Origin of the sequence: Leptothoe spongobia TAU-MAC 1115, from assembly GCF_018739885.1 — a bacterium.
Taxonomy (GTDB): domain Bacteria; phylum Cyanobacteriota; class Cyanobacteriia; order Phormidesmidales; family Phormidesmidaceae; genus Leptothoe; species Leptothoe spongobia.
Genome location: NZ_JADOES010000015.1, coordinates 57,672 through 102,562 on the forward strand (window position 1 = coordinate 57,672; position 44,891 = coordinate 102,562).

Genomic DNA, 44,891 nt, shown 5'->3' on the forward strand with positions numbered 1-44,891 from the left:
GCGGCCTTGATTAATCGCCTCAAAAATTTCTTGTACCCATGCCTGCTCTTGGCTGTTGAGGTTACTTTTACCTAAGAGCGATTGCATTAGCATACGCTGGGTTTCACGATTGATCCGACGGCGGTTTAAGATGGTTCTCATTAGACTCTCTAGGGATTGAGTCGCGGTTTGGCCGTTTAGCATGGCACTTACTCCAGGGACAACTACAGGAAGTTAGCCATAAAGTCATTTCAGAGATCTTTTATGTCTATACCTAATATGCTGTCTGGGTAAAGCTTTTGCCGTGATTTTAAGGCCTCAAAAATGTGATCTTTGGCACGTTTTTTCGTGATTTAGTCTAGTTTCGATGAGAGGATATTCTCTTCTTATTGTTGGGTTTGAACAAATCTCTGCCTGCCATACCATCATTCAACTAGCCGGATGTTAGCGATAATGTTCGGCTTTTTGAGTATTTGTGCTGTAGCCTCAGATGCGATCGCTTTTGCATCGAAAATATTCAGAGAGAGCAGCGATTAAACCTGACGCTAATATCAATAAGACGCTAAGGGCATTGATATCAGGTTTGATGCCAGTTTTAACCCGACTGAAAATCTCAATCGGTAGAGGATTGGCACCGCCCGCTGTAAAGCTGGAAATCAGTAAGTCATCCATGCTCAAAACAAATGCTAACAAACAGCCTGAAAGAATAGCTGGAGTGAGTTGAGGAATGAGGACTTTGAGCAGTGCCTGGGTGGGGGTAGCTCCTAGATCTAATGCAGCCTCTTCCAAATTGGGATCTAAACCTTGGAGACGACTAGACACCACAATAGCGATATAGGCTAAGCAGAAGACCATATGGGCTGCGATGGCTGTCCACAAACTTAGGGGGATAGCGACTGAGGCTAGAAAGACTAGGGTGGCTACTGCGATCGCAATATCTGGAATAATCAGCGGCAAGTAGGAAATCCCTACATAGAGCGACTTTCCTGGAAACCGATATTTGGATAGACCCACGGCCATCAAAGTGCCAAGTATTGAGGAAATCGCAACGGCACACAGGGCAATTTTGAGGCTGTCTCCTAGGGCAAAAAACAGACGCTCATCACCCATTAGCTTGCGGTACCAAGTCAGGCTAAACCCTTTCCAGATCGCCCCATACCTAGACTCATTAAAGCTATATACCCCCAAAATAATGATGGGAATGTACATAAAACTGTACATGAGTATGGTCAACAGGGCCTGCCAGGAGGGACGGCGATTCTGGTGATTGGTATTGGCAGCGACGGCAGGTTTCATGAATAAATCTCAGGGTTGCGATCTCCATATTTGAGTAGAAGTGCGATCGCTAAACTCACCATTAAAATCAGTACCATACTCAAGGCAGAACCAAATCCCCAGTTACGTGCTACACCCAAAAATTGGTTATAGATCAATCGGGAAATTGTCATGCTGCTAGGACCACCGAGCAATGTAGGAACTACAAAATCTCCAAGGCTAGTGACAAAGACCAGCAGACACCCCGCTGCAATACCTGGCAATGTTTGCGGCACTGTTACCCGCCAAAACGCAATCTGTGGGTTAGCCCCCAAATCTGCCGCCGCTTCCAACAGCTTTAAATCCAAACGTTCCAGCGAGGCATATAAAATCAGCACCATATAAGGCAAGAAGCTATAAGTCATGCCGATATAGACTGCCCAGGGTGTGTTCATCAGGGATTGGGTAGGTAACCCTAAGGCACCTAGGACCAAATTGATCACCCCCGAAGAACGTAATAGGGTGATCCAAGCGTAGGTACGCAGTAATGAAGATGTCCACAGCGGTAAGATGAACAGCACCAGCAGCAAATTTCGCCAGCGTTTGGGAGCCATCAGGGCTAACCAGTAGGCCACTGGAAAGCCCAAGAGTAAACAGAGTAACGTCGTACCCGTGGCAAAGGTGGCTGAGCGTTGTAAAACCTGTAAATAGGTAGGTTCTAATATTCTCAGGTAGTTGAGTAGACCATAGCCCGCAATCGGTTGACCCGGTTTTAGTCCCGGTACCAGACTCAACTCAGTAATGAGCAACATGGGCAGCACCATCAAGAGTAAGAGCCAAATCCCGGCAGGTCCTAGTAAGCCTATGGGCCTGGCCAAGTTACTCAACCAGCGCCAAATCAGGTCAAAAATTGCCTGAAGCCAATTGACGACTAGCGCAAGTAGCTTCTTAGGTTTCTGCTCTGCTTTGATCCTGTCGAATCCCGAGTTTTTCATGGGCTGATACTCTTAATCGGCACGAAAAGGAGGATCAGGCGCTAGTGACTTTGGTCCAGTACTCATCGTAGAGAGCGTTGGCTTCGCCTACAGGAGCAATCCCTTCACATTTGGCTAGCAGATCCTCAGGGGGGAATAGGTTCTTATTGTCTAGTAATTCCTGGGATAGCATCGTCATGGCTTCACCGTTAGGTGTGGCAAAGAATAGACGCTCTACCGTTTCTTGGGAGACTTTAGGCTGGAGGTTGAAGTTGATCCATTCGTAAGCAGCATCCACATTTGGTGCAGACGTTGGGATCACCATGGTATCAGTCCATACTGAGGAGCCACTTTCTGGAATCACATACTTGAATGTAGGATTTTCGAGACTGACTGGAATACCTTCCACTGAGTAAACCATGGAGAGGAGGAGGTCGCCACTCAGTAGCTCATCTTGCCAACCAAAGGACTTAAAGGAGGCTAGGTTGGGTTTGAGGTCTAGGAGCTTCTGATAAGCTTCCTCTAATTCTGTAGGGTCAGTCGCGTTGTAAGAATAGCCGAGGGAGCTTAGAACAGCACCCATGGTTTCACGGACGTCGTCGAGCAGAGTCATTTTGCGTGACAACACATCACTGTTGTCCCACAAGTAGTTCCAATCGGTGGGAGGTGTGGTCAGTATTTCGGAATTGTAGAGTAGACCGGTGGTGCCCCAGCTGTAGGGGATACTGTGGGAGTTTTCAGGGTCGTATACGGGGCTTTTCCACTTCTCTCGAATTTTATCTAAGCCGATCAGGCGTGACTTATCTAACTTGGCCAGCATATCTAGACCGATCATCTCTGTAACCATGTAGTCCGACGGATAGATCAGGCTGTAGTTAGCCCCTCCACCGGCCTGCATCTTGGCCAACATGGTTTCATTCGAATCATAGACATCGATTTTGACATCAATGCCAGTGGCTTCGGTGAACTGTGCGGCGAGCTCATCGTCGGTGTAGTCAGCCCATGTGTAAATGTGTAACGCGCCAGATGCTTCGGCTGAGGCGGTGGAGCTATCAGCGGGCTCAGGTTCGGTCTCACCAATGGTACGACGGCAGTTTGACAGCCCCATGACTGCCATAGTGGCAGCGGAGCCCTGTAAGAAATGGCGACGGGATGTACGCGAAAGCAGCGAGCTGCGAGATAGTCGGCGGGGCACAGTCTTTCTCCTCTAAGCAAACACCATAGATACTTTAAAACCACTTCCTGACCTGAGGCCATTGGGAAATAGGAATTTGTTTTGCGATTTTTTGAGATCAGTTTTAATCAGGAACGTAAAATAACGCTGTCTAGGAGGGAGGGTTATGGGCAACTAGAACCTGACAATCGACGGCAGCCCATGATACATAAACTGATTCTCCTGGTTGATACCGCATATGGTTGGGTTGAAGCACGCGTAACTGCTCCCCCGTGGCTAATTCAATAATGCAATGAATGTGGGGACCTGTATACAGAATGTGTTTAACTTCTCCGGGATAACAATTGTTGTGGTTAGCCGGTTTTTTGGCATCAGTCTGGGTACTGAGATGAATTTTCTCAGGCCGAATACTGACATCGATGTCGGTAATATCATTGTGATCCGTTGGTGGCAGGGAGACTTGGAGGCCACTCTCGGTAGCTAATAGAGGGCAGGTTTCTGCGGCCAAAAACTGTCCAGATAGCAGATTGGTATCGCCAATAAAATCAGCTACAAAGGCTGTGGCTGGATGTTCATAAATTTCATTGGGGGAGCCTACCTGTTCGATCCGACCATCTTTCATGACGGCAATGCGGTCAGATAGGGATAGTGCTTCTTCTTGGTCATGGGTCACCATGATGAAAGTAATGCCAAGACGCTGGTGTAGGTTCGAGAGTTCTACTTGCATTTGTTTGCGCAGCTTGAGATCCAGAGCTCCTAGAGGTTCATCCAACAGCATGACCGCTGGGCGATTAACGAGGGCTCGAGCCAAGGCAACACGCTGTCTTTGTCCACCGGATAATTGGTTTGGGTAGCGTTTGGCGAAGCTTTCCATCTGGACTAAGGTGAGGGCTTCGCCGACGCGTTGGCGAAGGTCGGACTTAGGGATTTTTCGAATCTTGAGACCAAAGGCTACGTTGTCCCAGACTGACATATGGTTAAACAAGGCATAGCTTTGGAAGACCGTGTTGACCGAACGACGATGGGCTGGGATTCCATTCATGGACTTTCCCTGAATTGTCAACTCTCCTGAGGTGAGTGTTTCAAATCCGGCAATCATTCGCAGGGTGGTGGTTTTGCCGCATCCAGAGGGACCCAATATGCTGAAAAATTCACCCTGTCGAATTTTTAAATTTAACCCTTGAACGGCTATATCCTCTCCAAAGGCTTTGATGACGTCTCGAAGTTCTACATCCAATGCCGCTGCTGTATCTACCATGGGTGGAGAGATGGTTTGAGCCATAGGATGCAATCCTCTTGATTGGTTCATTTGCATCATTTTACGGGGAGGTGCTCCAAATCCCAATTCCTCAGTATGCTGCTGGAGTTTAGCCTGAAGGGCTAGACTGATATCTAAAGTTTGGGTTTTACACCTAAAAACTTATTTATTTTTTATGAACTCAAGAGTTTGTAATTACTGAACGTTTGAGTTATAGGCGTAGTTTGATGGACATGATGTGATTATTATCCCCACTGTTCTTTCTGGCTACCCATTTCGATTCTCAATCTTTTTTCAAAATCTAGGCAACTTGCTTACCGTCAATCATGGCCTTTCTGCACTATCCCTCAGCAAATGTTGAAAAAAAGGGAGGACGTACGGTTGGTCGGCAATACCAATCGGTGATCATGATGATTTTTCTGTCCCTGGTGATGCTAGGGGGCATTGGTAGCCGATTATTTTATTTGCAGTTGGTAGAAGGCGATCGTAACCGCAAGCTGGCTGAAGAAAATCGGATTTTGCTGCTGCCGCGTCGACCCGCTCGGGGCACGATGTTTGACCGCAAGGGCAAGATTTTGGCGGGGAGTCGGTTGTCTCATTCCGTATCTATCTGGCCGATTGCCTTGCCGGTGGAGCAGCGTGATCAGGTGGTCAAACGATTGGCAAAGCTATTGGAAATTCCGGAAGATGAGATCCAGCAGCGGATTGAGTCGGCCGGCTATGAGTCTACTCAGTCGATTGCGATCGCACGTGGCCTGAGCCCTGCTCAAACCACAGCTTTGGCTGAGTATGCGTCAGAACTACCCGGTGTGCGAGTAGAGGCAGAAGCTATTCGCAGTTATCCCAATGGTGATCTGGCTGCCCACGTCATTGGTTACACAGGGGAAATTGACGAAGAAGAATATGACACCTTAGCCGATAGTAGTCAGGATTATCGGTTGGGAGACATCATTGGCAAAATGGGCTCCGAAAAGTCCTTTGAGTCCTTGCTAAGGGGCGTTTGGGGGGGACAGCAGGTTGAGGTTGATAGTGCTGGGAATGTTCTCAGCATTCTGGGTGAAAAGCCTCCAGAGTCTGGTCAAAATATTCGTCTTACCATTGATCTAGAGCTGCAGAAAGTGGCTGAGAAAGCTCTAGGGGACAAAATTGGTGCCATTGTGGCGATGGATCCTAGAGATGGTGCCATTCTGGCTATGGTGAGTCGTCCCACATTTGATCCCAATATCTTTTCCACACGCATTACCCAGGCACAGTGGGAGCAGCTCAACAGTCGTGGCAACCCATTTTTGAACCGTTCTCTGCAAGCTTATCCCCCTGCTAGTACCTTTAAGATCATCACGACCACGGCGGGGATCGAATCAGGTACGTTTCCGGCCAATACGGTATTGCCTACGTTCCCCAATATCAATGCTGGGGGTATTGTCTTTTGGGATTGGAATAATGCTGGATTTGGTCCCCTGGGTTTTGATGGGGCATTGCAGTGGAGTAGCGATACATTTTTCTACCAGGTGGGCATGAGGATGGGGCATAAACCCATCATCAAGTGGATGCGGAAGTATGGTTTTGGGGCAAAAACCGGGATTGAACTAGTGACGGAAGAATCGACGGGATTGGTGCCCGATGATGCCTGGAAACAGGAGATCTTTGAAGAGGAATGGTATCTCGGCGATACCATCAACATGACCATTGGTCAGGGGTATATGCAGGTTACTCCACTCCAAACAGCCGTTATGTTTGCCGTTGCGGCTAATGGTGGTTACCGAGTGAAGCCCCATCTCCTGCTTGATGGAGCCGAATCCCAACAGTGGAAAACTTCCTTGGGGATGCGGCCTGACACGATCGAGGTCATTCAACGGGGGTTGCGTAAGGTTGTAACCAGCGGTACGGGGACTCGTCTCAATGTCCCTACCATTCCCAATGCTGCTGGTAAAAGTGGTACAGCAGAGGCCCCACCCTACGAAAACCACACTTGGTTTGGAGCCTATGCTCCTTTTGAGAAGCCTGAAGTACTCGTAGTGGCTTTTGGTGAGCACTCAGGGGGCGGTGGTGGTTCCTTTGCAGCACCGATGGTGAAACAGGTGATGGAAGCCTATTTTAATGGGCCGTCAGAGAAAGATAAGGAAAAGTCTAAGCAGCCAAAGCAGTCGGCTGGATAGGTTAGGTGCGTTTATTGTCGGGGCGTTACAGGCAATGCCCCGACAATACGACCTAGCTGCGAAGGCTGACCTTGAATTTTTTCTCTAGGGCTGCGCGGATTTTATTTTGTAGAGGATCGATATCTTGATCAGTAAGAGTTCTATCGTTGGCGCGATAGAACATGCGGAAGGCTAGACTGCGCTGTCCTTCAGGGACGCCTTTACCTTTGTACTCGTCAAACAAAGTGACAGCTTCTAAGAGCTGGCCGCCTGTACGGGAAATGAGTTTTTCTAGGTCTGCGACCGGGATGTTGACTGGAGCATAAAATGCAATATCGCGGTCAGAGCCGGGATAAGTGGAGTAGCTCTTGAACTTAGGGGCGCGGAATCGGTTGCTAACAAGGCAGGTCGCGATCGCATCCCAGTTAAGCTCAAAGACATAAACTTCTGTAGGTAAATCTCGCTCTTGTCGTAGACGTGGATGTAGCTGCCCAAAAGTACCTAGGCGAGTTCTACCTCTTACCCACAGAGATGCTGTACGCCCAGGATGAAGGCGTTCATCTTCGCTCTCGGGTCGATAATCAACCTCAAGACCCACCTGGCAAAATACTGTTTCCAGGATGCCTTTGGCCTCGTACCAGGTCATAGGGGTTGTGGCTCCACTCCACTGGCCTTGAGCGGCATTGCCACCTAGAATGCCACCGATGCGCTCATATTCATTGAGTTGGCCATCTTCATTGGCAAACACATGACCAATCTCAAAGGCATTGAGAGGTCCGTTACCTTGTTCCAAGTTAAATTGAAACCCATCAATTAATCCTGACAGGAGATCTGAGCGGAGGGCAGAGTATTCAGTAAATAATGGATTTTCGAGCACTACCCGTTCCGGTGCAGGATTAGTCAGGGAGTAGTGCAAAACCTCAGTAAGTCCTGCTCCACGGAGAGCATTTCGTAATTGTCGAGCTAGAGCTGCTTCAGGAGAAAGCTGCCCACGGGATGTTTGTTGGGGTAGAGTATTGGCAAATCGGTTGTAGCCAAACAGACGGGCAACCTCTTCTATTAGATCGATTTCCCTTTCTAGATCTCGGTATCGATAGGCTGGCACCGTTACTGCCCATACGCCCTCGCTTTCAGATGCCAAGGTACATCCCAATCGAGTTAGGGTATCTTCTACATCAGCTGAACTGAGAGCCGTCATGGTGCCATCGTCAGTTATGTAGTTGCCTAAAATATGTTGTACTCTTGCCAGACGGAGGCTGATTGTGCGTGTTGGTGTGATTTTCCCGACCTCGGTCCGTTCATCTTGCTGGTAAGTGACCTTGGCATCAGCTAGCTCCACCATTAGCTGAATCGCTCGATTAGCAGCCAGTTCCAACTCAGCTGGATTGACGCCTCGCTCATAGCGAGCTGAGGCTTCAGTCCGTAAGCCTTGACTACGGGCCGAACGCCGAATCACAGCTGCATCAAAGAAAGCAGCTTCTAAAAAGACATTTTGAGTATCGTCATGAACTTCGGAATCTGCTCCCCCCATAACGCCTGCTAGAGCTACGGGGACATCATTAGCTGTAATTACTAATGTCTGTTCCTTGATCTGACGTTCCTGACTGTCTAGGGTTTTGAGAGTTTCGTTTGGTTTGCCAAAGCGGACGCTGACCGTTGTACTTGTTTCTGGGCTCAATCGATCAAGATCAAATGCATGCAGCGGTTGCCCCCATTCCAGCAGTACATAATTAGTAATATCGACCACACTATTAATGGAGCGTGTGCCTGAGGCTTCTAAACGCTGCTTGAGCCAGGCTGGGGAAGAGCCGATTTTGATGTCCTCTAGAACAGTGCCGATGTAGATGGGACAGGCTTTGGGGGCTGACAGTGCAACTTCAACCTTCTGGTTGTGATCAGTCGGAACCCTCATCTCTTGAATGGGTAATGTCAGCTCTGCTCCTGTAATGGCGGCAACTTCGCGCGCAATGCCCACCATACTCAGAGCATCGGCTCGATTGGCTGTCGAAGATAAATCTAAGATAGTGTCATCCAATCCCAACAAGGGACGCACATCTTGTCCCACCTCTAGGTCACGATGTTCAAAAATGTGAATACCATCAGCATCCTTGGCTAATCCAAGTTCTGCCAACGAACAAATCATGCCTGCAGAAGGTACACCGCGAATCTTTCGGGGCTTGATCTTTAAGTCCACTTGAGGCAAATAAGTATTGACCTGAGCAACTGCCACAAAAATATCTGCTTTTACATTGGCGGCACCACAAACAATCGTGGACGGCTCAGCTTCACCGATATCTACTGTACATACGCTTAGTTTGTCAGCATTAGGGTGAGGCTTGCGGTCAATAACCTTGCCCACTACAACACCATCAGCCCAACTGTGGCGTTCCTCAATATCTTCAACTTCAAACCCAGCCATGGTTAAGGCATCACCAATGGCCTCAGGCGTTAACTGTGGATCGACAAATTCTTTGAGCCAGTTGACAGAAATGCGCATGGAGCCTGATTTGAAAGGGTATTGATTGCAGTAGACCGAAATTATTCTATCGTTGAAGCTCCGCTTTACTCCGTCTGTTTCATGGCCTAGTGGACGTCAGGGGTAATCATCTCTTATGAATCACCAAAAGCGGGCTAAGCGCTTTATTCTAAAAGCACCAGTTCTGAAATTGCCACTGGTATCCCAAACAATTGGATTAAGATAATAGACATAATAAAAAGGCTTACCTGGACTAATCGGCTAAGCATTGTTGCTATACCGATGTTTGCTTTCTGTTGACGCCAGGTTCGAGGGAATATTTAAAATTGAGATGGAATAAAATTAAGCTATTAAAAGAATTTCACTTATTCCATTACTAATGACTGATGGTTGCGAATTGCGAAGTAATTAGAAATTACTGGAGCAAATTCCAATCGCTTTCATTCTTATGGATCGATGGTAGAGGCTCGTTCCCTGCCTAATTGTTTTGAAATGTCGTGCCATAGTTCAACCTAGCCCCAGTCATACATGTATGAGCAGGGTGGCTAAAGCTACATGACCTACTGCATCAACTCAGAGTGTCCCAGTCCAAAAAATCCATCCACAGCGAGGCAGTGTCTAGCTTGTGGGGCGGAGCTTTTATTACGCGATCGATATCGTGTTAGTGGTGCGTTGGGGAAAGGGGGCTTTGGGACTACATTTCTAGCCCATGATGAAGGGCTGCCCGGTTGTCCTCCCTGCGTCATCAAGCAGCTCCAGCCAACGGCTGAAGCACCTCATGTCATGCAGATGGCTCGGGATTTATTTGCCCGAGAAGCCAAGATTTTAGGGAAAATTGGTAATCATCCCCAATTGCCGAGGCTATTAGATTACTTTGAAGCCCGCACTGATTTCTTTTTAGTCCAAGAATACATACATGGTTCTACCCTCCAAAAAGAAGTCAAAACCCGAGGTGCTTTTAGCGAAGCGGGCACCAAGCAGTTTTTGAGTGAAGTACTGCCAGTGATGCAGTATATTCATCGCAACCAAGTCATTCATCGGGATATCAAGCCAGCTAATCTGATTCGTCGGGACGCGGATAAGCGCCTAGTTTTGATTGACTTTGGTGCAGTCAAGGATAAGGTCAATCCAGTTAAAGCGAGTGAAGAATCGGGACATACTGCCTTAACTGCTTATGCTGTTGGGACACCTGGCTATGCTCCACCCGAGCAAATGGCTATGCGGCCAGTCTATGCCAGTGATATCTATGCCATTGGGGTGACCTGTCTCTACTTGTTGACGGCAAAGTCTCCGAAGGAAATGTCCTATGATCCCCAGTCTGGCGAAATCCTCTGGCAGGAGCATGTGAAGGTCAGTGATCATTTTGCTGGTGTGCTCAGCAAAATGCTAGAAATTTCAGTCCGGCACCGATATAGCTCGGCTGATGCAATCTTGCGTGACCTTGATTTAGAGCCCTATCTGGCTAGCCTGGCTGGAAATATGGTGATTCCAACGACTGCTCCTAAGGATGTTGAACCTACGAGTCAGCCGTCATTTAACAGTGACGAGACGGCGGCGATTTTGGGGTTAGATGATTCCCAAGCAGGGGCTTCACCATCAGCTCGTATGGCAGCAGCTATTCGAGCACGTAGAGAACGACGTCAAAATACGAAGCCTTCCCCAGTAGCACCACGCCGCTCCTCAAGTAATTTACTGTCCAGTAGTTCTAGCCAGTCAGGACCATTTTCGGGTCAGGGTAAAAAAATTACACCTGAAGCTGTGCAAAAAGCCTATGGGCGAGGTCATCGAGATTTTTCATTACAGCCCCTGGCTCGGCTCAACTTACAGCGCATGGTGCTTAATGGCGCTAGTTTTGCAGGGGCTCAGCTGACGGATTGCAATTTACAAGCAGCTGATCTTGCCAATGCAAATTTGAGCAAGGCTGATTTACGTCAATGTAATTTGAAAAATGCCAAGCTAGCCAACGCCTATATGGGAGAGGCCAATCTGGAAAATGCTGACCTGCGAGGTGCTAATCTAAGCCGTTCTAATTTGGCAGGCGCTAACCTCAAAGGAGTGAACTTATGTGGTGCAGATTTAACCGGTGCCAATCTTACAGATAGCCAGTTAGCGACCACTAAAACTAATTGGTCTACGATCTATCCCAATGGACGTCGGGGCTTACGTTAATTTCTTAGGTGAAGAAGATTGGTGCCTATTGACCGCCGATTTTTCCTGAGCCGCGTTAGGATATCTAAGATGATTTGTGACAGTCTGTTAAATCTATGTTTCTCGATGAGCTAACACCCATTGTGCAGGAAATTTTCGGGCAGCCTGTTGCCTTTTTCGGTGGATTTGCATCTGGTCTGCTCAAGCTCGATCTCGCTGATGATCCTGTAAAAAGCTGGTTGGAAAATCAAGGTGCTGATGTTCCTGGCCAGAGCGATGACGATGACAATGCCGGTAAAGGACCACAAACAATTTCAATTGATTAATTTAGATAATGGAGCAGCTATTCATTTCATTAATAGCTGCTTGACTCTATAGATTGTCTGAGCAAGAGTTGCCAAACATTACAGCTCATAGGTTTTTATGACGGATTCATGCTCAGTTATTTACTATTGTCTCTAGAACGTTAGCATTAGAGTCAGTAAAGCTATCTAGAGCGTTTTGGGCCATTATGACTATTTCTTCTGTACCAACTGCGTTATCAGCCAGTGACTACGTAATTGTTGGTTTAGCCCACTGCTTTACAAAGCAAGACGGGAATGTGGTTCCGGTCACAGTTATAGAACCTATCCCTTCTGCTTATTTTGAGGCACTGATGAAAGGAGTACCTACGTCCTATCAAATGCTTTGTAGCCTCACATTGGGGCAACTCTTAGACGATGACCGGCCAACTGCGAATCATTTGCCTGCGGATGCTAAAGGAGCTCAGTTCTGTGAAGATTTTGTCGAAAGAACGATGGCTGCTGCGCGAACCTATCAGACTAGAACGAATATTCAAGAAACTCTGCCTTGTGGACAGACGTTTTCAGATATAAATTTTTCTACTGAGAAGAAACGCATCTTGAATGCATCCCATAAGGTGACTGCCGAAGACAATGTAAAACAGCATAAATATACTCACATGACTCTTTGAACCCTGTGAGTAATTTCTCCAATCATAGTTTTGCTCTTTCCTTGTCTGATAATATTGCATCCATTTAATCAACAATGACATGAGAGCTTTTAGACTCTTCTGTCATTGTTGATTGAGTAGTCTTTGAAGACCGAAAAAGTAACCGCGCCTATGAAACAGTTCATAGACGCGGTTGCTTGATGAAATACTCTCAATCAAATGCAAGTGACTGATTATGTCAGTCGCAAACTTGATCTTCCTAATTACGTCAGCTATACATAAAAGCTGCCTTAACGAAAGCCGACAGATGCTTGCCAAACAAAGGCTAGCAACAAGAAAAAGATTGGCAGAATAGGCAAAATATCTACCAATGGAGCAAATGCTTGATAAGCTTCGGGGAGTTTAGCTAACAGTAGGACCGCGTCCATGAAAACCTCTCTACGTTGGCGACAGTTTGCTTAATAATTGACTCACATCTTAACATGTTGCGGTGCCAAGCTAAGATTTGTTCATCGGCTTCCTAACCGTTATTTTTAGAGGGCTTTAGCCACTCATGAAATTTTTCGACAAACTGATTTTGTAAAATTGCTTTACGAATGGACTGAGTAAACCGAATCAGCTCAGTGATGTTATGGATGGACAGAAGCGTGTATGCCAGTATTTCATGGGCGTGAATGAGATGGCATAGATAAGCGCGGGTAAAGTTTTTGCATGTGTAGCAGGGACAGCTCTCATCTAGGGGAGTGAGATCTCGACGAAACTGATTGTTTTTTAAGTTCCATCGTTCGCCTTGTACCAATGCTGCTCCGTGGCGAGCAAAGCGAGTGGGAATAACACAGTCAAATAGATCCATGCCTGCGGCAATAGCTTGAGCCATTTCGCGGTAAGTCCCTACACCCATCAGGTAGCGAGGTTTGTCCGGTGGTAGTAGAGGTGTGGTTGCCTGCACGATTTTTTCAATCAGCTCTGGAGGTTCACCAACGCTTACACCCCCAATGGCATATCCCGGTAAGTCGAGCTGTACAAGCTGCTCGGCGGCTGCTTGGCGTAGATCAAGATGCACACCGCCTTGAACGATGCCAAATAAGGCTTGGTCAGTCCGCTGATGTGCCTCTATACAACGCTTTAGCCAGCGGTAGGTGCGTTGGGTGGCTGCTGCAACGGCATCTCGATCAGCTGGGTAGGGTGGGCATTCATCAAATGCCATAATCACATCGGCTCCCAATTGATTTTGGATGCGGATGGATGCTTCGGGAGGCATATGGATGATGCGACCATCGCGGGGTGAGCGAAACGTTGCCCCCTCTTCGGCGATAGTGCGAATTTTACTCAGACTGAAAACCTGAAAACCACCGGAGTCGGTCAGCATAGGCCCAGACCAACCCATAAATTTGTGGAGTCCACCTGCTGCTGCGATTAAATCTTCACCTGGCTGCAGATGTAGGTGGTAAGTGTTGGCCAGCACCATCTCGGCTCCTGTGTCATATAGCTGCGCAGGAGTTACAGTTTTTACATTTGCCAGGGTACCCACGGGCATAAAACGTGGAGTATGGACGGGGCCATGGGGGGTATGAAAAGTTCCTGCTCTAGCTTTGGTATGAGAGCAAGAGGCATGATGCTCGAAAGAAAAATGGTCAATAGCCAACAGTTATTGCTGTCCTCAATGTGCCGTTGTGAGCAACCGTACTAGATTGGAGACAACAGGTACAAGGACTAGCTGGCAAAATTATTATTGTCGTCGTCCAAGCAAGCATCCCATCGAGCAGTTAAGGCTTCTGCCAGCATTGCTTCTAGGGTAGCGTCGTTGATATTACAGGTGTTTCGCTCGGTAAGGGGATTAGACAAGGGCAGAATCCTTAAGCGACGATTGTCCTGGATGAGATCAAAGTAGGCTTGTTTATCATCCACTTGACCCATTTCCATGTAATCAAAGCTGGTGACATTTAGATAAAGGCTGCGATTGGCTACCAAGGTGGCCTGTTGAGGATCGCTAAAGACTTCGACTATGTACCCTTCGCCTTCTCTGAGTACTTGATCTTCCTGATTGTGGATATACCGGACTCGTCCCAAATGCTGTAGGATGCGCAGCATATCCTTTTTATTGATAACTGTGCCAGTATCGACAAGGCAGGGGGCTGGTAAAGAAGTTGTTGACGGTTGATAACTCATAGCGGGGTCGGTAGATGGGCTTTTGTGGTTAGCATGGGCCCGTAAAACACCGAGGTTTTTAACAATCTATACTCAAGATAGATGAAATCTGATTATTTGGAACGCCAAAGGCAAAAATAATCTGCTTTTTGGCTTGGGCTCTATCCTTATGTCTTTACATTATTTCAGCGAATTCTTGTGCTGCCTTCAGCCAGAATACTGAACATTGATTTTTGCCCATGGAATTTTATTGTTTTGATGGGCATACTTAATGGCTTAACATAAGTGCCGGTAAGCTTTAAGAGTTTTATGAGGCGATGGTGGGATGCGGTTTGGCGGGCTGCTCATCAGCAGTGGGCGTTATTTAATGGAGCAGTATTGTTTTATACCTGTTTGCCCTTGCCCGCTCACTGGCCAATGCGGTTTGAGCCGATTGCGTTAATTGTTCCTGTGATTGGTTTGGGGCTGGGGGGGATATTGACCGTCGTTGACCTGCTACTGAGTCTCGGGTTACCCCTCTTGTTGCGCAGTACTTTAGTCGTTTTGATAGGGGTGTGGCTCACCGGTGGTCTGCATTTAGATGGTGCTATGGATACGGCAGATGGGTTAGCTGTCCAAGATAATCAGCAACGTTTAGCAGTGATGGTTGATAGTCATGCAGGGGCCTTTGCAGTGATGGCTGCGATCGCAATCCTCCTGCTCAAAGTCTCTGCTCTAGCTGCTATTCCCCACGAACGTTGGTTTGCACTCCTATCCGCAGCTGCATGGGGGCGTTGGGGGCAGCAATGGGCCATTGGCCGTTATCCCTATCTCAAGCCAGCCGGTAAAGGAGCCTTTCATAAGCGGGCGATCTCGTCTCTCTGGCAGACATTGCCTTGTGCTGTGCTGCTGGTTGGAGCAACTACGCTAGCCATGAGCTTGGGATGGATTCCGTGGCGCTCTGGGTTGGTGGCAGTTGCCTTTGGTAGTAGCGCTTCATGGTTGATTGCAGCTTGGCTTAACCGTAGACTAGGCGGTCATACTGGCGATACCTATGGAGCGGTTGTGGAATGGGTGGAAGTCTCGGTATTAGTAGGTTTAGCGTTGGTTTACTGATGCTGAGGTCAGTGATGGATCCTGAAATAGAGGTGTGCTGAGATAACGCTCACCAAAGCTAGGCTGGATCACAACGATTAATTTACCTGCGTTTTCAGAGCGACGACCGACTTCAATGGCCGCGCAGAGGGCCGCACCGCTAGAAATACCAGACAGGATACCTTCTTCTTTGGCGAGGCGACGACCAAATGAGATCGCATCATCATCAGTGACCGCGATCACCTCATCGATCAGCTTCACCTGTAGGACTTCTGGGACAAAGCCAGCCCCAATACCTTGAATTTTGTGAGGACCTGGTTTGCCACCAATGAGCACCTGACTATTGGCCGGTTCGACAGCAATCGTTTGAAACTCAGACTTACGACGTTTAAGAACATCGCTAACGCCCGTAATCGTGCCACCTGTACCGACGCCAGCAACGAGGAAATCTACTTTGCCGTCAGTATCTTGCCAGATTTCTTCTGCTGTTGTGTGGCGATGCATGTCTGGATTCGCTGGATTACGAAACTGCTGCAGCATATAGGCATCGGGCGTAGATTCTACAATTTGTTGAGCCCGCTGGATGCAGCCTGCCATCCCCTCATTGCCAGGAGTCAACTCCAACTCAGCACCATAGGCCCGCAACATCGCTCGACGCTCAGCACTCATGGTTTCTGGCATGGTCAGGATCAGCCGATATCCCTTGGCTGCCGATGTCATCGCTAAGGCTATGCCTGTATTCCCAGATGTGGGTTCTACCAGGGTGGTCTTTCCAGGATGGATCTGGCCAGCAGCTTCTGCGGTGGCAATCATATTGACACCAATGCGGTCTTTGACCGAAGCAGAGGGATTCATGCCCTCAAGTTTAAGGACGATTTGTGCTAGGCAGCCCTCACTTTGAGGAATCTGATTCAGTTGTACTAATGGAGTGCGACCTACTAGTTCTGTAATATTTTGGGCGATTCGCATGGCTAACTATTCCCCGATGCACTAAATGTAATACATCAAATCAACCTGATGCTTGGCGTTACGTTGTTCTACCAAATCTTGCAGGGTATGGGCAGACAGCACCTCTTGGGCCGCTGCCTGTACGCTTTGCCACAAGCCCCGAACAACCTGACGCTCGGTGGTCAATACAGCATCGCCTGCATTGTCCTTCTTTTCTAGGCCTTCGATACAATTCACAATGTCTAGCAGCAATACATTCCAGGGTGCCTGAGCGAGTAAATAGCCTCCTTTTGCACCCCGTTGGCTTTTTACAAAGCCAGCTCGTCTGAGGGTGGCGAGTAACTGTTCTAGATAACGATCGGGAATATTTTGTTGTGAGGCGATTTGCCGAATTTGCACCGGCTCACCTTTATCGTAGTTGAGGCTCAGTTCTAACAGTGCCAGTAAAGCATATTCACTTTTGCAGGAGAGTTCCACGGCGCGGCGTAACTGCAACTCCTTTAGTATACTCCGGTTCTCCACTGGGGAATGGATATTTCACTCAGGTTTAGGACTAACCTGTTTTAGAGGATGGTCGGCACTGAATTTTCGTCAACCACATTTAAATGTCTTGCGCTTTGAGCCTTGCCAACAAACGGTTGTAGTCGGGATGAAAGCGAGGGTGCAAGAGTCTTTTCACGGGTTTGCCTTGACAAATATGTTGCTCCAAGATTTCGTCAATATCCTTGGGTTGAACTCGACAATACCAAACATTATCAGGGGCGACTCTGACGGTGGGTCCAGAGCCGCACTGACCCAGGCAAGAACTGGCTGCGACCATCAGCTCCGGACCAGCATGCTGTTTGAGTGCAGTGAGTACAGCGTCTGACTGGAAGCGTTGACAACTGCGATATTGACAAACTTGGATAAATTGGCGCTGTGGCTGGCTAGAAGGAAGTTCTCCCATGCGCAATGATGATTGTGGCTAAAAATAGCTTAGCTGCGGAATGACCATCATAGATGATCATATCCGCAGCTATTTAATGAGAATGAAGGGAACACACAGCCAACCTGTGTCTCGTATCATTGCAGGATTGTACAGAAAGTGCAACCTATTTTGGCATCTACAAGGAAAATTTATACAAAATAGCCTGACCGTTGATGCCAAAGGTTTCGGTCAGGCTGTTTTGTGGATTATGGTTTTTCCTTATCTGGGGTCGCTTGTAAGCTTTGTAACAATTTGTGGTGACTGTGGGTGAGGGTGAAAATCTTATTTAAGGCTTTACGTTAGCTTTAAGGACATTGTGATTTACGTTGAGCCTAAAAAACGATTGACCACGCCATTGAGTGTCTGCTGCATACTGCGTTTGCGTCGCCATTTATTCAGGTCCCGTTCATAGCGCTCGCCTGAGGTTTGGAAAGTGCGCCAGGCTTTGAGGGATAGGCCCAGACCCCAGAACAAGGCGACATAGAGCGAAAATCCCAGATAGCCGAGAAACGTACCACCAGGAGTTAAAAAATCTATCACTACTAAAAAGGTGATGATAATGCCATAGCGAATGACTTGGTGTTGTAGTCGTTGCAATCGCTGGCGTTGAAAAAGACGATGGTCTTCAGCTTTGCCCTTCATGATCCGCCACTCTTGTTCGGCGGTTTGTAGTGCCATGGGACTAATGTTTAGCTCTTCTGCAATTTCTAGCAGCTGCTGATGGGAGAGTTCGCCCGAGTCAGTTTCCTGCGCGATCGCAATTTGCAAAATCCGCTGGGCGTCTTCCATTGCGTAGAGCTTGTCCATGGTTTTGTTGTGTTGGTGTCGTAGGTTGGGCAATGCCCACCGTCCAGAAGAGTTAAGCCTGAGCCATTGTCCTATCCTAAGTTATAGATAATTTTGCGACGATTGAACCAGGTGAGTCGCTAGTCGGATAACCGTCCTAGGAGAATTGCAATGGCTGCGATCAGGCTGAGTGGTTTGTACACCTATCCCATCAAATCAGCGGCAGGTCTTGAGTTGAGTCAAGCCCAGGTTACTACTCGGGGGATACTGCATGATCGACGTTGGATGGTGTGCGATCGCACCGGTAAGTTTTTGACCCAGCGGAAATTTCCCCAGATGTCTCTCATTCAAGTTTCTGTGGGAGAGACAATGCATTTGAGTATTGCCGGTGCTGCTGCTGCCTCTTTGGAGCTGGTCGCTGTGCCGACAGAGCCTGAGTCTGTCGCAGTCGATGTCTGGGGGGATAGCTGTGTCGCCTGGTCCATGGGGGATGAGCCTGCTCAGTGGCTGAGTGAGTTTTTGGGACTGGAGGCTCAGCTGGTCTATATGCCTGAGAGCACTCACCGGCCAGTGGATCATGGCCGGTTTGATACTGCCAATAGCTTTTCTGATGCCTATCCGTTTCTGCTAATTTCGGAAGCATCTCTGGCTGATTTAAATAGTCGTTTGGACCAGTCAGTGCCGATGAATCGGTTTCGTCCTAACTTGGTTATTCAAGGATGTGGGCCTTTTGCTGAGGATACCTGGCAGCAAATTAAAATTGGCGACATCGTCTTTGATGTGGCCAAAGCCTGCTCTCGCTGTTCGATTCCAGGAGTGGATCAGTCTACGGGGGCACAAGGGAAGGAACCCTTAAAAACCTTAGCTACCTATCGTCGTTGGGACCATGCAATTTGGTTTGGGCAAAACTTGATGGCTCAGAGTGATGGGATTTTAGCTGTCGGCGATGGGGTGGAGATTTTAGCCTAATGATTGGTAGGGGCGTTGCATGCAACGCCCCTACCAATCATTATCGATGACGGTCTTTATTGATGGTTGATTTATCAAGGCTCGGCAATTTGCTAGAGGTGCGGTAGCCATTGTGCTGTGGTGTTCTCCGTCGCACAAAGGGCATGCGGGGACTGTGGACCATGAGTTCGCCGACGATGACGTTGAGCTGGTCGCCGATGAGCATGACTAGGGATGTGAGAAATAGCCACAGTAGTAAAACGATCACCGTTCCAATGGCACCGTAGACTTTGTTGTAGTTGCCAAACTGGGCCACATACATCCGGAATGAGGCAGATAGCAGTGCCCAGGATAGGGCTGCGAGCACTGCACCTGGCATCAGGGGTTTGCCACGGGTCCAGCGACTGGGACCAAAGCGATAGACAAAGGCAAATGCGGACGACACGATGCCCAGGGCCAGGGGCCATGTGAGCAACTCCCAAATGCGCAGTACCCATACGCCAACGGTGTCTCCACTTTGTTGGGCGAGGAGCTTAATCACACCAGCACTAATGAAGACTAGATAGGAGGCGGTCATGAGCAGCAGAATCGTGCCAATGGTCAGACCAATGGATAGGAGTCGGGCTTTCCAAAAGGGACGACGCTGTTCAGGTGGGATTTGATGAATTTCGTCGAGGGCACGCATGGCGGCACTGATGGCTCCCGATGACGCCCAGAGTGCGATCACAAAACTTAAGGAAAATAATCCTTTATTCTCACCTTCGCTGACTTCCGCTGCAAAATTCTGAATGAGCTCATTGACGGCTCCTGGTGCAATCTCGCTGAGACTCATGGCCAAGCGGTTAAAGGTATTCTCTAGGGACGTGACTAGACCAATGGCCGTAATCATCGCCAAAATCCCAGGGAAGAGGCCAAGCATGGCATTGTAGGCCATCTCCGAGGCTAAGCTGGGCAATCGTCGCCGTAGCGTTGCTTGGATGACAGCTTTAACCGTATGGAAGTTGATATAACTCAGGAAGCGAATAAATTCGAGTGGCGAGAACGTACGAGACAGCCGTCGTAGGGGTTGCTGTTCGCAATAGGTCGAATATAGCGTCTGACGCAACGCAGTATGCCTCGGACCAGTTTCTCGTGGGGGAAGATTTGGCAAAACGTCTCGCTAATCCATATAAGTCTTGACCGTTACTGATGTTGGCAGGACCCTGGCTGTCATTGTTGCCATTGGTCAGCATCTGACGGATTCAGTCCTACCGAGGTCAGCAATGCCTTCTTCAAAATACAGATTTCTGTTGAGATAGCAAGGCAGGCTCTAAGAAATCTGGGTTGTTGCCCCTCAGCACCTATTTGTAACATACCCTCTTTTGTTTGGCCGTTACGGATGAAATGGCTCAAAACTACTACCTATGGGCGGCAATACCTACCTTCTGGCTGGGGGAACACCGATCATCCTACGGGTGAGTCTTTGCCTAGAATGCAAACAAGCGCACATGCAGTAGGAGTCGGTGCTATGCAACCATCAAATCCGAATCAATTTACAGAACGGGCATGGGCTGCGATCGCAACCACCACCGATCTGGCTAAGCAATGGCAGCATCAGCAAATTGAAACCGAGCATTTAATGCTGGCGTTGCTGGACGAAGATGGTTTGGCTAGTCGGATTTTGCAAAAGGCTGGTGCCTCTGTGGGAGACCTGCGCACGGCTACTGAATCCTTTTTGCGGAAGCAACCCCAGGTTAAAGGTCAGAGTGACACCGTATATTTAGGGCGGGCACTGAATACTTTGCTCGATCGGGCGGAAGCCTGCCGCAAAGATTTCGAAGACGATTACATTTCCATTGAGCATTTGCTGCTGGGTTATCCAGAGGATGCTCGCTTTGGTAAATCCTTGCTGCGGGAGGTGGGTATTAACGCCAAGCAGCTGAAAAATGCTGTGAAACAAGTACGAGGCCATCAAAAGGTGACGGATCAAAACCCTGAAGGTAAATACGAAGCGCTAGAGAAATATGGTCGTGATTTGACTGAGTATGCTCGTGAGGGGCGGCTTGATCCGGTAATCGGTCGAGATGATGAAATCCGTCGTACTATTCAGATTTTGTCCCGGCGTACGAAGAATAATCCGGTGCTGATTGGTGAGCCCGGTGTGGGTAAGACGGCTATTGCTGAGGGGATGGCCCAGCGGATTATTAATAATGATGTGCCCCAGTCGTTGCGAGATCGCAAACTGATTGCTCTGGATATGGGTGCCCTGATTGCTGGGGCAAAATATCGCGGCGAGTTTGAAGAACGCTTGAAAGCTGTGCTGAAGGAGGTGACTGACTCCCAAGGGCAGATCGTTCTATTTATTGACGAAATTCATACCGTTGTTGGTGCTGGTGCTACCCAGGGTGCCATGGATGCGGGCAACCTATTGAAGCCTATGCTGGCTCGTGGGGAATTGCGTTGTATTGGTGCCACTACCCTAGATGAGTACCGTCAGTACATTGAGAAAGATGCTGCATTGGAGCGTCGTTTTCAGCAGGTATATATAGATCAGCCCACGGTCCCTGACACGATTTCAATCCTGCGCGGTTTAAAGGAACGCTATGAGTTGCACCATGGTGTCACCATTGCGGACAATGCCTTAGTGGCTGCGGCTACTTTGTCAACTCGGTATATTAGCGATCGCTTTTTGCCAGACAAGGCCATTGACCTGGTGGATGAAGCGGCAGCCAAGCTGAAGATGGAGATCACCTCCAAACCAGAAGAGCTGGATGAATGCGATCGCAAGATTCTGCAGCTAGAGATGGAGCGACTTTCACTCAAAAATGAAACCGATGCCGGTTCTCTCGAACGTCTCGAACGTTTGGAGAGAGAGCTTGCCAATTTAAAAGAGGAACAAAGCGCCCTCAATGCTCAGTGGCAGTCGGAGAAAGACGGTATTGATCAGATCCAGGTAATCAAAGAAGAGATTGATAAAGTCAATATTGAGGTTGCCCAGGCTGAGCGAGACTATGACTATAATCGTGCAGCTGAGCTGAAATATGGCAAGTTGACCGAGCTACAGGAAAAAGTCTCCCAGGCAGAAGAACAATTGGCTGAATCCCAGGCCAGTGGTCATACTCTGTTACGTGAAGAAGTCACCGAGGCAGATATTGCCGAGATTATTTCTAAGTGGACGGGAATTCCCATTAGCAAGCTTGTACAGTCAGAAATGGCTAAGCTGTTACATTTGGAAGATGAGCTGCATCAGCGAGTTATTGGCCAAGAGGAAGCAGTGACTGCGGTGGCTGATGCGATTCAGCGGTCTCGAGCTGGGTTAGCAGATCCGAATCGTCCTACGGCGAGCTTTATTTTCCTTGGTCCCACCGGTGTGGGTAAAACTGAGCTAGCTAAGGCCTTGGCTAGCTATTTGTTTGATACGGAAGAGGCCATTGTCCGCATCGACATGTCGGAATATATGGAGAAACATTCAGTCTCTCGTCTGATCGGCGCGCCTCCGGGATATGTTGGCTATGACGAGGGTGGTCAGCTTACCGAAGCGTTGAGGCGACGGCCCTATTCGGTGATTCTCTTTGATGAGATCGAGAAAGCTCATCCAGATGTGTTTAATGTGATGTTGCAGATTCTCGATGATGGTCGGGTAACAGATTCTCAAGGTCGTACGGTGGACTTTAAGAATTCGGTGATCATCATGACGAGTAATATTGGCTCCCAGTACATTTTGGATGTGGCGGGTGATGATAGTCAGTATGAGGAGATGAGAAGCCGAGTTATGGAGTCTCTGCGCTCAAACTTTCGTCCAGAGTTTCTCAATCGAGTGGATGAGATGATCATCTTCCATAGTTTGCAAAAGTCTCAGCTGCGAGAGATTGTGAAGCTGCAGGTGAAGGCTTTGGAGAAACGCTTAGGGAATCAGAAGATTGGATTGTCTCTGTCAGAGGAAGCTCTGGACTTTGTGGCGGATGTTGGCTATGACCCAGTATATGGGGCACGACCGCTGAAGCGGGCGATCCAACGAGAGTTGGAAACAACAATTGCGAAGGGGATTCTCCGGGGAGATTACAAGGGTGGTGACACTGTTGTGGTCGATGTGGAGAATGAGCGATTGATGTTTAAGGCAAAGGTGGCGGTTTAATCTTGCGTTGATAGACTTTTGGGAGGGAGGGTAGGTATTGTCCATCCTCCTTCTCTTTTTTATTGGAGGGTGACGGTTGGATTTGTTGGGTTGATGATAGTTTTGGGTAATAGCAGGGGGTATGGTGGGGATGCAACCCAACCTACGGGTTAAATGTTTTGTGTTCGTGGCTGTTGAGACCTTGTTGTAATACGTGTAAGACTTTGGCTAAATTGCCACTGAGGAGAGCGGTGCGGTCTAACCAAAGACCGGGGAAGATTTGGGAGTGCAGAATGCCTTGGCTGTCAGGATTGAGCTGAACGTATTGGCTGTCTTGTAGTTGAAACCAGTCAAACTCATTGTCATAGACTCGCCAGACTAGATACTCTTGCACTTGGTTACGACGATAAACCTGGAGTTTTGCACCCAAATCTAGGGACGCACTGCTGGCTGCAATTTCGACGATTATCTCTGGGGATCCTTCGACATAGTCATCGTCACTGATGGTTGATTGACCCCCTTGCTCAATACGGAGTAGGGCATCGGGCTGGGTTTCATTATCGGCATCAAGACGAACAGTCGCGTTATCAAGGGATTCAACGCCGGGTGTGGCGGCTTCGTAGGTGATGAGCCATCCCATGATGCGGGCATGGGGTTTGCCGTGGGCTTTGGCTCGGAGGGGAGATGCCATATAAACAAGTCCTTCGATGAGTTCGGCTTTTTTGACCTGGGGCATGGCGTGGTAGCGGCGCTCGAATTCGGGGCGGGTGAGGCGATCGCCACTTTCTAGTGGGGGGATGGTGAGGGGGGTGCGAGCTACCGTCATGGGTTTGCTAGATTCGAGCTTCGTTCTTAATTGTAAGCAATGTGGGTTGGGTTGCCACGATGCCAGAGTCCCTGCTACCTATCCACTTCTTTGTCAACCCAACACATCCGATATCCATCGTATAAGCTCGTGATGCTGAGCTTTTAACCCAACCTACAGGTTTTTGTGGCGGAGCCACATGGTTGCGCCCAGGGCAGAGCCCTGGTGCGAGGGTTAGAGGCGTTTCATGAGGATGCTGATGACGTCGCCTTGGTCGGGGGTGAGGATGAGCTGATTGTCGGGAATTTCGATCAGGGGGCTCCATTGGCTGGGTTCGATGTATTTGAGGTTGTGGAGTAGGTGGATGGTTTGGCGGATGCCGCCGGGACTGCCGAGGAGGATATGGCGGATGGTTTCGCCTGTGGGTAGGGTGATGGAGAGGTCGGCGGGCAGGGTGGTTGGTGGTATGAGGTTAGTCATGGGGCGTTTTCCTTATTTTTCGTATAGGTCAGGAAAGCGCCCAAAAAGTTAGCCACCCTGCAACGTTCATCAGGGTGGCTGTAAAATGCTCACAGCTCACCAACTGGGTTCGCAGTTGGAAGGGTTAGCGGGATGGTGGTGTTGGCGCACTGCCATCTCGCGCAGCTAAATTTTTGGGTGCGACATAGCTAAAGGTTGGAGCCTGTAGCTATTGTTTTGTAGGCTATCAGTCCTGAGCCGATTGAGTCAATATGCGGATTGGCATCAAGGAAAATTGTTGAATATAGTGAGTTAACGTCCTAGAAGCATTTGCCCTATGCCAACGACAGTGGTGATTATTTTGACGGCTTTGGTGACGGCGGTCGGTGGGTATTTGTTGAATCAGTTGCCGGAGGTGCAGCAGTTTAAGGGGCGAAACTGGCTGATTGTGCGGCTGTTTGTGTGGATTACGCTGCTGCCGGTGGTGTATGAGCTGCTGACGAATGAGCAGGTCTTGGGCAATGTGAAAACGGTGACTAAGTTTAGTCTGCCTCCGTTGGTGCTATTGCTGGTGATGGACTTGTGGCGGCTGTTGACGGTGCTGCGCAGGCAGGCTGATAGGGCTGAGTTGGCTAATCCTCAGGATTTACGGACCCGATTGCTGCAGGCTGTGCAATCTGAGGTGGCCGAACGGCTGGAGGACTCGCTCAATCAGCAGGTGGTGATTAACTTGCTGATGCAGCAGCAGCTGAGCCAGGTGAATCGACCTGATCAGCAGAAACGGATATCGTTGGCGGAGATTCAACAGAAGCAGGAGGAATCAAATTTAATTTTACTGCCGGAGCGATCTCTGAAGCGAGATCATGCGTCAACCAAGCTGGACCCGCAGGAGTCGATTTTTGAGACGTTTAATCGGCGGGATGTGGGGCGGAAGCTGTTAATCCTTGGAGCACCGGGCTCGGGAAAAACGACCACATTGTTAAAGCTGGCTGAGGCGTTGGTGGACGAAGCGCTGCAAGAAGGTCAGCGGCTGATACCGATTATTTTTGAGTTGTCTACGTGGAAGGATGATCGACAGTCCATCCATGATTGGTTGATTGAGCAGTTAAAGCTAAATTACAATATTGACCCTAAAATCGGGGCTAAGTGGCTCAAAAACACGCATTTATTACCATTATGGGATGGTTTAGATGAGCTGGGGTTAAAGCGACAGACGCTCTGTGTTGAGAAAATTAATGACTTTGTTAAGGGGCTGGCCTATCCCCATGGGGTGGTGTGCTGCCGTAGTGAAGAGTATACGGAAGGTCAGATCCGTCTGGGGGCATTGAAAGGAGCCGTCCGGTTGGAACCTTTGGGCGATCAGCAGCTGCAACGGTATTTTTGTGAGCAGTTGCAGCAGCCGGAGATTTGGCGGGCGATTCAACACCAGCCGGGGTTAAGGGCATTGTTGGAGCCTTCAACGAAGCGTGGGGTGGGGATTTTACGGATTCCGTTATTTTTGACGATTTTGTCGGTGGCCTATGGTCTGGAGACAGTGATTGAGTCAGAGCAGGATCTGTTCAATGCTTATATTCATAAGAGGTTGGCATTAGAGACTCGGAGGATAGAGCGGGAACAGTTTAGGCGAAGGTGGGCTTATAAGACTGTTGTTCAAGAGCCTGATGAAGAGAAAACGCGACGGTATTTAGGTTGGCTGGCGAGAACGCTGAATAGTGAAAATTTGGTGGAGCTGTTGATTGAGAGAATGCAGCCTCGATGGCTGGAAAGCAAACAGCAAAAATGGTTGTACCGTCTGATAGTTGGTCTGATAGTTGGTCTGATAGTTGGTCTGATAGTTGGTCTGATATTTGGTCTGATAGGTAGTCTGATAGTTGGTCCAGATAACAATATTTCGCCAGTAGAGAATTTTAGATTTTCAATGTCGCGCGAAGCGCGACGAGAACTTAGGAGAGGTCTGATAGTTGGTCTGATAGTTGGTCTGATAGTTGGTCTGATAGTTGGTCTGATAGTTGGTCTGATAGTTGGTCTGAAAGCTGACTTTCAAATTCGTGAAAATCCCAACCAAGGCATGTGGGCCGTGTTGGTTAATGTGCCTTTGATTGCTCTAGTTAGTTATCCTGGTGCTGTTGCTATACTTTATTTGCCTGATTTTATCCTTGGGAATAATCCATCCTTGCCCAGCAGTCTTGTGCCTGGTATTTTATACACTCTCCTTTTTGGGGTTTTCTTAGGTGGTGGTAGTGAACTGATTCAACATGTGAGCCTGCGGATGATTCTCACCTATATAAACAAAACCCCCTGGAATTATGCCCGATTTCTCAACTATGCTGCCGAACGTCGCTTGCTGCAGCGCATTGGTGGTCGCTATCGCTTTATTCACCGCGAACTGTTGGATCATTTTGCGGAGTTTTAGGCGATGGGTGTAGGATATGTTGGGTTGATGAGATTTTGATTTATAGGCGATACGGTTGGGTTCGTGGCAATCCAACCTACATTTGTTGTTTTACCCAGGCGCGAAAATTAATTTCGGCGTCTACTTCACTTTGTTGGGAGACTGCTAAAAACTCGTATAATTTCTCTTTGGCTACCATGGGAAATGTGGGTGGACGGTCTACCTCTACATAAGCATTGCCCTGCAGCTGATAAATTCGCCAGACTTTACCATTGAAGCGCCAAAATTCGGGTACGCCCATCGCTGCATACAGCGCATTCTTGTCAATGTCAGTGTGGGTAATATCCACCTCTACGATGAGATCCGGTGGTGGGTCCACGGCTAAATCAATCGTACGTCCAGCGACTTGGGGTTGATTTTGAATATAGTAGCCATTATCTGGTTCCGATCCTCGGGCTAAATCCTCCCTGTCTAGGGTGGTTGATCCTAAAGTTTTAATTTGTAAACCCAGCTCTACAACCAAAATACGAACGAATAGCTCAATTAGACGAGCGTAGAACTCATGGGGCTCAGAGGGCATCGTAATTTCTAAAGTGCCGCGATCATAGGTTAACCGTGCCCTGGTGCGTTCATTGAGTAACGCTTTCATTTGCTGATAGGCAAGCCAGTCTAGACCGTTTAGGGCGACACGCTTTTCGCCGGGGGCAATGGGTAACTGCTCAGTAGTAGAGTTGGCTAGCATGGGATTAGGCCAAACATCTTGAACCTATAGGATAAACCATTTTATAAAATCATTCATATGCTGAGCTTGGAATATGAGCAATGGGTGTGGGATTTGTTGGGTTGATCAAGGGTTGGTGTGTAGGCGAGCATTCTGGTTTTGTGGCAACCCACCCTACGGGTTTACTTGTTTTGTCGCTATGTGGCGATGGGGTTCGGATTTGTTGGGTTGATGAACGGTTGGTGTATGGGTGAGAATTTTGGTTTTGTGGCAACCCAACCTACGGGGTTACCTAAATGTTGAAGGCAATCGAGGATTGTTGCGTAATCCCTGATTGCCCCTACAACACTCTCTTTATTGGGCTAATGCGACTGACTGACTGACGGTTAACGTCAGATCGCTGTCAGGATTAACTGAAATCACTTCGACTCGCTCTCGCCCTAACACCAGACCACCAATTGCTCCGGCTACTGTGCCTGTCAAGACTTCCCAGGTTTGAATTTCATCATCTCCAGTGACTGAGCCAATAGCGGCGGCAGCTCCAGAGCCTAATACAGCACCAGCAAAGATCTCACCGATACTTGCACCGCGACGGATGGTTTCAGTTGTGGTAATCACACGAGACTGAGCCTGCATGGCTACTTGACGACCACTCTCCAATACCAGAGTTTGTGCAACAAACTGAGTGCCTTGCTGAGCACCAACGGTGACGGGCCGTAGCTCACCAATAATCTCGCTATTACGAGGAATGAGTATTTGACCTTGACTATCCCTAACCGCTTCAGCGACCTGTAGTGTGACAGGCAGGGTTTCATCTGGCAACAGAACAATCTTGTCACCATCAGGATAGGTTACTGAAATATTTGTGCCTGAAGTGATTGAGGATTGAGCCGCAGTAGTTGTTTGGCTTACTTGAACAATATAGGGGGACTGTACTGTAGCTACCTGATTTCGGCTGGCTAATGCCTGATAAATAAAAGCAGCTACATCTGCCCGTGTGGCGGTTTGATTAGGACGCAATGCCTGTACATCAGGATAGTTAACGACCAAACGTTGCTCAGTTGCAGCGGCAATACTGCCAGTTGCATAGCTAGGAATAGCACCAGAATCGCGATAAACGTTGGCACTGGCAATGGTTGTAGCCTGGTAGTTGAGACCATTGGCTAAGGAGACCAGCACCTGGGCACGGGGAATATTTTGGTTCGGTTCAAATACATTATTGGGATAGCCGGATAAAAAGCCCATGCGATAGGCTTCATCAATGGCCGTTCTTGCCCAGAAGTCAGCTGACACATCGACAAAGGTAGTGCTGCTACGGATGTTGGTGATATTAAACGCCTTGCGCACCATGGCGGCATACTGGGCACGAGTCACCGGCTCATCAGGGCGAAACGTGCCATCAGGAAAGCCTGCGATGATATCTCTTTGGGCCAGACTGATGATGAACTGACTAGCCCAGTGGCTAGAGGACACATCGGTAAATTGAATTTGGGTTTGGGCGACTACTGGAGCTGGGGTGACGAGGGGAGAGAGTGCGCCTGCACCCATACCCAGCATGAGTAATAGAGCCGTTGTCGTTTGAAAACGTCGCATTTTTAGCATAGTGAAGATCTCAAAAACAATAAATAATCTCGTCGGGGTTACGCCTTAGGCGAAGAGCTGAGCAGAAAAGGTTTGATGTATAAGTGCTGAAAATCTTTTGCTGGATGCCTTAGGTAGGTTGTCCAACAAGGTGGTAGAGCCCCTGCTAACGAATTGACTCTAACAAGACTTATTTTCAAAATTCGAATGATGTCATTACGCCTTTTGAAGTGGCATAGTCAAAAATCTTGGATATGAAGTGTTGATATTAGATGACCCACTGGTTATTTGTCGTGCTACCTGCGGCTGTAATCGCTGAAATGTATGTTGGGTGAGAGTGAGGCGAGGTTTGTAGAAAACTACAATGGCCTATATTGTTATGTATCATCTACTATCTATGGCTGAAACTGTCACACGTGTGATTGGTTTTTTCTTCATCTACTGATGCTCCGCTGGTCGTATAGGATGAAATCCTGACTGGTAGCGCCCGATATCGGAGGGCATCCATAAGGGAGTGCCCCTACAGGATTTCCATACCGCTTATGCGACAGGGGTCTCGAAGCGTAGGGGGGAGTGAGGCCTAGACTGATTGCCGCGCAGGTTGTTGAGAGTTCTATCTTAATCTGTAGATTTTCTAGAGGTCGACTGTTCAATATGGAGTGTAGAGGCTGTTAGCTCTTGTCTACGCTAAGATTCACGTCGATTGTGTATTGTTCCCGTGCTGCTTTGGATTTGGAGGTTAGAGACTTGTCTAACTGTTAGTCAGCCTGTTAGTAAGCATGGATCAATCGCTAGTCTATTGACCGATATTATTGGCTTGCTGCCCGACAAAGTCGCGAATGGTATCCCAGATTGCTTCGGGGCCGACGCCAAAGAAAATTTGCAGCCCTAGTAGAATGAGTGCTGCTAGAAATGCCGTTTTTAGGGTGGCTTTGACTACCTTGATCAACCAGGTGAAGACTAAAACTGAAATGATGATGGCACCAATGACAACCACAATTTCCATGGGCGGCGATTCCTATTAAAGTCTGGCCAAATCTTAACCTATGAAGCTGAGGCCCTAGTTACTTAGGGTTACAACCTGACGCTGGGTGAGGGTATCGCTGATGGCAATGACTTCCTGACGTGCCCATTGGTCAGCGTCCAGGATGTCCTGGAGTGATGGGCTGGCGGTAAGATGGTCGCGGTTGCGATCGCACACCTTCTCAATCACCTTTGGAATATCCAAGTACTGAATCTTCTCATCCAAGAACATCGCCACTGCTTGCTCATTGGCTGCATTTAGCACTGCCGTCATGGAGCCTCCAGCCCTTCCTGCCTCATAGGCCAGGTTAATGCAGGGATACTTAGCGTGGTCTGGTTCTTTAAAGGTGAGGGTGGCCAATTGAGCCAGATCTAAAGGCTTCCAGTCGGTGAAGATGCGCTCGGGCCAGGAGATGGCATAGAGCAGGGGCAAACGCATATCGGGCCAGCCTAGTTGAGCCAGCATCGACGTATCCTGGGTTTCAATCAAGGAGTGAATAATACTCTGGGGATGGATGAGCGTGTCGATGTGGTCATAATCCATCCCAAATAGATAGTGGGCTTCGATCACTTCTAGACCCTTATTCATCATGGTGGCAGAGTCTACGGTAATCTTGCGACCCATGGACCAGTTGGGATGCTTGATGGCATCGGCAACGGTTACATCCTTGAGTCGCTCGACTGGCCAATCGCGGAAGGCACCCCCTGAGGCCGTCAGAATGATACGGCGTAGCCCCCCCTTCGGGAGTCCCTGCAGACATTGGAAAATTGCGGAGTGCTCAGAGTCAGCCGGGAGTAGCTTGACACCGTGCTGTTCGACGAGGGGTAACACGACTGGACCCCCCGCAATTAACGTTTCTTTATTGGCTAGAGCAATGTCTTTGCCAGCTTCAATCGCGGCAATCGTCGGTAAAAGTCCGGCACAGCCGACAATGCCAGTGACGACGGCTTCGGCATCGCCATAGCGGGCTACTTCTACAATGCCGTCTGCTCCGGCGAGGATCTGTGGCTGAGGATCCACATCCGCAATGGCTGCCTTGAACTCAGCCAGTTTACTGGCATCGTGGATAGCAACAATCTCGGGCTTAAACTGGCGCACCTGCTGGGCCAATAGTGTCACGTTACGACCTGCGGCAATGCCTACTAAGCGAAACTTGTCGGGATTGTGCTCTAGGATATCGAGGGTTTGGGTGCCGATGGAGCCAGTTGAACCGAGCAGAGTGATTGCCTTCACAGGAATTGCCTATTGCTAAAGGTTTACAGCTGACCGGGAACACCCCTGGCCCGCCCTAGTTCAACTATAGATTCTTAACGTCTTTTCACAAAATTTTAAGATGTAGGGCAATGGTTAATGGTTGGTGCGCTTTTAAAAATCACGACCATAATTGATGTAGTGAGACTGCTAGCTGAGCTACCCTACATTCGCCCTATCATTATGGAAGCTTTTTCCTCTATCCCACCCAAGTGGTCTGATGCTGCCACCCATGCGCTGACGTTTTGTTGTCCCCGCTGTGGTGAGCCTGCTGCCGTGGCCACGGATGTTTGGATTAATCGTCGCGCCCCAGTTTATACCCACAACCACAAGCGTAAGTGGCAGGAGTTTTATAACTGTGAATGTGGTACAGCTTGGTGGGGGTGGAGTAGTGACCGTCCGCCCAATCCATGGCAGGAAAATGATCTGTCTGAAGACGTGCCACCGAGTTTGGATCCATTGACAGGGCTAGGGGATACTTGGGGCAGTTTTGAGCCTTAGCCGTGCCATGTCCATCATTGTTTTTGGCAGTCTCAACATGGATCTGGTGGCTCAGGTGTCGCATTTGCCTGAACCTGGAGAAACCTTATTGGGATCTGGGTTTGCGACTATCCCTGGTGGTAAAGGAGCTAACCAGGCAGTAGCGGCGGCTCGATTGGGTGCGCCGACGGCCATGGCGGGATGTGTCGGTGACGATGGTTTTGGCCTGTTGCTTTGCGAGAGTTTACAAGCATCTGGGGTGGCGACAGATTTGGTTTTGGTACATGCGGGTCCGTCGGGTGTGGCGCTGATCAATGTGGATGAGGTAGGTGAAAACCAGATTGTGGTGGTGCCTGGGGCCAATGCCAAGGTGGCTGTGACGGATGTAGAACGCTTGCCATTAGGGCATGAAGCCTCAATTTTGCTAATGCAGTTTGAGATTCCATTAGCTGCGGTGCAGGCGGCGGCAAAACGGTCAGCAGATTGCTGTGTGATTGTGGACCCGGCCCCGGCTCGGTCGGATTTGCCGCCAGAGTTTTACGGTTTAGTGGATATTCTGACTCCTAACCAGACCGAGGCTTCTCAGCTGACGGGGCTGCAGGTCACTGGTGTAACCACGGCTATGGAAGCGGCCCAGGTATTACGGCAGCGGGGGGCTGCGACGGTGATTGTCAAACTTGGCAGCCAGGGGGCTGTAGTTTCGTCGCAATCAGAAGTATTTCATGTGCCAGCTTTTCAGATAGAAGCCGTGGATACGGTGGCGGCAGGGGACTCATTTAATGGAGGGCTAGCGGTTGCTTTGTGGGAAGGAAAATCATTGCGGGCAGCAGTAGAATGGGCTAGTGCCGTAGCGGCACTAGCGGTAATGAAAGCTGGGGCGCAGTCGTCGATGCCCACCCGTAAGCAAGTAGAGGCATTTTTGCGGCAGCATCCTACAGGGGATAGTTAAGCTGATAGTGAGGTGTTTCAGTCCCATGCAATTGGAGAAATGTTGACAAATCTGATCGGTATCGATCGGTTTCTCTGATAAATTAGCAACGGCTATAGGCTTGATACTCTAGACTGGTTTAGTACTGCGTCTCCCCTGCGCTTCAATGCCTTCAACCCAACCGGATGTCATTTTTTTGGTGCTCGACACTCAGCGTGTGGATCGCCTGTCTTGCTATGGCTACGAGAAGCCGACGTCGCCGCATATTGATGCTTTTGCGACAGGGGCAACGAGATTTAAGGTTGCGATCGCACCAGGTCAATGGACCATCCCTTCCCATGCATCCATGTTCACTGGGCTGTATCCCTCCCAACATCAGATGCAGCAGTCTTATTCGGTGATGCCACCCCACCTCAAAACCCTGGCAGAGCGATTACAGGATGGAGGCTATTACACCGCCGCATTTTGCAATAATCCGCTGGTCGGTGTGATCAACAACGGCTTACGGCGCGGTTTTTACAGCTTTCTTAACTACAGTGGCTTACTTAGCTCTAAACCTAACCAAGCGGGTATTCCCTCCAGCTTTTTAGACAAGTACCGCCAATTTTTTAAGCGTGTTGTTGCCAAGGCACTGAATACGATTCAAGATGCCTTTGCTCGTTCTGACTGGTTACTGTCCCTGTCTTTTACGCCGCTGATGGTACCCCTATGGCAAACGGCTCTAAGCTTTAAAGGGAATACCCGTAAGTCTTTGGATGATGCTGCCAATCTGTTGATTGAGCGCACAGGTGTGCAGGCAGATCAGCCTGTTTTCACGTTTATCAACCTGATGGGCACTCATATGCCATATCATCCTCCCCGTGAATACATTGAGCAATTTGCTCCTAATGTTCTCAAGGATCGTGATGCCCAAACTTACCTACGTCGTTTTAACAGTGATGTATATGGTTGGCTAGCTCCTCTGATGGGAGCCTTGGGTGATCAGCAAAAAGATACCTTAGATGGCATGTACGATGCTGAAGTTGCTGCCCAAGATGTCCAAGTAGGAAAGTTCTTAGAACAGTTAAAGCAATCAGGTCGTTTAGATAACACTTATATTGTTGTCTGTGCCGATCATGGCGAGCACCTAGGAGAGAAACAGCTGATTGGCCATAGCCTCTCTATCTATAATGAGCTAGTTCAGGTACCGCTGATTATCCACGATCCTAACGATAAGATTGAGCGTGGTAGTATTCGCGATGATGTGGTTTCCACGCGTTGTCTATTCCATACAGTTCTATCAGCTGCAGGATTAGCCACTCCAGAAGAAGCTGAACTCAGTTTGGAACATCAAGGGGTTAGTGAGACTCTTGCCGCCTTTGATCCTGAACGGTGTGTTTATGCCGAAGCTGTGCCACCCCAAAATGTATTGAATCTGATTCAAAAACGTCAGCCTGAATTAGTCTCTCAACATGCCTGTGATCAGACGAGACGAGCGGTGTGGGTCGGCCATCATAAACTCATTGAGACCGATAAAAATCCTCCGGAACTCTATGATGTTCAGGATGATCCGAGTGAGAGTCTGGATCTCAGCGAGATTTTTCCTGAAATGGTGGAATCCTTACAAGATTCTCTTTCTGCCTTTAGCCAAGATGCTGAAGAGCACCAGGCTCTTTATTCCCAGGCCCGTGCCACTGGGTTTGACGATCCGGAAGTACGTCGTCGCCTCAAAGACCTTGGCTATCTAGAAGAATAACTGTGAAGAACCAATATGTATCCTCCCGTAGATCCGACGATTGTAGAAATTGGCCCCTTTGCCCTGCGTTGGTATGGTTTGCTCATGGCCACTGCCGTGATTACTGGCTCCTGGTTTGCTACTAAAGAAATCGAGCGCCGTGGTGAGGATCCTGAAAACTTTTGGGACATGCTGATCTGGGTGCTGATTCCTGCCTTTATTGGTGCTCGTCTCTACTATGTGTTTGTGCAGTCCAGTGACACCGCTTACTACCTGCAGAATCCTGGTCAGATTCTGCAGATCTGGGGTGGTGGTATTCACATCTTTGGCGCGTTTATTTTTGGTGGCATTGCGCTTTGGTTGTTTACGAAGCTGCGTCGTTTGCCGACACTGATGTATCTGGATGCCGCCGCCGTGGGATTGCCGATTGCTCAGGCAATTGGTCGTTGGGGAAATTTTATTAATCAGGAACTGTATGGTCCCCCCACGAACTGGCTTTTTGGGTTGAGGATTGATCCACAACATCGTTTGGCCCCTTATAACGATTTGGCTGCTTATCCTGATTCCACTCGTTTTCATGCTCTCTTCTTATATGAGTCTGTGTGGAATTTTTTGGGGTTTTTGTTTTTGTATTGGGTGTCGAAGCAGTTTGGTAGAAAGCTGAGGCCTGGTGATTTGTCGTTGTTGTATTTGGTTTGGTATCCGTTTGGTCGGTTTTTTATTGAGTTTTTAAGAACGGATTCCTGGTTCTTTCCTGGGACGCCCTTTAATGTGGTGCATATTTTGTCGCTGGTGGCGATTGTTGGTGCAGTGGCGACGTTGGTGTTGCGGCGGCGATTGGGGAAGGCGGTGGTGAAATAAATTATGTCTCCTTCTCCTCGTTTAATTATTATCGGCCTCGACTGTATGGAGCCATCTCTGGTTTTTGAGGAATGGCGAGATGATTTACCGCATCTTTCTCGGCTGATGGCCCAGGGGAGCTATGGTCGTTTGGAGAGTTCGATTCCGGCGATTACGGTGCCGGCTTGGAGTTGTATGATGACGGGTCGAGATCCAGGGGAGTTAGGGATCTACGGGTTTCGTAATCGGGCGACGCGGGAGTATCAGAATATGACCATCGCCGATGGTCGAGCGGTACGATTTCCTCGATTGTGGGACTACCTGGGCAAAGCGGGTTGGAAAGTGGCGGCTCTGAGCGTGCCGGGGACGTCGCCTCCCTATGAGGTGAATGGTTCGATGGTGTCTTGCTTTCTGACGCCCAGCCCCCAGGTGACATTTACCCATCCACCAGAGTTGGGCGACCAGATTCGGAGCTGGATGCCTGATTTTATGATGGATGTGCCTGAGTTTCGGTCAGAAGATAAGGCGGAGATTCTGTCGAATATTCATAAGTTGTGTGACCAGCGGTTTACCCTGGCGGAGAAACTGATCGGGCAAGATCAGCCGGACTTTTTGATGCTGGTGGATATGGGGGTGGATCGCATCCACCATGCCTTTTGGAAGCCGATGGATCCGCGTCATCCGGATTACACTACGGATATGCCATTCTCGACAGCTATCCATGATTATTACTGTCATGTGGATGAGCGAGTGGGCCAGCTGTTGGCACAGTGTGACGAGGATACTGCTGTGTTGGTGGTGTCAGACCATGGGGCGCAGCCGCTGATGGGGGGTATTTGCATCAATGAATGGTTGATGGAGAAAGGCTATCTCACCCTGAAAGAGAGGCCGACTGAGCCGACTGCCCTAGATAAAGTTGAGGTGGATTGGGAAAATACCCAAGTTTGGGGTGCAGGGGGCTACTATGCCCGAATCTTTTTAAATGTGCAAGGGCGAGAACCGCAGGGAACAATTCCGTTGCGAGAGTTTAAGGCATTTCGGGAGCAGCTGATTGCTGAGCTAGAGGCGATTACGTTTCCTGATGGGTCGCCGATGGAGGTGAAAGCATACATCCCCCAGGAGACTTATCAAAAGGTGCGGGGGATGGCTCCGGATTTGCTGGTGTATTTTGACTGGTTAGCGTGGCGGTCTGTGGGCAGTGTGGGGACCGGTGAGCTATACGCGAAGGGGAATGACACTGGGCCGGATGATGCGAACCATGCCCAATATGGTTTGATGATTTTCCATGATCCGCAGGCTCCCCAGGGTGGGCAGGTGCTGGAGAATTCCCAGCTATACGATATTTTGCCGACTATGTTGAGTCGCTACGGGGTGGATGGGCCGAGGGATTTGCGGGGTAAGGTTTTGTCGATATAGCCGAACCATTCCCATGCAGCGACGCCTTCTACTACCATTGAGCAAGTAACGCTGACTATCGTGTTTTGATCAGTGTTTTGTCAGTCAATGTAAGGAAACTGAATGGAGGCGCAACCCGATGCCTATCAACTGGTCAGCCTTGGGACGGCAACCTCAGACCTATGGATTGCTCTTGGGGACAGCCCTGGGGTGTGGTTTGTTGGTTGGCTTAGCCGGTAACCGACCGGTGACCTGGTTGGGGGGTGTTGTTGTGGCCACTGTGATGACGGGGAGCTGGGTAACGGGCTATCGCTCGTCGCCCATGGGGGCACAAGACGACAGCGACTTGCTGAATACTGCTAGCTTTCAGCGGCGGATTGAGGCTATTCAGGCCCAGGTTGCTCGTGATGGCTATCAGACTTGGCAGCCGGTGAAGGCTTGGGCCTTGCAATCGCAAACGTTTGCGATGGGGATCTGCGATCGCGAATCTACCCTGCGTACCGAACTTCTCGAAGCCCTATACACCGTGGTGGAGTTAGCCCAACAGGTGGCCGATGGTCTCCAGGTACAGGCCCAAATTCAAACGCCCACCTATCAGCAAATGGCTAAAAAGCAGCTGCAACAGAGTTGCGATCGCATGGAGAAAACCTATCAGCAATTACAGCAACTCCAGGATCAGGTCGCCTTAGCCAGCCTTTCCCAGGGAGATGCCTCTCTACCCCAGCGATTAGAAACCCTGATTGCTGACAATAAAGAAATTTTAGAAACCTAAGCCCGAGCCCCTTACTACCTAGACCCTCGCTGCAATTGCTTTCTTATACTATTGATGCTTAAACTACTCATTCCCAATCGTACTTATCGGCAGCTACTGATCGCTATCTTAGGACTGATTGTCACCCTGAGTCTGAGTTTCGTCGGGGGCTGTCAATCTTCCGTCACGTCTTTAGAAACAGCGCAGGCTAGCCTGACTAAGAAGGTACTGCCCAGAATCAATGTAGTCAGCAATTTAGTCTCCGATTCTGCCGCTAGTCGCTACACCGTCGACCAAATCGTTGATCCGCTGCCCGAGATTGATGATTTTCCCCTCTATGGAGCCCAACCCCAGGCAAATCAAGTTTATTTAGAAATTTACAGTTCCTCTGAGAAGGCTAATATTGATCGCCAAAATGAGCGTTGGCTGGTGGAGGTTGCCGATGCCTTTAACCAGCGGCAAGAAAAGAGCAGTTCTGGCAAAGTGATCCAGGTCGGTATCCGTAAAATAGCGTCGGGCACCGCCGCTCGCCTGATCGGTGCGGGGGCGGCCCAGCCTACGGGCTATAGTCCCTCCAACGATTTATGGGTGTCCATGATCCAGAGTCAGGGAATTAAGGTGACGCCCGTGGCTGAACGCCTGGTGGCCAATACGGCTGGCTGGGTAGTGCCCGGTGATGTTTATCAACAGCTGCAGGGCAGTGGTGAGGTTACGTTTGATAGTTTATTGAATGCGATCGCGGCGGGCCAAGTCAGCGTTGCCTACCCCAACCCCTATAAAAGCTCGACTGCACTCAATTTGCTCTACACCCTCTATTGGCGCGCTGCCGGTCATCAAAAGGACGGTGGAGCCCTGACCAAAGCAGAGTTACAAACCCCCCAAGTAACATCGGTCTTTGACCAATTTCAATCCCAGGTGCTGATCACAACACCCACCACCCTAGAGCTGCAAGAACTGTTCCTCAGAGACCAGAGCAAACTCCAGGCATTTCCATTGGAATATCAAAACTACCTGGCCCTCAAACAGGTCGCCGGATTTGAGTCCACCAAGTTTATTCCTTTTGGCATTCCCCACAACAACCCGTTAGTGGGCTTTGATTGGAATAATGCTGAAACGGCTGCAGCCCTGCAAACGTTTGCCGCCTTTGCCCAGTCTCCTGACATGGTCAAGCTAGCTAACAACCAAGGCTTTGTCGAGACTGATTATCTCAAGGCAGCCCATCCCCCGATTCCCAATGGAGAAACCCTATTAGCCGCCCAATCCAGTTGGAAAAACAATAAAGATAGTGGCCGTACGGTTTATCTCGAAATGGTGATTGACACCAGCGGGTCCATGGATGGTGAACCCTTGCAGGCTGTTCAGGCAGGATTGCGCATTGCCAGTCAACAAATTAACCAAGGCAACCAGGTGGGTCTGGTGACCTTTGCCGATCAGCCAGTCCGGCGGTTGGAGCTGACTTCCTTTGATGAGTTGCAACAGAAAAAACTATTAGCTGCCATTGACCAACTCCAGGCTGATGGTGGCACGGCCATGTACGATGGCGTGATGGTTGCCCTCGCAGACCTGATGGAAAAACGCGCCAATGATCCCAACGGTCGCTTTTATCTCTTGTTACTCTCCGATGGTGAAGTCAATCAGGGCCACTTATTCCGTGATGTGCAAGATATTATGGCCTACAGCGATGTACGTTTTTATCCCATTGCCTACGGTAATGTTAATGAATCAGAACTACAAGCGATTGCGAGTCTGCGAGAGTCTACGGTGAAGCAAGGCAACCCCGAAAATGTACAAACCTTGTTTAAGGACTTATTCCAAGTAAATCTGTAAAATGGCTCCACGCAATCCGACAACACGCTTACTGACGACCCTTGGTCTGGGCTGGTTAGCCTTTGGTGGTCTGGGCCTGGGGCTGCGCTATGCGGTGCAGGTTCCCCAGGTGACCGTCATTATTGATCAAAGCTACTGCCCCCCTGTCCAATGGAAAATATCTGTGCTTCAGCCTTATCGAGACCTGTATGAAAAAAGTCAGGCTAATCAACGCAAGATTGCTCAAGTAGTAGTGGTCACTGGTATTGATCAAACAACACTGGCTAAGACTCCAGCTCCTGATGAATTAAGTAAACCCTTTGGTCAAGCACCCAGCCCAGAAACATTGACCGCACTGCAGCAACAGTTTGAAGAAACTGTTGTCCTCAAATGTGGGCCATGACCACCCGCTGTTGCTGATTTATAGGATGAATCTATCTGTAGAACGTCCTATAGCGGCATTTGAAGGGTGTATATTCGATCATACTTCTAATAAACTTTGCAAAAATAATTACCTCTTTTTAAACTATGTCTATACACAGCATACGCAGTCAAGCATTCTTGCCCTTGAGCTTGCTGCTGCTTTTGGCAGTTTCAGCTTGTGATGCTACATCGTCAGATCCTGGTGGTAGTGGTGCAGATACTGCTCAGCCACCGATTGACTCGAATCCAGTTGAAGAGCCACTTAGCAACGATGAGCCCATCGATGATCCAGATGCGGTGCCGACAGAAGAATTGACAGGTGTAGCCCTAGCCCTATCTGGAGAAGGCGTCTTAGTAGTCGATCAGCAGTCTGGAAAAACTCAAACGATTCCCTTTGAGACAGATCTTGAGACGGCTCAAACAGCAATTTCTGCGTCTTTAGGGGAACCTACAGAAACTGCTGAAAATGACGAATGTGGTGCTGGGCCCATGAGTTTTATTACTTGGTCCAATGGTTTTACGATCAATGCGATGGAGGATCAGTTTGTTGGTTGGACAGTGCGTCCAGAGACTGAGAGTGCAAACTTGACAACGGTGGATGGTGTTGGTCTCGGCTCAATGTTAACGGAGTTGGAAGAGAACTATGATGTTGGGGTGATCGAGAGTTCCCTAGGAACAGAGTTTAATGCATCTAATAGTTTATTTGGTCTATTGGATGCCAATGAGCCGGACGGTATCGTTACCAATTTATGGTCCGGTGTAGCCTGCAACTTTCGCTAGTCAAAGTCTTGTCTTTAATCACTCTGGGATCTTGACTAATTTGTGAACTTCAATTGCAATATCTGGAAAAGCAATTGGATAGATGCTTCCAGCGCTAGCAGTCCTCTGAGTGAGAAAATCATCATTTTGCAAGTCTCGAAATACTGTTAGCTGTCTTTTGGTGACATCAATTACCCAGTACTCCTGGATATCTGCCCCCGCGTAAAGCTTCCGTTTAGTATCCAGATCGTAGCTAAGGGTGGTGTCTGCGACTTCAATTAGCCAATAGATATCTTTTGGGCAAGGATGCCGTTGTAGATAGCGAGTGTCAGGTAGACGAACAATGGCAATGTCTGGTTGTGGTTCAGAGTCAGGAAGGATGATGGGATGAGCTTCAAAAACCTTGGCTTTACTTTGCAGCACTCGTCTAAGGTACTCAGCTCCACGATCGTTAATAAATCTGTGAAATGCGCCTTCTGGAGCCATATCCCAGATTTCTCCGTTGATGAGTTCGCAGCGGCGATGATCGAGAATGCCCAGATCTCGCATATGCTGGTAGTCTGCAACTGACCATTTGGTTAATGTGCGCATGACTTGAACCTTCTATGACTAGCCAGATGTTTTTCATATATTAGCTGCACAGGTCTGGAGAAGCAGTGATGACATAGATTTTTATTAGAACCTGAAAAGCAATGGATTTTGAGCAGTGCAACCCTTGCCAGGAAAATGGTTATGGTGATGCTAGCTGTTAAGTTGCTTCTACGATGATCACGGGTAAAGGGCTAGTCTCCACCACGGCTCGTGAAACGGAGCCAACGAGTAAATTTTCTAGATGACGATGACCACGTTTTCCCATGACGATTTCTGCAGCTCCATAGTCTTGGGCTATGCGTAGAATGTCTGTAGGGATGGCTCCTGATGTGGTGATAAACTGGTGGCGAATATCGGCCAGGTGTTTTCTGGTCTGTTGTTTTAAGTATTTGATACCTTCAGGATCGTCAACTCGTAAGATATGTAGAACGATTACCTCACCATCGCATCGACGGGCGAGTTCTGCCGCTTTTGTGAGTACTTGTATGGCCAGTGGTGACGTGTCAACAGCGGCGAGGAGGATAATACGACGATTGACAGAGACCTTGGTTGGGTCCACCTCACCTTGTTCTAGTAGTTTGGGGGCAAAGGTGGGAATAGCCCAGGCTCCTAAGGGTGCTGTGACTAAAATAGATAGGGCGGCAAGGGCGAGGATAGTTTCTCCGCCGCTAACTCCCTGGGATAGAGGAATGGCTCCAATAGCTGCTTGGACCGTCGCTTTAGCGGAATTTCCTGAGAGTAAAAACAGACGTTCTTTTTGGGTCCAGTTGCTACCTAACGTAGCGAGATACCAGCCGAGGGAGCGTCCTACTAATGTGCCGATAGCCAATATCAGCAAGCCGATGAGCAGAGTGTCGCCTAATACATGTAGCTGAATGCTAGCCCCCAACAGCACAAACAGAATAATCTCGGCGACAATCCACAGGCTGTTAAAACCTTCTCTCAGTCGCCTTGCCAGAGGAGCCTCTAACTCAATCAGAAAGAATCCGGTGGCCATAACGGCTAAGTAACCAGAGAAGGCAGGAATGTGTTCTGCCAGGATCACGAGCAATAGCGCAATACTGGCGGCAACAAGCGCATCCTGGACCGCATTTTGAGTCCAGTTTTGTTTGGCTAACAGTATCACGAGTAAACGAGCGGTGAGCCAGCCTAGCAGGATGCCTAAACTGACTTGCAGGATGACCTGTAGCGGCAAAAGTTGTACAGGGCTGAGGCTGAGATTGCCGAAGGTGATGCCTGTGGCTGTTCCTTGGGTGAGAAATGAAAGCAGCAGGCTAAATACAAGTAACAGCAATACATCTGAAAGAGCACTGCCAGTCAAAATAGCATCGGGAATCCCTTTTTTGACTCCCCAACCCAGGCTCTTGAGCCGTAACATGCCTGGCACAATGACGGCTGGGGATTCTGCGCCGATGATGCAGCCGAGCAGTAGGCCAGTGGCTAAGTCGAACTGGAAGAGCCAGATGGCAGCTAGAGCAACAGCGATGGCTTCACAGGTGGCGGGTAGAAAGCCGAGACGGAGGGCGACGGTACCTTGCTGAGCAAGCTTTTCTCGATCTAGGCCCAGTCCCGCTTTCATCAGGATCACCATAACGGCGATGGTGCGGAGGGAGTCGGCTGTGTCGAGTACTCCGGGACTGATCACATTGGCTACTTGGGGGCCGAGGATGATGCCGACTAGGACCATGCCCACCAGGGCTGGCGCTTTGAGCCTGCGGGCAATTTGTCCGGCGAAAAAGCCTGTGAGGAGGATCCAGATGATGCTTTCTAGCATTGGGGTAGATGACTGGGGGTATTAAAGATTTCTGAGTTTAGCGGAACGGGCATCAGAATTCGACCTAAGCTTGAGGCACTTGTGATGACGCCCCATGAACTAAAAATGACTTTTGACATCAATGCCCTACAGAATTGTGACGGTGACTGGCATGAAGCTTTAAACGCTTATACGGATGAGCTGGTCGAGCTGTTTGCAGAATCACCCGAAGGGCAAGCCCATTATGAGAAGTATCAACATATTGGCTGGTCCGCACGATTGATTTCGCTAGGTTTTACTTATCAAGAAGTGACATTGCCTGACATGCTTGATGATGATGTTGAGGCTATTCTTTTTAGTCACTTTCCTCGCAAGATTTCGCTGATGTCACCGGATGATGCTGATGATGTAATTCCTGAACTGATTGCATTTTGGCAGTATTTGCAGCGTGAATATCAGTTGCCCAATGCTGAGGATATTTTGAATTTCCTTCAGGCGATGGATCCGCAAGAGTTTCTGGTAGAAATGAATAATCCTGCTAATTTTGGCATGGCGAAATCATTTTTCCAGGGTGGCATGAATGCAGGTTTTGATATGACCACCGAAGAGGGCGCATACGCTTTTCAATCGGCTTACAATGCCAGTCTTTCAGGTTCTAATTCGCCGTTTAATGCTCCCTTTGGAGAACCGCTCCTGCCGGAAACGCCAGAGCTGGAGACGGGGAAGGCCACTCGTCCTAAAAAGTCTAAGACGAAACAAAAACGACGTAAGGCACTGGCAAAAGCGTCTCGTAAGCAAAATCGCAAAAAACGCAAGTAGTTTTTTAGACGTTGGCGATGGTCTGCTGATTGGATTAGTGCAACACCCTGTTGCACTAATGTTCTGATGCTATAGGTTTCTCCATGGACACGTAACCACTCCAATGCTAATGCCAATAGCTGCAGTCGATCAGCTTCATTCTGTTCTTTCTCTCTAGCTAATCGAGCATCTAGCAGCGGAGTAGGAAATACCATAAGTCAACCTAGACATGTGTCTTGCTTTTTATGGTAGCTCAGGTGCTAGGTAAAGCCGTTACCTGATCTCTCGTAGTCTCTAATCCTAGTCGAGGTTGCCAGTGGCGAGCAATTTTCATAACGCCCAGGTCGGCTAATACATAGCAAGCAAAGGCTCCAACGGGGGGATTTGTTGCATGCAGCCAGGATAGACCAAACGGGTGGGAGGTCCATGCCCAACAGCCCCAATGGGTGCCGACTAGTTCAACGTAAAGCACTAACAACCCCATAATGAAGTATAAGGTTTGGTAGCCTTTGCGACGCAGGACCCATAGGAAGACTAAGCCGAAAATAGCGCTGAGAGAATCATGTAAGAGAACAATAGCGCCACTAAACAGCATGAAATACACCCCTATCAAAAGAGGTTTAATCCATGCTTCATGCTTTTGGATTGCAGAGAGTTCAGCCACTAATAATCCCATACTAAATAGCACTCCATGGCCAAAGGGGACATACAGGGGAACCATTTCCAGTCGATAGATGTATAAGCCAAATAGGAGACTAAAGATACATTCTCCAATGGCAGCAAAGGGAACAAAAATGAGGGCCATAAGCCGCTGTTCTGGGCGTAGGCCAAAAAGTAATAGTAGAAAGTAGCTAATGATAAAAACGTTGGCAAAGGGCTGTCCATCAATGCCTTGGGTGATAACTAGCTGTCGAGAATCGATGGCTAGCACCATGGCTGAAAGCGGTAAAAAGCTAATTAAAATAAAATGTCTGACCCAATTTGACGGCTCAAACGTCAGGAGTTTGGTAATGAGATTCATCAATTTATCTGGCAGGGCGACATGTTTACTGAGAGCCTTTGGAATCAAGGCATTTGAGCAAATAGGAGAAAAAAGATAGGCTTCA

Annotated in this window: 41 protein-coding genes (1 of these 41 only partly in view); 18 read left to right on the forward strand and 23 right to left on the reverse strand. The window is 48.9% G+C overall.

Going from position 1 to position 44,891, the window contains the following annotated elements; all coding sequences use genetic code 11:
* The 5 genes from IXB50_RS09875 to IXB50_RS09895 form a co-directional block, all read right to left on the reverse strand.
* A protein-coding gene (locus tag IXB50_RS09875) for a hypothetical protein (RefSeq protein WP_215608791.1) crosses the window boundary here: on the reverse strand, window positions 1-183 show its 5' portion. 18 nt of this gene lie to the left of the window's left edge; only the first 183 of its 201 coding nucleotides appear in the window; it begins with the start codon at window positions 181-183; the stop codon falls past the left edge of the window.
* A gap of 282 nt (window positions 184-465) precedes the next feature.
* A complete protein-coding gene (locus tag IXB50_RS09880) occupies window positions 466-1,275 on the reverse strand; it encodes an ABC transporter permease (RefSeq protein ID WP_215608792.1) in 810 nt (269 codons plus the stop codon).
* Window positions 1,272-2,228, reverse strand: coding sequence for an ABC transporter permease (locus IXB50_RS09885; protein ID WP_246564349.1), 957 nt, complete (start codon window positions 2,226-2,228; stop codon window positions 1,272-1,274). The genes IXB50_RS09880 and IXB50_RS09885 overlap by 4 nt, the downstream gene beginning before the upstream one ends.
* Window positions 2,229-2,262: 34 nt before the next feature.
* A complete protein-coding gene (locus IXB50_RS09890) occupies window positions 2,263-3,402 on the reverse strand; it encodes an ABC transporter substrate-binding protein (RefSeq protein ID WP_215608793.1) in 1,140 nt (379 codons plus the stop codon).
* Between the two features lie 130 nt (window positions 3,403-3,532).
* Window positions 3,533-4,663 (reverse strand): ABC transporter ATP-binding protein, encoded by a 1,131-nt coding sequence (locus IXB50_RS09895; protein ID WP_215608794.1) that lies wholly within the window; start codon window positions 4,661-4,663, stop codon window positions 3,533-3,535.
* A 302-nt stretch (window positions 4,664-4,965) separates the two neighbouring features.
* Here IXB50_RS09895 and mrdA point away from each other — a divergent pair, with 302 nt between their 5' ends.
* Window positions 4,966-6,795, forward strand: coding sequence for a penicillin-binding protein 2 (mrdA, locus tag IXB50_RS09900; RefSeq protein WP_215608795.1), 1,830 nt, complete (start codon window positions 4,966-4,968; stop codon window positions 6,793-6,795).
* Window positions 6,796-6,847: 52 nt separating this feature from the next.
* Here the strand turns inward: mrdA and pheT are convergent, their stop codons facing one another.
* Window positions 6,848-9,271 (reverse strand): phenylalanine--tRNA ligase subunit beta, encoded by a 2,424-nt coding sequence (pheT, locus tag IXB50_RS09905; protein ID WP_215608796.1) that lies wholly within the window; start codon window positions 9,269-9,271, stop codon window positions 6,848-6,850.
* Window positions 9,272-9,805: 534 nt separating this feature from the next.
* Between pheT and IXB50_RS09910 the strand changes: the two genes are divergently transcribed.
* The 3 genes from IXB50_RS09910 to IXB50_RS09920 all read left to right on the forward strand — a co-directional run bounded on the left by IXB50_RS09910 (window position 9,806) and on the right by IXB50_RS09920 (window position 12,371).
* Complete coding sequence (locus IXB50_RS09910; RefSeq protein WP_215608797.1) at window positions 9,806-11,419, forward strand: serine/threonine-protein kinase; 1,614 nt, start codon at window positions 9,806-9,808, stop codon at window positions 11,417-11,419.
* Window positions 11,420-11,514: 95 nt separating this feature from the next.
* On the forward strand, window positions 11,515-11,724 hold the full coding sequence (locus IXB50_RS09915; RefSeq protein ID WP_215608798.1) for a hypothetical protein: 210 nt from the start codon (window positions 11,515-11,517) through the stop codon (window positions 11,722-11,724).
* Window positions 11,725-11,909: 185 nt separating this feature from the next.
* Window positions 11,910-12,371, forward strand: a complete 462-nt coding sequence (locus IXB50_RS09920) for a hypothetical protein (RefSeq protein WP_215608799.1) — start codon at window positions 11,910-11,912, stop codon at window positions 12,369-12,371.
* 269 nt (window positions 12,372-12,640) lie between these two features.
* On the opposite strand, the gene IXB50_RS09925 is transcribed toward IXB50_RS09920, so the two are convergent.
* The 3 genes from IXB50_RS09925 to IXB50_RS09935 form a co-directional block, all read right to left on the reverse strand.
* On the reverse strand, window positions 12,641-12,778 hold the full coding sequence (locus IXB50_RS09925) for a photosystem II reaction center protein K (RefSeq protein ID WP_006517305.1): 138 nt from the start codon (window positions 12,776-12,778) through the stop codon (window positions 12,641-12,643).
* Between the two features lie 92 nt (window positions 12,779-12,870).
* On the reverse strand, window positions 12,871-13,995 hold the full coding sequence (gene tgt, locus IXB50_RS09930; RefSeq protein WP_215608800.1) for a tRNA guanosine(34) transglycosylase Tgt: 1,125 nt from the start codon (window positions 13,993-13,995) through the stop codon (window positions 12,871-12,873).
* 68 nt (window positions 13,996-14,063) lie between these two features.
* On the reverse strand, window positions 14,064-14,519 hold the full coding sequence (locus tag IXB50_RS09935; protein WP_215608801.1) for a hypothetical protein: 456 nt from the start codon (window positions 14,517-14,519) through the stop codon (window positions 14,064-14,066).
* A gap of 288 nt (window positions 14,520-14,807) precedes the next feature.
* On the opposite strand from IXB50_RS09935, the gene cobS reads away from it, so the two are divergent.
* Entirely contained in the window at window positions 14,808-15,593 is a 786-nt protein-coding gene (gene cobS, locus IXB50_RS09940; RefSeq protein WP_215608802.1) for an adenosylcobinamide-GDP ribazoletransferase, read from the forward strand.
* On the opposite strand, the gene cysK is transcribed toward cobS, so the two are convergent.
* The 4 genes from cysK to IXB50_RS09960 all read right to left on the reverse strand — a co-directional run bounded on the left by cysK (window position 15,576) and on the right by IXB50_RS09960 (window position 18,294).
* Window positions 15,576-16,541, reverse strand: coding sequence for a cysteine synthase A (gene cysK / locus IXB50_RS09945; protein WP_215608803.1), 966 nt, complete (start codon window positions 16,539-16,541; stop codon window positions 15,576-15,578). The two genes, cobS and cysK, sit on opposite strands and share 18 nt — an antisense overlap.
* A gap of 21 nt (window positions 16,542-16,562) precedes the next feature.
* Window positions 16,563-16,997 (reverse strand): RrF2 family transcriptional regulator, encoded by a 435-nt coding sequence (locus tag IXB50_RS09950; protein ID WP_215608804.1) that lies wholly within the window; start codon window positions 16,995-16,997, stop codon window positions 16,563-16,565.
* A gap of 124 nt (window positions 16,998-17,121) precedes the next feature.
* Entirely contained in the window at window positions 17,122-17,466 is a 345-nt protein-coding gene (locus IXB50_RS09955; protein ID WP_215608805.1) for a (2Fe-2S) ferredoxin domain-containing protein, read from the reverse strand.
* A gap of 342 nt (window positions 17,467-17,808) precedes the next feature.
* On the reverse strand, window positions 17,809-18,294 hold the full coding sequence (locus IXB50_RS09960; RefSeq protein WP_215608806.1) for a 2TM domain-containing protein: 486 nt from the start codon (window positions 18,292-18,294) through the stop codon (window positions 17,809-17,811).
* A gap of 150 nt (window positions 18,295-18,444) precedes the next feature.
* Between IXB50_RS09960 and IXB50_RS09965 the strand changes: the two genes are divergently transcribed.
* Window positions 18,445-19,242: an MOSC domain-containing protein gene (locus IXB50_RS09965; protein ID WP_215608807.1), complete on the forward strand. Its 798-nt coding sequence runs from the start codon at window positions 18,445-18,447 to the stop codon at window positions 19,240-19,242.
* 40 nt (window positions 19,243-19,282) lie between these two features.
* Here IXB50_RS09965 and IXB50_RS09970 read toward each other — a convergent pair whose 3' ends face one another.
* Window positions 19,283-20,326 carry a YihY/virulence factor BrkB family protein gene (locus tag IXB50_RS09970; protein ID WP_246564351.1) on the reverse strand — a complete coding sequence of 348 codons (1,044 nt, stop codon included), beginning with the start codon at window positions 20,324-20,326 and terminating at the stop codon, window positions 19,283-19,285.
* Between the two features lie 402 nt (window positions 20,327-20,728).
* Here IXB50_RS09970 and clpB point away from each other — a divergent pair, with 402 nt between their 5' ends.
* Window positions 20,729-23,335 (forward strand): ATP-dependent chaperone ClpB, encoded by a 2,607-nt coding sequence (gene clpB / locus IXB50_RS09975; RefSeq protein WP_215608809.1) that lies wholly within the window; start codon window positions 20,729-20,731, stop codon window positions 23,333-23,335.
* A 142-nt stretch (window positions 23,336-23,477) separates the two neighbouring features.
* Here clpB and IXB50_RS09980 read toward each other — a convergent pair whose 3' ends face one another.
* On the reverse strand, window positions 23,478-24,140 hold the full coding sequence (locus IXB50_RS09980; protein ID WP_215608810.1) for a Uma2 family endonuclease: 663 nt from the start codon (window positions 24,138-24,140) through the stop codon (window positions 23,478-23,480).
* A gap of 213 nt (window positions 24,141-24,353) precedes the next feature.
* Window positions 24,354-24,599: a hypothetical protein gene (locus IXB50_RS09985; protein ID WP_215608811.1), complete on the reverse strand. Its 246-nt coding sequence runs from the start codon at window positions 24,597-24,599 to the stop codon at window positions 24,354-24,356.
* A 316-nt stretch (window positions 24,600-24,915) separates the two neighbouring features.
* On the opposite strand from IXB50_RS09985, the gene IXB50_RS09990 reads away from it, so the two are divergent.
* Window positions 24,916-26,991, forward strand: a complete 2,076-nt coding sequence (locus IXB50_RS09990) for an NACHT domain-containing protein (RefSeq protein WP_215608812.1) — start codon at window positions 24,916-24,918, stop codon at window positions 26,989-26,991.
* A 76-nt stretch (window positions 26,992-27,067) separates the two neighbouring features.
* On the opposite strand, the gene IXB50_RS09995 is transcribed toward IXB50_RS09990, so the two are convergent.
* The 4 genes from IXB50_RS09995 to dxr all read right to left on the reverse strand — a co-directional run bounded on the left by IXB50_RS09995 (window position 27,068) and on the right by dxr (window position 31,529).
* Entirely contained in the window at window positions 27,068-27,712 is a 645-nt protein-coding gene (locus IXB50_RS09995; RefSeq protein ID WP_215608813.1) for a Uma2 family endonuclease, read from the reverse strand.
* A 333-nt stretch (window positions 27,713-28,045) separates the two neighbouring features.
* A complete protein-coding gene (locus tag IXB50_RS10000) occupies window positions 28,046-29,293 on the reverse strand; it encodes an S-layer homology domain-containing protein (RefSeq protein ID WP_215608814.1) in 1,248 nt (415 codons plus the stop codon).
* Window positions 29,294-30,068: 775 nt separating this feature from the next.
* Window positions 30,069-30,278 (reverse strand): hypothetical protein, encoded by a 210-nt coding sequence (locus tag IXB50_RS10005; RefSeq protein WP_215608815.1) that lies wholly within the window; start codon window positions 30,276-30,278, stop codon window positions 30,069-30,071.
* A 54-nt stretch (window positions 30,279-30,332) separates the two neighbouring features.
* Window positions 30,333-31,529 (reverse strand): 1-deoxy-D-xylulose-5-phosphate reductoisomerase, encoded by a 1,197-nt coding sequence (dxr, locus tag IXB50_RS10010; protein WP_215608816.1) that lies wholly within the window; start codon window positions 31,527-31,529, stop codon window positions 30,333-30,335.
* Window positions 31,530-31,646: 117 nt separating this feature from the next.
* Here dxr and IXB50_RS10015 point away from each other — a divergent pair, with 117 nt between their 5' ends.
* From IXB50_RS10015 to IXB50_RS10055, 9 genes are all read left to right on the forward strand, one after another.
* A complete protein-coding gene (locus tag IXB50_RS10015; protein ID WP_326520764.1) occupies window positions 31,647-32,048 on the forward strand; it encodes a hypothetical protein in 402 nt (133 codons plus the stop codon).
* Between the two features lie 7 nt (window positions 32,049-32,055).
* The gene (gene rbsK / locus IXB50_RS10020; protein ID WP_215608817.1) at window positions 32,056-32,976 is read left to right on the forward strand and encodes a ribokinase; all 921 of its coding nucleotides are present in this window, start codon (window positions 32,056-32,058) and stop codon (window positions 32,974-32,976) included.
* A gap of 145 nt (window positions 32,977-33,121) precedes the next feature.
* The gene (locus tag IXB50_RS10025) at window positions 33,122-34,690 is read left to right on the forward strand and encodes a sulfatase family protein (RefSeq protein WP_215608818.1); all 1,569 of its coding nucleotides are present in this window, start codon (window positions 33,122-33,124) and stop codon (window positions 34,688-34,690) included.
* A 15-nt stretch (window positions 34,691-34,705) separates the two neighbouring features.
* On the forward strand, window positions 34,706-35,530 hold the full coding sequence (gene lgt / locus IXB50_RS10030; RefSeq protein WP_215608819.1) for a prolipoprotein diacylglyceryl transferase: 825 nt from the start codon (window positions 34,706-34,708) through the stop codon (window positions 35,528-35,530).
* Between the two features lie 3 nt (window positions 35,531-35,533).
* Window positions 35,534-36,925 carry an alkaline phosphatase family protein gene (locus tag IXB50_RS10035; protein WP_215608820.1) on the forward strand — a complete coding sequence of 464 codons (1,392 nt, stop codon included), beginning with the start codon at window positions 35,534-35,536 and terminating at the stop codon, window positions 36,923-36,925.
* Window positions 36,926-37,043: 118 nt separating this feature from the next.
* Complete coding sequence (locus IXB50_RS10040) at window positions 37,044-37,676, forward strand: hypothetical protein (RefSeq protein WP_215608821.1); 633 nt, start codon at window positions 37,044-37,046, stop codon at window positions 37,674-37,676.
* A gap of 54 nt (window positions 37,677-37,730) precedes the next feature.
* Complete coding sequence (locus IXB50_RS10045) at window positions 37,731-39,482, forward strand: VWA domain-containing protein (protein ID WP_215608822.1); 1,752 nt, start codon at window positions 37,731-37,733, stop codon at window positions 39,480-39,482.
* A 1-nt stretch (window position 39,483) separates the two neighbouring features.
* Complete coding sequence (locus IXB50_RS10050) at window positions 39,484-39,864, forward strand: hypothetical protein (protein WP_215608823.1); 381 nt, start codon at window positions 39,484-39,486, stop codon at window positions 39,862-39,864.
* Window positions 39,865-39,989: 125 nt separating this feature from the next.
* Entirely contained in the window at window positions 39,990-40,664 is a 675-nt protein-coding gene (locus IXB50_RS10055; RefSeq protein WP_215608824.1) for a hypothetical protein, read from the forward strand.
* A gap of 18 nt (window positions 40,665-40,682) precedes the next feature.
* On the opposite strand, the gene IXB50_RS10060 is transcribed toward IXB50_RS10055, so the two are convergent.
* Window positions 40,683-41,234, reverse strand: coding sequence for a Uma2 family endonuclease (locus tag IXB50_RS10060; protein ID WP_215608825.1), 552 nt, complete (start codon window positions 41,232-41,234; stop codon window positions 40,683-40,685).
* 157 nt (window positions 41,235-41,391) lie between these two features.
* On the reverse strand, window positions 41,392-43,008 hold the full coding sequence (locus tag IXB50_RS10065) for a cation:proton antiporter (protein ID WP_215608826.1): 1,617 nt from the start codon (window positions 43,006-43,008) through the stop codon (window positions 41,392-41,394).
* Between the two features lie 105 nt (window positions 43,009-43,113).
* On the opposite strand from IXB50_RS10065, the gene IXB50_RS10070 reads away from it, so the two are divergent.
* The gene (locus IXB50_RS10070; protein ID WP_215608827.1) at window positions 43,114-43,806 is read left to right on the forward strand and encodes a hypothetical protein; all 693 of its coding nucleotides are present in this window, start codon (window positions 43,114-43,116) and stop codon (window positions 43,804-43,806) included.
* A gap of 232 nt (window positions 43,807-44,038) precedes the next feature.
* On the opposite strand, the gene IXB50_RS10075 is transcribed toward IXB50_RS10070, so the two are convergent.
* On the reverse strand, window positions 44,039-44,891 hold an 853-nt coding region (locus IXB50_RS10075; RefSeq protein ID WP_215608828.1), incomplete at its 5' end, for a hypothetical protein.

Coding starts and splice junctions, on each gene's coding strand:
- IXB50_RS09880 (WP_215608792.1), bottom strand. CDS start 1,275: ATGAAACCTGCCGTCGCTGCCAATACCAATCACCAGAATCGCCGTCCC.
- IXB50_RS09885 (WP_246564349.1), bottom strand. CDS start 2,228: ATGAAAAACTCGGGATTCGACAGGATCAAAGCAGAGCAGAAACCTAAG.
- IXB50_RS09895 (WP_215608794.1), bottom strand. CDS start 4,663: ATGGCTCAAACCATCTCTCCACCCATGGTAGATACAGCAGCGGCATTG.
- mrdA (WP_215608795.1), top strand. CDS start 4,966: ATGGCCTTTCTGCACTATCCCTCAGCAAATGTTGAAAAAAAGGGAGGA.
- pheT (WP_215608796.1), bottom strand. CDS start 9,271: ATGCGCATTTCTGTCAACTGGCTCAAAGAATTTGTCGATCCACAGTTA.
- IXB50_RS09910 (WP_215608797.1), top strand. CDS start 9,806: ATGACCTACTGCATCAACTCAGAGTGTCCCAGTCCAAAAAATCCATCC.
- IXB50_RS09915 (WP_215608798.1), top strand. CDS start 11,515: ATGTTTCTCGATGAGCTAACACCCATTGTGCAGGAAATTTTCGGGCAG.
- IXB50_RS09920 (WP_215608799.1), top strand. CDS start 11,910: ATGACTATTTCTTCTGTACCAACTGCGTTATCAGCCAGTGACTACGTA.
- IXB50_RS09925 (WP_006517305.1), bottom strand. CDS start 12,778: ATGGACGCGGTCCTACTGTTAGCTAAACTCCCCGAAGCTTATCAAGCA.
- IXB50_RS09935 (WP_215608801.1), bottom strand. CDS start 14,519: ATGAGTTATCAACCGTCAACAACTTCTTTACCAGCCCCCTGCCTTGTC.
- cobS (WP_215608802.1), top strand. CDS start 14,808: ATGAGGCGATGGTGGGATGCGGTTTGGCGGGCTGCTCATCAGCAGTGG.
- cysK (WP_215608803.1), bottom strand. CDS start 16,541: ATGCGAATCGCCCAAAATATTACAGAACTAGTAGGTCGCACTCCATTA.
- IXB50_RS09955 (WP_215608805.1), bottom strand. CDS start 17,466: ATGGGAGAACTTCCTTCTAGCCAGCCACAGCGCCAATTTATCCAAGTT.
- IXB50_RS09960 (WP_215608806.1), bottom strand. CDS start 18,294: ATGGACAAGCTCTACGCAATGGAAGACGCCCAGCGGATTTTGCAAATT.
- IXB50_RS09965 (WP_215608807.1), top strand. CDS start 18,445: ATGGCTGCGATCAGGCTGAGTGGTTTGTACACCTATCCCATCAAATCA.
- clpB (WP_215608809.1), top strand. CDS start 20,729: ATGCAACCATCAAATCCGAATCAATTTACAGAACGGGCATGGGCTGCG.
- IXB50_RS09980 (WP_215608810.1), bottom strand. CDS start 24,140: ATGACGGTAGCTCGCACCCCCCTCACCATCCCCCCACTAGAAAGTGGC.
- IXB50_RS09985 (WP_215608811.1), bottom strand. CDS start 24,599: ATGACTAACCTCATACCACCAACCACCCTGCCCGCCGACCTCTCCATC.
- IXB50_RS09990 (WP_215608812.1), top strand. CDS start 24,916: ATGCCAACGACAGTGGTGATTATTTTGACGGCTTTGGTGACGGCGGTC.
- IXB50_RS09995 (WP_215608813.1), bottom strand. CDS start 27,712: ATGCTAGCCAACTCTACTACTGAGCAGTTACCCATTGCCCCCGGCGAA.
- IXB50_RS10000 (WP_215608814.1), bottom strand. CDS start 29,293: ATGCTAAAAATGCGACGTTTTCAAACGACAACGGCTCTATTACTCATG.
- IXB50_RS10005 (WP_215608815.1), bottom strand. CDS start 30,278: ATGGAAATTGTGGTTGTCATTGGTGCCATCATCATTTCAGTTTTAGTC.
- IXB50_RS10015 (WP_326520764.1), top strand. CDS start 31,647: ATGGTTGGTGCGCTTTTAAAAATCACGACCATAATTGATGTAGTGAGA.
- rbsK (WP_215608817.1), top strand. CDS start 32,056: ATGTCCATCATTGTTTTTGGCAGTCTCAACATGGATCTGGTGGCTCAG.
- IXB50_RS10025 (WP_215608818.1), top strand. CDS start 33,122: ATGCCTTCAACCCAACCGGATGTCATTTTTTTGGTGCTCGACACTCAG.
- lgt (WP_215608819.1), top strand. CDS start 34,706: ATGTATCCTCCCGTAGATCCGACGATTGTAGAAATTGGCCCCTTTGCC.
- IXB50_RS10035 (WP_215608820.1), top strand. CDS start 35,534: ATGTCTCCTTCTCCTCGTTTAATTATTATCGGCCTCGACTGTATGGAG.
- IXB50_RS10040 (WP_215608821.1), top strand. CDS start 37,044: ATGCCTATCAACTGGTCAGCCTTGGGACGGCAACCTCAGACCTATGGA.
- IXB50_RS10045 (WP_215608822.1), top strand. CDS start 37,731: ATGCTTAAACTACTCATTCCCAATCGTACTTATCGGCAGCTACTGATC.
- IXB50_RS10050 (WP_215608823.1), top strand. CDS start 39,484: ATGGCTCCACGCAATCCGACAACACGCTTACTGACGACCCTTGGTCTG.
- IXB50_RS10055 (WP_215608824.1), top strand. CDS start 39,990: ATGTCTATACACAGCATACGCAGTCAAGCATTCTTGCCCTTGAGCTTG.
- IXB50_RS10060 (WP_215608825.1), bottom strand. CDS start 41,234: ATGCGCACATTAACCAAATGGTCAGTTGCAGACTACCAGCATATGCGA.
- IXB50_RS10065 (WP_215608826.1), bottom strand. CDS start 43,008: ATGCTAGAAAGCATCATCTGGATCCTCCTCACAGGCTTTTTCGCCGGA.
- IXB50_RS10070 (WP_215608827.1), top strand. CDS start 43,114: ATGACTTTTGACATCAATGCCCTACAGAATTGTGACGGTGACTGGCAT.